General features: G+C 65.3%; 49 protein-coding genes and 1 other RNA gene. 26 read left to right on the top strand and 24 right to left on the bottom strand.

Translation table 11 applies throughout. From position 1 onward, the window contains the following. Positions 1-251: 251 nt before the first annotated feature. The 7 genes from AC5ZFO_RS02085 to AC5ZFO_RS02115 form a co-directional block, all read right to left on the bottom strand. Entirely contained in the window at positions 252-719 is a 468-nt protein-coding gene (locus tag AC5ZFO_RS02085; RefSeq protein WP_282520070.1) for a nuclear transport factor 2 family protein, read from the bottom strand. A gap of 93 nt (positions 720-812) precedes the next feature. Next, positions 813-1,262 (bottom strand): tol-pal system-associated acyl-CoA thioesterase, encoded by a 450-nt coding sequence (gene ybgC, locus AC5ZFO_RS02090; protein ID WP_282520069.1) that lies wholly within the window; start codon positions 1,260-1,262, stop codon positions 813-815. A gap of 69 nt (positions 1,263-1,331) precedes the next feature. Continuing rightward, complete coding sequence (locus AC5ZFO_RS02095) at positions 1,332-2,249, bottom strand: metallophosphoesterase (RefSeq protein ID WP_282520068.1); 918 nt, start codon at positions 2,247-2,249, stop codon at positions 1,332-1,334. 152 nt (positions 2,250-2,401) lie between these two features. After that, positions 2,402-3,436, bottom strand: a complete 1,035-nt coding sequence (gene ruvB, locus AC5ZFO_RS02100; RefSeq protein ID WP_282520088.1) for a Holliday junction branch migration DNA helicase RuvB — start codon at positions 3,434-3,436, stop codon at positions 2,402-2,404. A gap of 20 nt (positions 3,437-3,456) precedes the next feature. After that, positions 3,457-4,074 carry a Holliday junction branch migration protein RuvA gene (ruvA, locus tag AC5ZFO_RS02105; protein ID WP_282520067.1) on the bottom strand — a complete coding sequence of 206 codons (618 nt, stop codon included), beginning with the start codon at positions 4,072-4,074 and terminating at the stop codon, positions 3,457-3,459. Next, positions 4,071-4,598 carry a crossover junction endodeoxyribonuclease RuvC gene (ruvC, locus tag AC5ZFO_RS02110; protein WP_039156321.1) on the bottom strand — a complete coding sequence of 176 codons (528 nt, stop codon included), beginning with the start codon at positions 4,596-4,598 and terminating at the stop codon, positions 4,071-4,073. Before ruvC ends, ruvA begins: the two co-directional genes overlap by 4 nt. 233 nt (positions 4,599-4,831) lie before the next feature. Beyond that, entirely contained in the window at positions 4,832-5,578 is a 747-nt protein-coding gene (locus AC5ZFO_RS02115) for a YebC/PmpR family DNA-binding transcriptional regulator (RefSeq protein WP_282520065.1), read from the bottom strand. Positions 5,579-5,781: 203 nt separating this feature from the next. On the opposite strand from AC5ZFO_RS02115, the gene AC5ZFO_RS02120 reads away from it, so the two are divergent. The 7 genes from AC5ZFO_RS02120 to AC5ZFO_RS02150 all read left to right on the top strand — a co-directional run bounded on the left by AC5ZFO_RS02120 (position 5,782) and on the right by AC5ZFO_RS02150 (position 14,695). After that, positions 5,782-7,527 (top strand): methyl-accepting chemotaxis protein, encoded by a 1,746-nt coding sequence (locus tag AC5ZFO_RS02120; protein ID WP_496121215.1) that lies wholly within the window; start codon positions 5,782-5,784, stop codon positions 7,525-7,527. A gap of 114 nt (positions 7,528-7,641) precedes the next feature. Then, positions 7,642-9,066, top strand: coding sequence for a methyl-accepting chemotaxis protein (locus tag AC5ZFO_RS02125; protein ID WP_282520063.1), 1,425 nt, complete (start codon positions 7,642-7,644; stop codon positions 9,064-9,066). A gap of 498 nt (positions 9,067-9,564) precedes the next feature. After that, complete coding sequence (locus AC5ZFO_RS02130) at positions 9,565-9,732, top strand: hypothetical protein (protein WP_282520062.1); 168 nt, start codon at positions 9,565-9,567, stop codon at positions 9,730-9,732. After that, entirely contained in the window at positions 9,729-10,109 is a 381-nt protein-coding gene (locus AC5ZFO_RS02135) for a hypothetical protein (protein ID WP_282520061.1), read from the top strand. Before AC5ZFO_RS02130 ends, AC5ZFO_RS02135 begins: the two co-directional genes overlap by 4 nt. Positions 10,110-10,713: 604 nt before the next feature. Then, positions 10,714-11,178 (top strand): (2Fe-2S)-binding protein, encoded by a 465-nt coding sequence (locus AC5ZFO_RS02140; RefSeq protein WP_282520060.1) that lies wholly within the window; start codon positions 10,714-10,716, stop codon positions 11,176-11,178. Positions 11,179-11,186: 8 nt separating this feature from the next. Next, on the top strand, positions 11,187-13,355 hold the full coding sequence (locus tag AC5ZFO_RS02145) for a xanthine dehydrogenase family protein molybdopterin-binding subunit (RefSeq protein WP_282520059.1): 2,169 nt from the start codon (positions 11,187-11,189) through the stop codon (positions 13,353-13,355). Beyond that, positions 13,352-14,695 carry a c-type cytochrome gene (locus AC5ZFO_RS02150; protein ID WP_282520058.1) on the top strand — a complete coding sequence of 448 codons (1,344 nt, stop codon included), beginning with the start codon at positions 13,352-13,354 and terminating at the stop codon, positions 14,693-14,695. The genes AC5ZFO_RS02145 and AC5ZFO_RS02150 overlap by 4 nt, the downstream gene beginning before the upstream one ends. A gap of 219 nt (positions 14,696-14,914) precedes the next feature. Here AC5ZFO_RS02150 and AC5ZFO_RS02155 read toward each other — a convergent pair whose 3' ends face one another. Next, on the bottom strand, positions 14,915-16,012 hold the full coding sequence (locus AC5ZFO_RS02155; RefSeq protein WP_282520057.1) for a cyclase family protein: 1,098 nt from the start codon (positions 16,010-16,012) through the stop codon (positions 14,915-14,917). 120 nt (positions 16,013-16,132) lie between these two features. On the opposite strand from AC5ZFO_RS02155, the gene AC5ZFO_RS02160 reads away from it, so the two are divergent. Beyond that, entirely contained in the window at positions 16,133-17,200 is a 1,068-nt protein-coding gene (locus AC5ZFO_RS02160) for a CobW family GTP-binding protein (RefSeq protein ID WP_496121220.1), read from the top strand. A gap of 207 nt (positions 17,201-17,407) precedes the next feature. On the opposite strand, the gene AC5ZFO_RS02165 is transcribed toward AC5ZFO_RS02160, so the two are convergent. The 5 genes from AC5ZFO_RS02165 to AC5ZFO_RS02185 all read right to left on the bottom strand — a co-directional run bounded on the left by AC5ZFO_RS02165 (position 17,408) and on the right by AC5ZFO_RS02185 (position 19,914). Continuing rightward, the gene (locus tag AC5ZFO_RS02165) at positions 17,408-18,232 is read right to left on the bottom strand and encodes a TIGR00282 family metallophosphoesterase (protein ID WP_212489593.1); all 825 of its coding nucleotides are present in this window, start codon (positions 18,230-18,232) and stop codon (positions 17,408-17,410) included. Beyond that, positions 18,210-18,806, bottom strand: coding sequence for a 5-formyltetrahydrofolate cyclo-ligase (locus AC5ZFO_RS02170; RefSeq protein ID WP_282520055.1), 597 nt, complete (start codon positions 18,804-18,806; stop codon positions 18,210-18,212). Before AC5ZFO_RS02170 ends, AC5ZFO_RS02165 begins: the two co-directional genes overlap by 23 nt. Positions 18,807-18,993: 187 nt before the next feature. Next, a non-coding RNA gene (gene ssrS, locus AC5ZFO_RS02175) (6S RNA) lies at positions 18,994-19,154 on the bottom strand. Positions 19,155-19,213: 59 nt separating this feature from the next. Then, positions 19,214-19,597 carry a cell division protein ZapA gene (locus AC5ZFO_RS02180; RefSeq protein WP_028150902.1) on the bottom strand — a complete coding sequence of 128 codons (384 nt, stop codon included), beginning with the start codon at positions 19,595-19,597 and terminating at the stop codon, positions 19,214-19,216. Beyond that, a complete protein-coding gene (locus AC5ZFO_RS02185; RefSeq protein ID WP_020608063.1) occupies positions 19,594-19,914 on the bottom strand; it encodes a DUF4164 domain-containing protein in 321 nt (106 codons plus the stop codon). Before AC5ZFO_RS02185 ends, AC5ZFO_RS02180 begins: the two co-directional genes overlap by 4 nt. A 285-nt stretch (positions 19,915-20,199) precedes the next feature. Between AC5ZFO_RS02185 and tkt the strand changes: the two genes are divergently transcribed. The 8 genes from tkt to AC5ZFO_RS02225 all read left to right on the top strand — a co-directional run bounded on the left by tkt (position 20,200) and on the right by AC5ZFO_RS02225 (position 29,769). After that, positions 20,200-22,185, top strand: a complete 1,986-nt coding sequence (gene tkt, locus AC5ZFO_RS02190; protein WP_282520054.1) for a transketolase — start codon at positions 20,200-20,202, stop codon at positions 22,183-22,185. Positions 22,186-22,354: 169 nt separating this feature from the next. Further along, complete coding sequence (gene gap / locus AC5ZFO_RS02195; RefSeq protein WP_085401784.1) at positions 22,355-23,362, top strand: type I glyceraldehyde-3-phosphate dehydrogenase; 1,008 nt, start codon at positions 22,355-22,357, stop codon at positions 23,360-23,362. 139 nt (positions 23,363-23,501) lie between these two features. Then, the gene (locus AC5ZFO_RS02200; RefSeq protein WP_496121226.1) at positions 23,502-24,698 is read left to right on the top strand and encodes a phosphoglycerate kinase; all 1,197 of its coding nucleotides are present in this window, start codon (positions 23,502-23,504) and stop codon (positions 24,696-24,698) included. A gap of 51 nt (positions 24,699-24,749) precedes the next feature. Next, complete coding sequence (gene fba, locus AC5ZFO_RS02205) at positions 24,750-25,817, top strand: class II fructose-bisphosphate aldolase (RefSeq protein ID WP_071916654.1); 1,068 nt, start codon at positions 24,750-24,752, stop codon at positions 25,815-25,817. A 280-nt stretch (positions 25,818-26,097) separates the two neighbouring features. Next, positions 26,098-27,123 (top strand): class I fructose-bisphosphate aldolase, encoded by a 1,026-nt coding sequence (locus tag AC5ZFO_RS02210; protein ID WP_282520052.1) that lies wholly within the window; start codon positions 26,098-26,100, stop codon positions 27,121-27,123. 3 nt (positions 27,124-27,126) lie between these two features. Further along, positions 27,127-27,801 carry a thiamine phosphate synthase gene (locus AC5ZFO_RS02215; protein WP_282520051.1) on the top strand — a complete coding sequence of 225 codons (675 nt, stop codon included), beginning with the start codon at positions 27,127-27,129 and terminating at the stop codon, positions 27,799-27,801. An 8-nt stretch (positions 27,802-27,809) separates the two neighbouring features. Beyond that, entirely contained in the window at positions 27,810-28,886 is a 1,077-nt protein-coding gene (locus AC5ZFO_RS02220; RefSeq protein WP_282520050.1) for a tetratricopeptide repeat protein, read from the top strand. A gap of 97 nt (positions 28,887-28,983) precedes the next feature. Then, entirely contained in the window at positions 28,984-29,769 is a 786-nt protein-coding gene (locus AC5ZFO_RS02225; RefSeq protein WP_028150910.1) for an inositol monophosphatase family protein, read from the top strand. Positions 29,770-29,958: 189 nt separating this feature from the next. On the opposite strand, the gene AC5ZFO_RS02230 is transcribed toward AC5ZFO_RS02225, so the two are convergent. The 3 genes from AC5ZFO_RS02230 to AC5ZFO_RS02240 form a co-directional block, all read right to left on the bottom strand. Then, positions 29,959-33,120, bottom strand: a complete 3,162-nt coding sequence (locus tag AC5ZFO_RS02230) for a multidrug efflux RND transporter permease subunit (protein ID WP_282520049.1) — start codon at positions 33,118-33,120, stop codon at positions 29,959-29,961. A 6-nt stretch (positions 33,121-33,126) separates the two neighbouring features. Next, positions 33,127-34,320 carry an efflux RND transporter periplasmic adaptor subunit gene (locus AC5ZFO_RS02235; RefSeq protein ID WP_282520048.1) on the bottom strand — a complete coding sequence of 398 codons (1,194 nt, stop codon included), beginning with the start codon at positions 34,318-34,320 and terminating at the stop codon, positions 33,127-33,129. Between the two features lie 232 nt (positions 34,321-34,552). Further along, the gene (locus tag AC5ZFO_RS02240; RefSeq protein WP_282520047.1) at positions 34,553-35,581 is read right to left on the bottom strand and encodes an SAM-dependent methyltransferase; all 1,029 of its coding nucleotides are present in this window, start codon (positions 35,579-35,581) and stop codon (positions 34,553-34,555) included. A 209-nt stretch (positions 35,582-35,790) separates the two neighbouring features. On the opposite strand from AC5ZFO_RS02240, the gene AC5ZFO_RS02245 reads away from it, so the two are divergent. From AC5ZFO_RS02245 to AC5ZFO_RS02255, 3 genes are read left to right on the top strand one after another with little or no spacing between them, the layout of a single operon-like run. Beyond that, entirely contained in the window at positions 35,791-36,819 is a 1,029-nt protein-coding gene (locus AC5ZFO_RS02245) for a flagellar motor protein MotA (RefSeq protein WP_282520046.1), read from the top strand. A 4-nt stretch (positions 36,820-36,823) separates the two neighbouring features. After that, positions 36,824-37,852 (top strand): peptidoglycan -binding protein, encoded by a 1,029-nt coding sequence (locus AC5ZFO_RS02250; RefSeq protein ID WP_282520045.1) that lies wholly within the window; start codon positions 36,824-36,826, stop codon positions 37,850-37,852. Continuing rightward, entirely contained in the window at positions 37,852-38,298 is a 447-nt protein-coding gene (locus AC5ZFO_RS02255; protein ID WP_496121231.1) for a GNAT family N-acetyltransferase, read from the top strand. The genes AC5ZFO_RS02250 and AC5ZFO_RS02255 overlap by 1 nt, the downstream gene beginning before the upstream one ends. 230 nt (positions 38,299-38,528) lie before the next feature. Here the strand turns inward: AC5ZFO_RS02255 and AC5ZFO_RS02260 are convergent, their stop codons facing one another. Continuing rightward, on the bottom strand, positions 38,529-40,373 hold the full coding sequence (locus tag AC5ZFO_RS02260; protein ID WP_282520043.1) for an ABC transporter ATP-binding protein/permease: 1,845 nt from the start codon (positions 40,371-40,373) through the stop codon (positions 38,529-38,531). A 201-nt stretch (positions 40,374-40,574) separates the two neighbouring features. On the opposite strand from AC5ZFO_RS02260, the gene rpmE reads away from it, so the two are divergent. After that, on the top strand, positions 40,575-40,802 hold the full coding sequence (rpmE, locus tag AC5ZFO_RS02265) for a 50S ribosomal protein L31 (RefSeq protein ID WP_496121233.1): 228 nt from the start codon (positions 40,575-40,577) through the stop codon (positions 40,800-40,802). A gap of 192 nt (positions 40,803-40,994) precedes the next feature. Here the strand turns inward: rpmE and rcdA are convergent, their stop codons facing one another. Beyond that, positions 40,995-41,504 (bottom strand): protease adaptor protein RcdA, encoded by a 510-nt coding sequence (gene rcdA / locus AC5ZFO_RS02270; protein ID WP_282520042.1) that lies wholly within the window; start codon positions 41,502-41,504, stop codon positions 40,995-40,997. Between the two features lie 51 nt (positions 41,505-41,555). Between rcdA and AC5ZFO_RS02275 the strand changes: the two genes are divergently transcribed. Beyond that, on the top strand, positions 41,556-41,705 hold the full coding sequence (locus AC5ZFO_RS02275) for a hypothetical protein (RefSeq protein WP_496121234.1): 150 nt from the start codon (positions 41,556-41,558) through the stop codon (positions 41,703-41,705). Between the two features lie 329 nt (positions 41,706-42,034). Here the strand turns inward: AC5ZFO_RS02275 and AC5ZFO_RS02280 are convergent, their stop codons facing one another. Further along, positions 42,035-42,226, bottom strand: coding sequence for a DUF1192 domain-containing protein (locus tag AC5ZFO_RS02280; RefSeq protein WP_282520041.1), 192 nt, complete (start codon positions 42,224-42,226; stop codon positions 42,035-42,037). 113 nt (positions 42,227-42,339) lie between these two features. Here AC5ZFO_RS02280 and AC5ZFO_RS02285 point away from each other — a divergent pair, with 113 nt between their 5' ends. Together AC5ZFO_RS02285 and AC5ZFO_RS02290 are read left to right on the top strand one after the other, a co-directional pair. Then, positions 42,340-43,338, top strand: a complete 999-nt coding sequence (locus tag AC5ZFO_RS02285; RefSeq protein ID WP_496121236.1) for an NAD(P)H-quinone oxidoreductase — start codon at positions 42,340-42,342, stop codon at positions 43,336-43,338. 154 nt (positions 43,339-43,492) lie between these two features. Next, positions 43,493-46,369: an EAL domain-containing protein gene (locus tag AC5ZFO_RS02290; RefSeq protein WP_282520039.1), complete on the top strand. Its 2,877-nt coding sequence runs from the start codon at positions 43,493-43,495 to the stop codon at positions 46,367-46,369. 579 nt (positions 46,370-46,948) lie between these two features. Here the strand turns inward: AC5ZFO_RS02290 and AC5ZFO_RS02295 are convergent. Then, on the bottom strand, positions 46,949-47,116 hold the full coding sequence (locus tag AC5ZFO_RS02295; protein WP_282520038.1) for a hypothetical protein: 168 nt from the start codon (positions 47,114-47,116) through the stop codon (positions 46,949-46,951). 11 nt (positions 47,117-47,127) lie between these two features. Continuing rightward, the gene (locus AC5ZFO_RS02300) at positions 47,128-47,385 is read right to left on the bottom strand and encodes a DUF7662 domain-containing protein (RefSeq protein ID WP_282520037.1); all 258 of its coding nucleotides are present in this window, start codon (positions 47,383-47,385) and stop codon (positions 47,128-47,130) included. A gap of 137 nt (positions 47,386-47,522) precedes the next feature. On the opposite strand from AC5ZFO_RS02300, the gene AC5ZFO_RS02305 reads away from it, so the two are divergent. Continuing rightward, positions 47,523-49,019 (top strand): sensor domain-containing diguanylate cyclase, encoded by a 1,497-nt coding sequence (locus AC5ZFO_RS02305; protein ID WP_282520036.1) that lies wholly within the window; start codon positions 47,523-47,525, stop codon positions 49,017-49,019. A gap of 107 nt (positions 49,020-49,126) precedes the next feature. On the opposite strand, the gene AC5ZFO_RS02310 is transcribed toward AC5ZFO_RS02305, so the two are convergent. Next, positions 49,127-50,002 (bottom strand): UTP--glucose-1-phosphate uridylyltransferase, encoded by an 876-nt coding sequence (locus AC5ZFO_RS02310; protein WP_282520035.1) that lies wholly within the window; start codon positions 50,000-50,002, stop codon positions 49,127-49,129. Positions 50,003-50,196: 194 nt separating this feature from the next. Here AC5ZFO_RS02310 and AC5ZFO_RS02315 point away from each other — a divergent pair, with 194 nt between their 5' ends. Further along, on the top strand, positions 50,197-51,582 hold the full coding sequence (locus tag AC5ZFO_RS02315) for a lytic murein transglycosylase (protein ID WP_282520034.1): 1,386 nt from the start codon (positions 50,197-50,199) through the stop codon (positions 51,580-51,582). 24 nt (positions 51,583-51,606) lie between these two features. Here the strand turns inward: AC5ZFO_RS02315 and AC5ZFO_RS02320 are convergent, their stop codons facing one another. Then, positions 51,607-53,385 carry a peroxidase family protein gene (locus AC5ZFO_RS02320; protein ID WP_282520033.1) on the bottom strand — a complete coding sequence of 593 codons (1,779 nt, stop codon included), beginning with the start codon at positions 53,383-53,385 and terminating at the stop codon, positions 51,607-51,609. Positions 53,386-53,680: 295 nt separating this feature from the next. Between AC5ZFO_RS02320 and AC5ZFO_RS02325 the strand changes: the two genes are divergently transcribed. After that, positions 53,681-55,393: an SGNH/GDSL hydrolase family protein gene (locus tag AC5ZFO_RS02325; RefSeq protein WP_282520032.1), complete on the top strand. Its 1,713-nt coding sequence runs from the start codon at positions 53,681-53,683 to the stop codon at positions 55,391-55,393. A 143-nt stretch (positions 55,394-55,536) separates the two neighbouring features. On the opposite strand, the gene AC5ZFO_RS02330 is transcribed toward AC5ZFO_RS02325, so the two are convergent. Then, entirely contained in the window at positions 55,537-55,911 is a 375-nt protein-coding gene (locus tag AC5ZFO_RS02330; protein WP_282520031.1) for a CsbD family protein, read from the bottom strand. Positions 55,912-55,966: the final 55 nt, after the last annotated feature.

The raw sequence follows: 55,966 nt of genomic DNA on the forward strand, positions 1-55,966 counted from the left end.
CTTGGCAGGAAATTACCGGGACCAAGGCCTTCTCTCCTGACGTCTTCAGCCTCAAGAGCCGATAACGCAACAGGCCCCTTGTGGGAGAAGGTGGCGCGAAGCGCCGGATGAGGGGTTGCTTCGGCAAGCTCAATTGCAAGAGGGTCACGAGCGGAGAGACACCCCTCACCCGCCTCGCCGCTGCGCGGCGAGCCACCCTCTCCCACAGGGGGAGAGGGTGCAGCGTGCTCGCTGCACTATCTCCGCAAGCCTCAGAACGGCTCGGTCCCCAGCCCCGGCACCTCCGCCGGCCGCGGTCCCGGCGCCGGCCAGTGAAACCGGCGGTCTTTCTCCGCAATCATGATGTCGTTGATCGAGGCCTCGCGGCGCCGCATCAGCCCGTGCTCGTCGAACTCCCATTGCTCGTTGCCGTAGGAGCGATACCACTGGCCGCTGGCGTCATGCCATTCGTACTGAAAGCGCACCGCGATGTGGTTGCCGTCGAAAGCCCAGAGGTCCTTGATCAGGCGATACTCCTGCTCCTTCTCCCATTTGCGGGTGAGGAAGGCGACGATGGCTTCGCGGCCCTGGAACACCTCCGAGCGATTGCGCCAGCGGCTGTCCTCGGTGTAGGCAAGCGAGACTTTCACCGGATCGCGCGAATTCCACGCGTCCTCGGCCATGCGCGCCTTTTGCGCGGCGGTCTCACGGGTGAAGGGTGGAAGCGGCGGGCGCGACATGGTGGCCTCATCGGTTGGTCCAGGCCGCAATCTATCGCCGCAATTGGCGGAGTCGATAGGCCATCACTTATCGCGCGATCACTTATCGGGCGATCAGGAAATCAGATCGGCCTTCATCAGGGTGCGGATCGATTTCGGGATCGACTGGGCGCGGCCGCCGCTGATGAAGGCGACGCGCACCTCGGCTTTCACCAGCAAGTCCTCGGCCCGCCGCACCTCCTGCGCCAGCATGATGGAGGCGCCTTTCACCGCAACCGGCCACGTCACGACGTCGAGCACGTCGTCCATCCGCGCGGGTTTCAGAAAATCCAGATGCATCGAGCGCACCACGAAGGCAAAGCCCGCGCCCTCCGTTTCGACCTGGTCGAACAGTGCCTGCTGCTCGGCCCCCATCAGCCGCAGATGATTGGTGCGCCCACGCTCCAAGTAGCGGAGATAATTGGCGTGATAGACGATGCCGGAGAAATCCGTGTCCTCGTAGTAGACGCGGACCTGCATGTGATGGCGGCCGTCGCGGATCTCGCCGTCGAGATGGGCTGTCACGTCGCGAGCCTCTTCGCTTTTTGCAACCGGCCCGTTTTGCGCAAAAACAGCCGGCCGCGCAAGCGCAGCTTATGCCACGGCCGGCGTCCTTCCCAGCGTCACCTCGACGATCTCAGGCGGCACGCCGACGCGGACCGGCATGATGCTGCAACCGAGGCCGCCGGAGACGATGACGTCGCATTTCAGCCGGAAGTGACCATAGGCGAGCCGCACGCCGTGCTGAGGCGGAACAGCCGGCGACCAGCCGAACAGGCGGACCTGGCCGCCATGGGTATGACCGGACAGTTGCAGCGCGACGCGCGCGGGTACGAGCGGCGCGATATTGGGCTCATGCGCGAGCAGGATGACCGGCGCATCGTCGGTGACCTTCGCCAGCGTGCCCGCGAGATCGTCGGCGCCAAGCCGGTGCACGCTTCGGCCATAGCGCTTCGCGGGATAGTAGGCGAGCTGATCGCCGAGGCCCGCGAGCCAGAAGGAGCGTCCGTCCTTGGTGAGACGCACGACGTCGTTCTCGTAAACGGGAATGCCAGCCGCCTCCAGCGCGCGATGGGCGGCTGTCGGCCCGTGCCCGGCCTGCTGCACGGCCCTGTCCACCCAATAATCGTGATTGCCCATGACGGCATGGACGCCGAGCGGTGCCTTGAGGCCCGCGAGCACCTTGGCCCATTCGCTCGACGGAATGATGCGCGTGACCTGGTGAACACCCGCGACATAGTCGCCGAGCAGCACGATGACATCGGCGTTGAGCGCATTGGTGCGATCGACGATGCCCTCGATCCGCTCCAGCGACATCCAGGGATCACAGGCATGAATGTCGGTGACGATGGCGATCTTGAGCGGAAAATCCGCCGGCCATTGCCGCGGGGTCGGGTGATAACGGGTGACGCGGAGCCGCAGCGGCTCGACGCCGACGCCATAGGCCGCGGTCGAGACGCCGAGCGCGGACAGGCCGCCGATGGAACGGATGAGATGACGACGCGTGATCATGGAAGCCCGATGGTGATGCAGCTTTGTGATGCGGTCCGATTGAAGCGGAATTTGGGTCCGCTCGTGCAGACGGTCTGCATTCGCGTGCAGACTGTCTGCACAAAGGTTACCGGGAGTTCATGACGATAGCTGCACCCGGCATTTGCGCGAGATCAGTCGTCGCTCTCGTCCGAGCCGAACAGGCCGAACTGTGCCGCGGCATCGCGCGAGGGCTCGGCGATGCCGAGATGGCGGAAGGCGTGCGAGGTGAGCAGGCGGCCGCGCGGTGTGCGCTGGAGATAGCCGCACTGAATGAGATAGGGCTCGATGATGTCCTCGATCGCATCGCGCGGCTCGGACAGCGCGGCAGCCATCGTCTCGACGCCGACCGGGCCGCCGCCATAGTTCTGCGCGATGGTGGTGAGGTAGCGGCGGTCCATGGCGTCGAGGCCCGCGGCGTCGACCTCGAGCGCGCTCAGCGCGTGGTCGGCGATCTTGCGGTCGATCGAGGCTGCATCGGCGGCGGAGGCGAAATCGCGCACGCGCCGCAGCAGGCGGCCGGCGATGCGCGGCGTGCCGCGGGCACGGCGCGCGATCTCGTTGGCACCGTCGGCGCTCATGCCGACATTGAGCACGCGCGCGCCGCGGGTGACGATGCTTTCCAGCTCTTCGATGGTGTAGAAATTGAGCCGCACCGGAATGCCGAAGCGGTCGCGCAAGGGATTGGTGAGGAGGCCTGCGCGCGTGGTGGCGCCGACGAGCGTGAATTTCGACAGCTCGATCTTCACCGAGCGTGCCGCCGGGCCCTCGCCGATGATCAGGTCGAGCTGAAAGTCCTCCATCGCGGGATAGAGCACTTCTTCCACCGCGGGGCTCAGACGATGGATCTCGTCGATGAAGAGCACGTCGCGCTCTTCGAGGTTGGTGAGGAGTGCGGCGAGATCGCCGGCCTTGGCGATCACCGGACCCGAGGTCGCGCGAAAGCCGACACCGAGCTCCTTGGCGACGATCTGCGCCAGCGTGGTCTTGCCCAGGCCGGGCGGACCTACGAACAGCACGTGATCCAGCGCCTCGCCACGCTTGCGTGCCGCCTCGATGAAGATCGAGAGGTTCTTGCGCGCCTGCTGCTGGCCGACGAAGTCGGACAGCGATTGCGGGCGCAGCGCGGTATCGCCGACATCGTCGCTGCGGCGCTCGGGCGTGACCATGCGGTTGGCCTTGGGGTCGCTCACTTCGCGAGCTCCTTCAGCCCGAGGCGAATGAGCTGCGCCGTCTCGGCATTCTCACCCGCGCTGCGCGATGCGGATGCAATCGCCGCCGCCGCCTGCGGCTGGCCGTAGCCGAGATTGACGAGCGCGGAGATCGCGTCCGCGACGGGCCGCGGCGCACGCTGGTCGTCGACGGCGCCGGCGAGATGCACGACAGCGGGATCGACATTGGCGAAGGCCGGCGCCTTGTCTTTCAATTCGGTGACGATGCGCTCGGCAACCTTGGGACCGACGCCGGGCGTACGCGCCACCGCGGCCTTGTCGCGCAGCGCGATGGCATTTGCGAGGTCGGAAGGCACGAGCGTGCCGAGCACCGCGAGCGCGACCTTGGCGCCGACGCCCTGCACGGTCTGGAGCAGGCGAAACCATTCGCGCTCCTGGTCGGTGCGGAAGCCGAACAGCTTTATTTGATCTTCGCGGACGTAGGTCTCGATCGACAGCACTGCGGCTTCACCGGGCGACGGCAGATGCTGCAGCGTGCGCGTCGAGCAGTGCACCTGATAGCCGACGCCGCCGACGTCGAGGAGCACATAATCCTCGCCATAGGAATCGATCAGGCCCTTGAGCTTGCCGATCATAAGCCCGCCACCTTCAGCCTGAGCGCCGTGCTCTGGCGGTGATGGGCGTGGGTGATAGCGATGGCGAGCGCGTCGGCGGCGTCCGCTGACGGCGGCTCGGCCTTGGGCAGCAAAATCTTCAGCATCATCGCGATCTGGTGCTTGTCGGCGTGACCGGCGCCGACCACCGTCTTCTTGACCTGGTTCGGCGCGTATTCGGCAACAGTAATGCCGAACATCGCGGGCGCCAGCATGGCGACGCCGCGGGCCTGGCCGAGCTTCAGCGTCGCGACGCCGTCCTTGTTCACAAAGGTCTGCTCGACCGCGGCTTCCATCGGCTTGTGACCGGACAGGACGGCGGCAAGCCCCTCATGGATCGCGAGCAGCCGGCTCGCCAGCGGCAAATCGTCCGGCGGTTCCACCGAGCCGCAGGCGACGTAGATCAAGCGATTGCCCTCGGCCTCGATCACGCCCCAGCCGGTGCGGCGCAGGCCGGGGTCGATGCCGATGATGCGAACGGGGCCACGAATCGGGAGCGCAGTCATGGGCCAGTGATAGCGGCTGGCTGCGGTGGGGGAAACAGAAACAGAACGGAAGTAACAGGGGAAGTGGGACTCGTCGGAGATTGCCGCGCTGCCCGCAGCACCCCCCGACGTCATACCCCGCGAAAACGGGGTATCCAGTACGCCGCGGCTTCTCCGTATCTCGCTGGCGTCTCTGGAATACTGGGTCGCCCGGTCAAGCCGGGCGACGACAGGGAAATTCGGAGCTGGCTGCCTCAGCCGCCCATCTTCGCCATCAGCGCGTCGGACACCTCGAAATTGGCGTAGACGTGCTGGACGTCGTCGTGCTCGTTGAGCAGGTCCATCAGCTTCAAGAGCTTCTCGCCGGTCTCGTCGTCGACCGCCAGCGTATTCTGCGGCTTCCAGATCAGCGCGGCCTTGCGCGGCTCGCCGAACTTGGCTTCCAGCGCCTTGGCGACGTCGCGATAGCCTTCGGTCGAGGCGTAGATCTCGTGTCCGCCTTCGCCCGAGACCACGTCATCGGCACCGGCCTCGATCGCGGCATCCAGCACCGCGTCGTCGGAGGCGACGCTGCGGTCGTATTCGATGATGCCGGTGCGGTCGAACATGAAGGAGACCGAGCCGGTTTCGCCGAGATTGCCGCCCGACTTGGTGAAGAAGGAGCGGATGTCGGAGGCGGCGCGGTTGCGGTTGTCGGTCAGCGCCTCGACGATGACGGCGACGCCGCCGGGGCCGTAACCCTCGTAGCGGATCTCGTCATAGTTCTCGCCGTCATTGCCGAGCGCCTTCTTGACGGCGCGCTCGATATTGTCCTTCGGCATGTTCTCCTGGCGCGCCGCGATGATGGCGGCACGCAGGCGCGGATTCATGTTGGGGTCGGGCGTGCCGAGCTTGGCCGCGACGGTGATTTCCCGCGCCAGCTTGCCGAACAGCTTCGACTTCTGGGCATCCTGCCGCCCCTTGCGGTGCATGATGTTCTTGAATTGGGAATGTCCGGCCATGCGTGTCTCGTCAGGAATCGTGCGCCAAAGGTGAGCGTGGGAAGCGCGGCCTTATAGGCCGCCAACCCACCGGAATGAAAGGGCCTCTCATACTTTAAGGTAGTACCGTAGTGGAACGTGCCCAGAAGTCAGGCATCGTTAACCCTGATTTCATTCCGGCCTGCGAAAATAGCGTCTACCCGTCTCCCGACAAGAGTGACCTGATGGCGTTCGCATTATTTCGGACGCGTCAGCCGGACATGGCTGCGCCGGCGGCCGCCCCGCAGGCTCCGCCGGCGGCCAATTCCGAGCCCGTCCCGGCCGCTGATGCCGATTCGGCCAGGGAAATCCTGGAACTGCTGGAACTCGAGCTCGGCGCCATGATCCGCCAGCTCGAGCGCGCCGCCAATTCGGTCGCCGGCGGCGCGGAGGCGACCGCGGCAACGCTCGCGGATATTCGCGAGCGCACCGACGCCCTCACCGGCCGCACCAATGCCGCCCAGTCGAACGCGTCGAGCTTTGCCCATGCCGCCGACAAGTTCACCCAGTCCGCGCAAGGCATCGGCGCGCAGGTGCGCGCGGCCGGCAAGCTCGCCGACGAAGCCAGCGCCGCGGCGCAGGAAGCCCGCGCCAATGTCGACCGCCTGCGCGAATCCTCCGCCGCCATCGGCAATGTCGTCAATCTGATCGCGCAGATCGCACGGCAGACGACGCTGCTCGCGCTGAACTCCACCATCGAGGCCGCGCGTGCGGGTGCGGCCGGCAAGGGCTTTGCGGTCGTCGCCACCGAAGTGAAGGCGCTCGCGGTGCAGACCCAGGGCGCGACGGAGGAGATCACCAGGAAGATCGACGCGCTCCAGCGCGACGCCGCCGGCTCGGCCGACGCCGTGCACCGCATCGCGCAGGCAATCGAGGCGATCCGCCCGGTGTTCGACACCGTCAACGGCGCGGTCGCCGAGCAGAATGCCACCACCAGCGAGGTCTCCGGCAACGCGGCAAGCGCGTCGCAGTTCATCATCTCCGTCGGCGAGAGCGCGGCCGAGATCGACGCCGCGACCAAGGCCGCCGAGACCCACGGCGAGAACGTCGCCAGCGCCGGCAAGGCCGTCACCACCTTCGCACGGAAGCTGAAATCGCGCTGTGCGGTGCTGCTGCGCCAGAGCGAGCACGACGACCGCCGCAAGACCGAGCGGCTGCCCTGCCATCTCAAGTTCGAAACCGCGCGCGGCGTGTTGCAGGTCTACGAGATCGCGATGGACGGCGTGCTGATCGGCGGCGCGGAGGCGGCGAAGCTTGCCACGCAGGCCGTCGTCGACGGCACCCTCGAAGGCGTCGGCGCCTGCCGCCTGCGCGTGATCGAGCAGTCCAAGGCCGGCGCCCGCGCGCAATTCGTCAGCCCCGACGCCGATCTCAGCGAGAAGATCGAAGACAGGCTCTGGTCGATCCACGAGGAGAACACCGAGTTCGTCACCCGCGCCATGGAAGCCGGCACGGCGCTGACCCGGATTTTCGAGCAGGCGGTTGCACGCGGCGAGGTCAAGATCGACGACCTCTTCGACACCGACTATGCAGAGATCGCCGGCACCAATCCGCAGCAATACCGCACGAAATATCTGGACTGGGCCGACCGCGCGCTGCCGGCGTTCCAGGAAGCCTTTCTCGCCAAGGAACCGCGCATGGCATTCTGCGCCATGGTCGACCGCAACGGCTTCCTGCCGGTGCACAACAAGATCTATTCGCATCCGCAGCGGCCGGGCGACACCGCCTGGAATACCGCCAACAGCCGCAACCGGCGGATCTTCAACGACCCGGCAGGGCTCGCCGCCGCACGCAACCTGCGCTCGTACCTGGTCCAGAGCTATGCCCGCGACATGGGCAACGGCAACACCGTGATGATGCGCGAGATCGACGTTCCGATCCGCGTCCAGGGCCGGCACTGGGGCGGATTCCGCACGGCTTACAAGCTGTAGTGCACGCTCAGGCAAGACGCCGGCCGCGAATCATCCTTTAAGGCTGGAATTGGAATGGGAATGGGAATGCCGCGGAGAGCCGGCGAACGGCTCTGACTGGAGGACTCTCAAAACATGTCCGTCGCACAACTGGCAGTCCTGGACACCGGCTCCAACCGGACACTTGCCGAACGCCTGATCGACCAGCTCGCCGACCGCATCGGCGGTCTCGGCGTCGAGCTCGCCGACATCGCCGGCAACGTCCAGGAAGTCGCAAACCGCGTCGCGAACCAGTCCGAACGGTTCCATCACCTCCAGGAGACGGCCGAGACGATGGTCTCAGCCAATCACGATATCGCCAATGCGTCGCAAGCGGTGCAATCGACCGCATCGGCGGCGGTCGGCGAGATCGCGCAATCGCGCGGCGCGGTCGACACCGCGGTCAGCCACATCTCCGAGCTCGTCGCAGCCGTGGCGCGGATCGAGGCGCGCCTGAGCGCCGTCGGCTCGGCGCTGGCGCAGGTGGCGAAAGTGTCCGGCTCGATCGAGGCGATCGCCAAGCAGACCAATTTGCTCGCGCTCAATGCCACCATCGAAGCCGCCCGCGCCGGCAATGCCGGCCGCGGCTTTGCGGTGGTGGCAAGCGAGGTCAAGAATCTCGCGGAGGCTACCCGTGCGGCCACGCATCAGATCTCCGACACCGTGCGCGATCTCGACGGCCAGATCGAAGGCCTGATCGGCGAGAGCAGCGACGCCTCGCAACGCGCCAAGACCGCCGGCGAAGGCGCCCAGCAGATCTCCGGCATCATCTCGCGGGTCCAGCAGGGTTTTGCCTCCGTGGAAGCGGAGATCGACAGCGTCACGCGCGCCGCGACCTCCAATCTCGGCCATTGCGACACGGTCATCAGCGAGCTCAACGAGCTCGCCAAGGGCGTCGACCTGTCCTCGCGCGATCTCAGGAACGCCGATCAGCGCGTGACAAAACTGCTCGACACGTCCGAAGCGCTGATCGCAATGATCGCCGACAGCGGCGTCGAGACATCGGATGCGCCGCTGATCCGCGTCGTCGTCGAGACCGCAAAGCGGATCTCGGACGAGTTCGAGGCCGCAATCGACCGCGGCGAGATCACGCTCGATCAGCTCATGGACGAGAACTACCGGGACATCCCCGGCACCGATCCCAAGCAATACAACACGAACTACGTCGACTTCACCGACCGCGTGCTGCCCGCCATCCAGGACCCGATCCAGAAGTCAGACCCCCGCATCGTGTTCTGCGTCGCCTGGGCCAAGGGCGGCTATCTGCCGACTCACAACCCGAACTACCGCCTGCCGCAGGGCAAGGATCCCGTCTGGAACAACGCCAATTGCCGCAATCGCCGCCTGTTCAGCGACCGCGCGGTGAAGAAGGTTGCAGCCAACACAAAACCGTTCCTGCTCCAGACCTATCGCCGCGACATGGGCGGCGGGCAGTTCGTGCTGATGAAGGACCTGTCCTCGCCGATCGTGATCCGCGGCAAGCACTGGGGCGCCTTCCGGATGGGATTTCGGCAGAGCTGAGGGCCGCTGCTGCGGCCGCTCAATCAAAAATCTGAAAAACAACCCCATGCACAGTAGCCGGGGCGTGGAGAATCAATGGCTTGCGCCGGCGGGCCAGGACGCAGTTTGACTCGTCGGGCAAAACAGGCGCACAATGCTACTATTCCGAAATCCCCCCCCCTCTTCCCTTTTCCCCTTGTGGGAGATGGGGTTGGTTTTTAAATCTGGATCCAGCCGCACCGACCTCCATTACAGACATTTGTCGGCCGCTCAGAAGCGGATCGCCTTGGAAGAGATAGCCGAGCTTCCGTTACGCGGTTTTGTTTTTGCATCGAATAAGAAGAACATGCGCCGCCATCGAAACGAACGCGCGGAGCGCGCCCCGCGACACGGAAGCTGCGGCCGAGGCGCGAGATTTGAAATAAAAAGTGAAAAGAAGAGCGGGGATATTCCTCAAAGATGACTTGATCTCTCCCTTCGCTCGCTTCCTCAGCGCAACTAATTGATGAGTAAGCAGTGATGACTGATCAGCAATTAGCCCTGGAAGCGATTAGCGACGCGCAACTCATATTGGAAGAATTCCTTCGGCCCCATCCCAAGGATAATGCGCGTATTCTTGAAAAGTTGGTGGAAGTTCTCGAACGGCCTGCCTTGATCGTTGCTGTAAGTCGATTGCAGCGCCCATGAACAAACCACTTCAAGCGTTTTCTTTAACCGTTGGCATTGTTGCGCTCTCATCGCTCGAAATGACCAGCCTGCATGCCAAGCAACAATGCAGCGCTGCAATGCCGCCAAATCCGCAAGGGCAATGGTGGTCCTACCGTCTCATCGACGGACGGAAATGCTGGTACGCGGGCAAACCGATGCTATCGAAAGCATTGCTGGAATGGCCTACAGAGCGGCGTCCCCAACCTGGTTCTCGCGGAGAAGCTGCAGGCATTCTCATCGCCAACAAGCCCGGCAATCCTTTCGATGCACAAGCGTTGGCCCTGAAAGAGGGCCCTGACACGTTTGAAGAGCGATGGCGTGCTAGGATCTCCAGCTCCAACACTGCACACGACTGAACAATACGCGATACGAATGACTTAGCGATCCTGCATCTCGCCCATCGTTGGCGAGGACTTTCGCGCCTGTTCGCGGCAGCGCGCTTCGTTTACGTCAAGCCGGATTACGTGCTGCGACGTGCGAACCGATAAGCGGACATGCGCGGTCACGTCCGATGTCGGCCTGACAGCGTGCCAGCTTCTTGGCGTGTGTTCGAGCGCTTCGCAGGCGAGCAAGGCGACGTTTCCTCCGTGACTGTGTCCGGCCTTCTCCCACAAGGGCAGAGGGCGCAACGATGTCGGACGCGCTCGCCGCCGCCCGACTTTCCCAATCGCACGAATTTCGTCATCGCATGAATTTCCGCATTCGCACGATCATCTGCGGCGATCAACGGTGCTGCGACGAAAATGCGTCAAAACATGACGCTTATCATATCAATTAGCCCAATTCCGTTGCAGAGATCGCCGCACAAATTCGTGAACGTCATGGCCTGACGCGCCGGCAGCGCAAATATGCATCGCCAGAAATTCTGGCGCTTCATCGTTTCGCATCGGTATGATTATTGTCGCGCACGAATTCGCCGACTAGATCGCCGTAAGCGATCAAGCGAGCAAGGGGATGCTTATGGCAACAACTCTCACCATCAACGGCGAAACCAAATCGTTCGACGCGCCGCCGGAAATGCCGCTGCTGTGGGTGCTGCGCGACATCCTCGGAATGACCGGCACCAAATTCGGCTGCGGCATCGCGCAATGCGGCGCCTGCACGGTGCATGTCGACGGCAAGGCCGTGCGCTCCTGCGTGCTGCCGGTCAGCGCGGTCGCGAACCGCGCCATCACCACCATCGAGGCCGTCGGCAACACGCCGTCGGGTGCGAAGGTGCAGAAGGCCTGGCTCGATCTCGAGGTGATCCAGTGCGGCTATTGCCAGTCCGGCCAGATCATGGCGGCCGCCGCGTTGCTGGCAACCACCTCGCATCCGGATGATTCCGACATCGACGCCGCGATGGCCGGCAACATCTGCCGCTGCGGCACCTATGTGCGCATCCGCGAGGCCATCAAGCAGGCCGCCAACGGCCGTCAGTCCTGAGGTCCGCCATGAATGCACACAACAGCCTCTCCCGCCGCACGCTTATGACCGGCGGTCTCGCCACCGGTTTCGTGCTCGCCTTTCGCCTGCCGCTGCGGGCCGCGGTCAATGAGCCGGAGCAGCCGAAGGATACGACCGACGGCAAGTTCGCGCCCAACGCCTTCATCCGTATCGACGAGACCGGCCAGACCACACTGATCATGCCGCAGGTGGAGATGGGCCAGGGCATCTACACCGCGATCTCGATGGTTCTGGCCGAAGAGCTCGACGCCGATTGGGCAAAGGTTGCGGTGTTGCATGCGCCGCCGAACGACAAGTTCTACGCCAATCCCGCCTTCGGCCTGCAGGCGACGGGTGGTTCGACCTCGATCCGCGCCTGGTGGAAGCCGCTACGCGAAGCGGGTGCCGGCGCGCGGGCGATGCTGGTGCAGGCCGCCGCAACACAATGGCAGGTCGACCCTGCAAGCTGCACGGCCGCAAAGGGCGAGGTCGTGCATACGGCAAGCGGCCGCAAGCTCGGCTATGGCGCACTGGCGCTGGCCGCGCAGGGTCAGACGCCGCCGAAGGACGTCGTGCTCAAGGACCCCAAGGACTTCGTCATCATCGGCCAGCCGCTGAAGCGGCTCGACACGCCTGACAAGATCAACGGCAAGGTCGTCTACGGCATCGATGCGATCCTGCCCAACATGAAGATCGCGACGGTGGCCGTCTGCCCGGTGTTCGGCGGCAAGGTCGGCAAGGTCGACGACAGCGCGGCGACGAAAATCCCGGGCGTGCGCAAGGTCGTGGTGCTCGAGGACACCGTTGCGGTGATCGGCGACCACATGTGGGCCGCGAAGAAGGGGCTGGACGCGCTCAAGATCGAGTGGAACGAGGGACCGAACGCAAAGCTCAGCACAAAGGACATCTGGCAGGATCTGCGCGCAGCCAGCGAGAAGGATGGCGCGGTCGCGAAATCGGTCGGCGACATTGCCAAGGGTCTTGCGAGTGGCGACAAGTTCGAGGCGAGCTTCGAACTGCCGTTCCTCGCGCATGCCTCGATGGAGCCGATCAACGCCACCGTCCACGTCAGGCCGGATGCCTGCGAGATCTGGACCGGCACGCAGATCATGACGCGCGTGCAGTCGGAGGCGGCGAAAGCAGCGGGCCTTCCCGTCGACAAGGTGATCGTCAACAACCACCTGCTCGGCGGCGGCTTCGGCCGCAAGCTCGAGCCGGACATGGTGATCACGGCGGTGAAGATCGCCAAGCAGGTCGACTATCCCGTCAAGGTGATCTGGACCCGCGAGGAGGACATCCAGCACGACGTCTACCGCCCGGTCTATCGCGACCAGGTCAATGCGACCCTGGTCGACGGCAAGGTGGCGGCCTGGAAGTACAAGATTGCCGGCTCGGCGGTGATTGCGCGCTGGTTGCCGCCGGCGTTCCAGAAGGGCGTCGACATCGACGCGGTCGATGCCGCCGTTGAAACGCCCTACGATTTTCCCAACTTCCACGTCGAATATGTCCGTGCCGAGCCACCGGCGGTGCCGACCGGCTTCTGGCGCGGCGTCGGCCCGAACAACAACGTGTTCGCATTCGAATGCGCGCTGGACGAACTTGCGCGCAAGGCCGGCAAGGATCCGGTCGAGTTCCGAAGGTCGATGCTGACCAAGACTCCGCGCGCGCTCGCGGTGCTCAACCTCGCCGCGGAGAAATCCGGCTGGGGCCAACCGCTGCCGGCCCGCGTTGGCCGCGGCGTCTGCCTGCAGCCGTCGTTTGCGAGCTTCCTTGCAACTGTCGTGGAAGCGGAGATCGACGACATCGGCGAGGTCACGCTGCGCCGCATCACCTCGGTGGTCGACACCGGCATTGCGGTCAACCCCGATACGATCAAGGCGCAGATCGAGGGCGGACTGATCTTCGGCCTCACCGCTGCGCTCTATGGCGAGATCACCATCGACAAGGGCCGCGTGCAGCAGTCGAACTTCCACGACTACCGCATGATGCGCATCAACGAGACGCCGAAGATCGAGGTCATCGTGGTCAAGAGCGGCGAGGCGCCGGGCGGCATCGGCGAAGCCGGCGTCAATGGCGGACCACCGGCGCTGCGCAACGCGATTTACGCCGCAACCGGCGTGGCGCTGCGGTGCCTGCCGATCGACCGGAAACTTCTGGCTGCGGGGAAGAAGGCATGAGCGGCAAGGTGCGTATCCTCACAAGCCTGGTCGTGATCGCCATCGTGGTGGCGGCGCTCGGCGTCTGGATCATCCGCGGGCCCGGCCCGCTCGACTTCGCCGGCGGCACCAAAGTGGCGCTGGCGGATTATCGCGCAGGCAAGCCAACCGGCGTACCGGCCAAGCTGGAGAAAGCAAGCCTGGTCGAACGCGGCGAGTATCTCGCGAAGGCGGCCGACTGCATGGTCTGCCACACCAGTCCCGGCGGGAAGGAATATTCCGGCGGGCTCGGCTTCAAGCTGCCGTTCGGCACGCTCTATTCGACCAACATCACGCCGGACAAGGACACCGGCATCGGCAATTACAGCGACCAGGATTTCCTCAACGCGGTCCAGCGCGGCACGCGTCATGACGGCGCGCGGCTCTATCCGGCCATGCCCTACACGTCCTACACCTACATGACGGACGATGACGTGCTGGCGGTGAAGGCCTATCTGTTCAGCCTGCCGGCTGTGCGCGCGAAAGCGCCCGACAACACGCTGTCATTCCCGTTCAACCAGCGCTGGGCGATGATCTTCTGGTCGGCCGTGTTCAATCCGGACACGCGCTTTACGCCGGATACCTCGAAGAGCCTGGAGTGGAACAGAGGCGCGTATCTCGCCGAAGCGCTGGCGCATTGCGGCGAGTGCCACACGCCGCGCAATCTCGGCTTTGCGCTCGACAACCGCAAGAAGTTCGGCGGCGCGATCACGGCCGGCTGGCGCGCCTTCAACATCTCCTCCGACAAGGCCACCGGCCTCGGCAATTGGCGCGACGAGGACCTGATCTCGTATCTCTCGCTCGGCCACGCACCGGGCCACGGCTCGGCCTCGGGTCCGATGGGCGAAGCGGTCGACCACAGCTTCAGCCAGTTCGCTCCTGAAGACATCCGCGCGGTCGTCACCTATCTGCGCAGCGTGCCGCCGGTGGCCTCGCCCGACCTGCCTGCGACCACGGCGCCGGTCGCGCCCGCTTCGCACAAGGACGGCGTGACGGCGAACGCCCGCGGCAAGCAGGTGTTCGCGAGCGCCTGCGCCAGCTGCCACGGCTGGAGCGGCGAGAGCCCGGTCTCGCCGATGGCGACGCTGACCGGCACCTGGGCCGTCAACGACCCCGCCGCCACCAACGTCGCGCAGATCGTGCTCTCGGGCACCAAGCGGCATACGCCGGACGGCGCGCTCTCGATGCCGGCGTTCGGCGATGCGTATAGCGACGACGAGATTGCGGCGGTGGCGAACTACGTCACGGCACGGTTCGGCACCAAGGGCTCGAAGCTGACGGCAAAGGACGTCGCGGAGCTGCGGGAGCAGACGGCGGAGTAGGTCTTCTCTTACTCTCCCCTGGAGGGGTCCGGGACGAGCGTAGCTCGTCCGTGGGTCGGCTCGTATTGAGCGCAGCGAAATGTGGGCCGGGGTGGGGTGACAGTCTCTCCACCTCGAACACTGCCCGTGGGGAGAGATCACCCCACCCCGCTCGCGCTTTGCGCGATCGACCCTCCCCCTCCAGGGGAGGGTCGCATCGCGCATCCCCTTACAAGGCTGTCACGTAATCGCGATCGGACATCCATTGCTGCCCGTGGCGCCCTTGATCGGGGCCGGCGCGAAGCAATAGACGAACTGGTACTTCTTGTCGGCGATCAGATCGTCGAAGATCAGATTCTCGTGGTTGTGGATGCCATGCTTGGTCTGCAGCTCGGAGTGGACCACGAAAGCGAGCGACTTATCGGGATTGGGCACGACCTCGACCGCCCAGGTGTCTGCGCCGGTCAGCGCAAGATCCTTTTCGACCACCCACTTCGCAGCATCGAGGCCGATGCCCGGCTCGCCGCTGTTGAAGCGATCGTTGTTCTTCATCCACAGCGAGCCCCAGCCGGTGTGGAACATGATCGCATCGCCCGGCTTGATGTCGCTCTCGGGAATGTTCTGCTTCGCCAGCGCGGCCTTGATGTCGGCCGCCGAGATTTCCTGGCCGGCGTCCATCATCCCGCCCTTCAGCGCGACCATGTCGACGAGATGCGCTCGGGTGAACAGCGGCTTCAGCTTCTCGACGCCGAGCTTCTTCAGACCATAGGCGTCGCTGATCTCCTGGGCGGTGAAACCGTTGTAGAACCGCATCTCGTTCTTGTCGCCGTCCCTGCCCAGCTGGATTCCGATATGGCCAAGGCCATCGAACTGTGTGCCGGTCTGGCCGATCTCGGTGGTCAGGAATTCGTCGTGATAGACCATCTTGTTGTCACCGAACGGGCCGCCGGTCGGGCTGCCGGGAATGCGCAGCGTGAACGCGCGCGGTCCGAACAGCGGCATGGCGCCTTCGTAGACGCGGCCAATCTTGTAGATCTTGCCGTCCTTGATCCATTTCGCGGCGTCGAGGACTTTTTCGGGCGTGATATGATTTGATGCACCGCACTCGTCGTCCTTGCCCCATTTCGATGGCCACCAGGGCTTGTCGGTGCCCTTGGGCATGGAGGTTGCAGTCTGCGCCTGGGCCTCGCTGATCGGTGCAAGCGAGAACTTGCCATGCATCGAGCCGGCGAGCGCGGCTCCAGCAACGCCGGCGATGCCCGCGGTGCGGAGCAAGGTCCGGCGATCCGTCGTGGAGCCGCCGCCGTCTTGATCTACGTCATTGATCTCGTTAGACATTGCACCCTCCCAGGTTGTGGTCAGAACAAAGTCTGACTCTGAAATTGTTTCCGCTAACCTCCTCCTCCGCTACGCTGTTGTCCAGCGACAAAAATAAGACGGTCGACGCGAGAGCTTCCCATGGGCCTGTTCGAAAGCGATAAATCCGCGCAGCGACTTCCGGTTTCGCTGATCACCGGCTTTCTCGGCAGCGGCAAGACCACGCTGCTCAATCGCCTGCTGCGCCACGACGACATGAAAGACAGCGCCGTCATCATCAACGAGTATGGCGAGGTCAGTCTCGATCATCTTCTGGTCGAGCGCGTCGATGGCGAAGTCGCCGTGCTGGCGAGCGGATGCATCTGCTGCACCATCCGCAGCGACCTGGAGCAGACGCTGCGGGACCTTCTGGTGAAGCGGGACCGTGGCGAGATTCCGCCGTTCCGCCGCATCCTGGTCGAGACCACCGGGCTCGCCGACCCAGCGCCGATCGTGCAGCTCCTGCTCAACAACCCACTCGTCTCGTACTTCTTGCGGCTCGACACGGTCGTGACCACGGTCGATGCGGTCAACGCGCCGCATCAGCTCGATCGGCAGTTTGAGGCGGTGAAACAGGTGGCGCTGGCCGACCGGCTGTTGATCACCAAGAGCGACCTGGTCGAGGACATCGCGGCGCTTGAGCTGCGCCTGCGGCGGCTCAATCCCGGCGCCAGAATCGAAAGCGTCAGTCACGGCGAGATCGATCCCGCGCAGCTATTCGGCGCCGGCCTGATCGATCCCGAGCTGAAAAGGATAGACGTTAAACGCTGGCTCAACGAGCGGGCTTTCGCGGAGCCGCATGTGCACGCCGATCATGCGTATCATGATCATCACGCGCACCATGATCATGGCCATCATGATCACGATGCGTCGATCGCGAGCTTCATGCTGGCGTTCGACGAGCCGCTCGACTGGATGGCCGTGACGCACTGGCTCGCGCATTTACGCAACGCGCGCGGCCAGGATCTGCTGCGGGTGAAGGGGATCCTCAATCTCCGTGACGAACCGGCGCCGATCGTGATCCATGGCGTGCATCACGTCTTCCATCCGCCGGTCGCGCTTGGTGGCTGGCCCGACAGCGATCGCCGCTCGCGCATCGTCTTCATCACGCGCGGGATCGCGCGTGCGGAAGTGTTGGACCTCTGGCAGGCGGTTCGCGCCGCGGCGTGAGGCTCGTTTGAAATGAGCGACGCTGCTCTTACCCTCCCCTGGAGGGGCAGGGTCGATCGCGCGAAGCGCGAGCGGGGTGGGGTGATCTCTCCACGCGGGCACTGTTCGTCGCGGAGGGACCGTCACCCCACCCCGCTACGCATTCCGCTTCGCTTCATGCGTAGCGACCCTCCCCCTCCAGGGGAGGGTGGCCAATACCGCGAGACGTCAGCTCAACCAGAATTTCGGCGTCGCCGGCTCCAGCCGCCCGCCGACGCGCACCGGCGCAATCTTTAGCGCAAGGCCCGTGGCATCGTCCGTCTCCACCGCAACGCCGCTCAGCGTCGCGACGCCGGCCGCCGGCTCGAACCGGCCTGAGGGAATCCCCGACGTGAAGCGCCGCAGCGGTTCTTCCTTCTGCATGCCGATGATGGAATCGTAATCGCCGGTCATGCCGGCGTCGGTCATGTAGGCCGTGCCGCCCGTGAGGATCTGATGGTCGGCGGTCGGCACATGGGTGTGGGTCCCGACGACGAGGCTGGCGCGGCCGTCGCAGAAGAAGCCGATGCCCTGCTTCTCGCTGGTCGCCTCGCAATGGAAGTCGACGACGATGGCGTCGGCGGCAACGCCGAGCGGACAGGCACCAAGCTCGCGCTCGAGCGCAGCAAAGGGATCGTCGAACGGGGTCATGAAGACGCGGCCGAGCGCATTGACGACGAGCGCATGCTTGCCGTTCTTGGTCTCCACCAGCGCGGCACCGCGGCCGGGCGTGCCGCGCGGGTAGTTCGCCGGCCGCACCAGGCGCTCGGCGCGCTCGATGAACACCAGGGCTTCACGCTGGTCCCAGGAGTGATTGCCGAGCGTCACCGCGTCGGCCCCGGCATCGAGAAACTCCTGATAGATCGCTTCCGTGATGCCGAAGCCGCCGGCGGAATTCTCGCCGTTGACGACGACGAAATCCAGCGACCAGTCCTTGACCATGCCGGGCAGATATTCGGCGATGGCGTTGCGGCCGCTACGGCCGACGACATCACCCACGAAGAGAATGCGCAACTTCAGAACTCCGGAAATCGAACACGTCCGATTCCGTTAGCACATAATCCAGCGCGACGTCGTGCGATAGTGCCGGAACCGCCTTGATCTCCTGCGCTGCAAAAGCAAGCCCGATGCCGACGATCTGCTTGGCCTTGCGCAGATGCGCGAAGGTGTGGTCGTAGTGCCCCGCGCCATAGCCGATGCGATGGCCGAGACGGTCGAAGGCCGCGAGCGGCGTCAGCATGACGTCGGGGATGACTTCGCTTGCTGCCGGCGACGGCTCGGGAATGCCGAGCGGGCCGAGCATCAGGCGGTCGTTCGGATGGAAGATGCGGAAGATCAGCGACTGGCCGCGGGCGGTGACGCAGGGCAGCGCGAGCCTTGCGCCCGCCTCGGCGAGGGCCTTCATCAGCGGCAGCGGATCGATCTCGCTGCGGATCGGGGAATAGCCGGAGACGATGCTGCCGGGCAGGAGCGGGAACGGCAGCCCGCGCTTGGCGAGCTTTGCGGCTGCGTCGGTGCGCTTCTTCTCGCTCAGCGCGTCGCGCGCCGCGAGGGCCTTGGCACGGAGTTCGGCTTTCGAGTTGGGCATGCGCTTTGGTCCCCCACGTCATCACCCGCCTTGTGCGCCCTTGCGCACCGGGGCGGGTGATCCAGTATTCCAGAGGCGGTGGTGATTCAAAGGGCGCGGCGTACTGGATGCCCCGGTCAAGCCGGGGCATGACACCTGTTGAACTGGCCGCAGTCGTTTCGACAAGCACAAACCAAGCAAACAAAAGTGCGAAGCCGCGAACGCCGTTGAAGCACTCGATCCCGGAGTTCCCTACGAAAGTAGGTGGGCACCATATGTCCGAGCCCACGGGCCCGGCCAGGGACAGTTCCCTAAAGGATCGATAAGGCCCCGGGGATATATGGCTCCTGACGCACGTCGCAGCCTCGCTTGCGCAATCTAACAACGATACTGACGAATCGCCAGCCCAACCGGCGGTCCGTCCAAAATCAGCCGATCGCGATGCCGTTGCCCACCGTTCGGTTCAGGACCTGGGTCGACTTCTCGATGCGCTCAGCGGCGGCGTTCAGCGCATTTACCACGGCGGTCTGGGTCATCCGGGCGCGCTCGACGGCGGCATTGCGGAAATCCCGCAATTCCGTCAGCTCCTGCTCCATGGTGCGGACGCGGTTGCCGACGTCGACCAGCTCGTCGCAGACGGTCAGCGCCGCCATCACGGTGAGCCTGGCATCACCGATCTCGCCGAATTTTCCGCGCAGCGACTGAATCCGCGTCTCCAGGCTTTCGGCGAGCTTGAGCAGCCGCACCTCCTGGCCCTCCTCGCAGGCCATGCGGTATTGCCGGCCGTTGATGGTGACGTTGATGTGGCTCATCCGTCCTCTCCGGTATCGAGCACCGAGCGTATCGTGACGATGGCGGAATCCAGCCGATCGGAGATTTCGCGATTGGTGCGCTCGAGCTTGCGCGCCTTCACCAGCGCGCCGTCGAGCTCATCGGCAAGCCGCGAGCGATCCGCGCCCAGTGCCTGGATTCGTGCCGCGAGTTCATTCTCGTCGCGATCGGCATCGCGCCGCCGCTCCACCGCGCTTTCGAGCGCGTCGAGCGCCGCCATGAGTCTGCGGGTCGCGATCTCGATCTCGACGGCCGAGGACTCCGTCATGGCAGAGCTGTTGGAAACCCGATCGTTCATGCAGTCAGCGGCGGAACCTGTGGCCGTTACCTTGGGACTTGCCGTCCGGTAAAAGACTCGGTTCGGCAAGTGGTTAGAAGCAGAAATTTACGTGGCAAGCTAGCGGAGCGCAACGTCGCCGCGAAACTATGCACTGCTAAGCAACTTTTACGGCCAAACCGACGTTTGATTGCCTTGGACTCCCGGAACCGAGGTGCTATCCCAGCCCAACCTTCCGTGGCCGCCAGGCTCCCCCCACGCGACCCGCACCACCGCCAAGCGCCTCATTTCAGACGGATTTCAGACATGACGCAAGTCGACCACAACCGCATGGCCAACGCGATCCGTGGCCTCTCGATGGACGCTGTCGAGAAGGCGAAATCGGGCCATCCCGGCCTGCCGATGGGCGCCGCCGACATGGCCACGGTGCTATTCACGCAATTCCTGAAATTCGACGCCGCAGTCACCGACTGGCCCGACCGCGACCGCTTCGTGCTCTCAGCCGGCCACGGTTCGATGCTGCTCTATTCGCTGCTGTATCTGACCGGCAATGCCGACATGACGCTGGATCAGCTCAAGCAGTTCCGCCAGCTCGGCGGCCTGACCCCGGGGCACCCCGAGAACTTCCACACCAAGGGCATCGAGACCACCACCGGTCCGCTCGGCCAGGGCATCTCGACCGCGGTCGGCATGGCGCTCGCCGAGAAGATGCTGGCCGCCGAGTTCGGCAAGAAGATCGTCGACCACCACACCTACGTGCTCGCCTCCGACGGCGACCTGATGGAAGGCGTGTCGCAGGAAGCGATCGCGATGGCCGGGCACTGGAAGCTCAACAAGCTGATCGTGCTCTACGACGACAACGGCATCTCGATCGACGGGCCGACCTCGATCTCCGATTCCGTCGACCAGGTGAAGCGCTTCAAGGCGTGCGGCTGGGCCGCCGAAAAGATCGACGGACATGACCAGGCCGCCATCACTGCCGCGATCACCCGCGCGCAAAAATCCAACAAGCCGACGCTGATCGCCTGCCGCACCACCATCGGCTTCGGCGCGCCGCACAAGGCCGGCACCGCTAAGGCGCATGGCGAGGCGCTCGGCGCCGACGAGCTCAAGGCCGCCAAGGAAAATCTCGGCATCTCGCTCGAGCCGTTCTCGGTGCCGGATGACGTGCTGAAGGCCTGGCGCGCAGCCGGCAGCCGCGGCGCCGCGGCACGGCAGGAATGGGAAGGACGGCTCGGTGAGCTCGGCAGCCGCAAGCGCGCCGAGTTCGAGCGCCGTCTGCGTCACGAGCGTCCGGCCTCGCTCGCGAAGGCGGTGCGCGCGTACAAGAAGGAGCTGCTGGAAAAGCCGATGACCGCGGCGACCCGCAAATCCTCGGAAGCGGTGATCGAAGTCATCGCCGGCGCGATGCCGATGGAATTCCTCGCCGGCTCGGCCGACCTCACCGGCTCCAACAACAACAAGGCGAAGTCGGCCACAGCTTTCTCGGCCAAGACGCCGAAGGGCCGCTTCATCCATTACGGCATCCGCGAGCACGGCATGGCGGCTGCGATGAACGGCATCTTCCTGCATGGCGGCTTCGCACCGAACGGTGCGACCTTCCTGGTGTTCACCGACTATGCGCGTCCCGCGATGCGCCTTGCGGCGTTGATGGGCGCCGGCGTCGTCTACGTGATGACGCACGATTCCATCGGTCTTGGCGAAGACGGCCCGACCCACCAGCCGGTCGAGCATCTCGCCGCACTTCGCGCCATTCCGAACATGCGCGTGTTCCGCCCCGCCGACTCCATCGAGGTCGCCGAGTGCTGGGAACTTGCGCTCAATCGTATCGACGGCCCGACCGTGCTGGCGCTGACGCGGCAGAACCTGCCGCAGCTCCGCACCAATGCGCCGAACGACAGTCCTTGCGCGGCCGGCGCCTACGAGCTGGTCGCAGCCCAGGGCGAAGCCAAGGCGACGCTGTTCGCTTCCGGCTCCGAGGTCGAGATCGCGGTCGCCGCCCAGAAGCAACTCGCCGAGCGCGGCATCGCGTCACGGGTGGTCTCGGTGCCCTCGCTCGAGCTTTTGTTAGCGCAACCAGAAGCCAAGCGTGCCGAGATCATCGGCAACGCGCCGGTGAAGGTCGCGATCGAGGCCGCAGTGCGCTGGGGCTGGGATGCCGTGATCGGCCAGGATGGCGATTTTATCGGCATGCATTCGTTCGGCGCGAGCGCGCCGGCGAAGGATCTTTACAAGCATTTCGGCATTACCGCCGAGGCTGCGGTTAACGCTGTGCTGAAGCGCGTTAGCTGAGAGTTGAGCTTGCCAAAAAAAAGGACTACCTAGTCTCTCATATGATCAAGCATCGCCCGGCCGAACCGGGCGTCCGCCCCTAAAAAACCCTCGCAGGCGCGTATGGCGCGTTGTGCGGGATGATTGGGCTTATCGAACCCGTCATTGAACGGTCATAAGGAGATGAAACATGGCAGTCCGCGTCGGAATTAACGGTTTTGGCCGCATCGGCCGCAACATCCTGCGGGCTATTGCCGAGTCCGGCCGCAAGGACATCGAGGTCGTCGGCATCAACGACCTCGGCCCGGTCGAGACCAACGCGCATCTCCTTCGCTTCGACAGCGTCCATGGCCGCTTCCCCGGCACCGTGACCGTCGATGGCGACTCCATCAACCTCGGCGGCGGCAAGATCAAGGTGACCGCCGAGCGCGATCCCTCGAAGCTGCCCTGGAAGGATCTCGGCGTCGACATCGCGATGGAATGCACCGGCATCTTCACCGCGAAGGACAAGGCCTCCGCGCATCTCACCGCAGGCGCCAAGCGCGTGCTGGTCTCCGCGCCCGCCGACGGCGCCGACGCCACCATCGTCTACGGCGTCAACCACGACACGCTGACCAAGGATCATCTGGTCGTCTCCAACGGCTCCTGCACCACCAATTGCCTTGCGCCGGTCGCCAAGGTGCTGAACGACCTGGTCGGCATCGAGACCGGCTTCATGACCACGATCCACGCCTACACCGGCGACCAGCCGACGCTGGACACGCTGCACAAGGATCTCTACCGCGGCCGTGCGGCGGCGATGTCGATGATCCCGACCTCGACCGGTGCCGCCAAGGCGATCGGCCTCGTGCTGCCCGAGCTGAAGGGCAAGCTCGACGGCGTCTCGATCCGCGTGCCGTCCCCGAACGTCTCGGTCATCGACCTCAAGATCGTCGCCAAGCGCGCCACCGACGCCAAGGAAATCAACGCGGCGATGAAGCGCGCCTCCGAGCAGCAGCTCAAGGGCATTCTCGGCTATACCAATCAGCCGAACGTCTCGATCGACTTCAACCACGATCCGCACTCCTCGACCTTCCACGAGGACCAGACCAAGGTGCAGAACGGCACGCTGGTGCGCGTGATGTCCTGGTACGACAACGAGTGGGGTTTCTCGAACCGCATGGCGGACACCGCCGTCGCGTTCGCGAAGGTGATCTAACTCCGCGCTCGTGTCCCGGACGCGATGCAGCGTGAAACGCTGCGTCGCAGATCCGGGACCCATGTCCCTCCAGCGTTAAGTCCCGGTTCTGCATAGCGACACTCCGCGCCGCTATGCGCCCGGGACAAGAGAGTGTCCGATGACCAACAAATTCCGCACCCTCGACGACGTCGACGTGAAGGGCAAGCGCGTGCTGCTGCGCGTCGATCTCAACGTGCCCATGGACAACGGGCGCGTCAGCGACGCGACCCGGCTCGAGCGCGTCGCGCCGACCATCACCGAAATCTCGGACAAAGGCGGCAAGGTCATCCTGCTCGCGCATTTCGGCCGGCCGAAGGGACGCGACCCCAAGGAATCGCTCAAGCCGGTTGCCGAAGCGCTGTCGAAGGTCGTGAACAGGCCCGTCGCCTTCGCCGACGACTGCGTCGGCGAGCCCGCGGCCACGGCCGTTTCCGGCTTGAAGGATGGCGACATCCTGTGCCTGGAAAATACCCGCTTCCACAAGGAAGAGGAAAAGAACGATCCCGCCTTCGTCGCGGAGTTGGCAAAACTCGGCGACATCTGGGTCAACGACGCCTTCTCGGCCGCGCACCGCGCCCATGCCACAACCGAGGGCCTCGGCCACAAGCTGCCGGCCTATGCCGGCCGCACCATGCAGGCCGAGCTCGTCGCGCTGGAGAAGGCGCTGGGCTCGCCGACCAAGCCCGTCATCGCGATCATCGGCGGTGCCAAGGTCTCGACCAAGATCGATCTGCTCGAAAACCTCGTGACCAAGGTCGACGCGCTCGTGATCGGCGGCGGCATGGCCAACACCTTCCTGCACGCCCAGGGCGTCGCGGTCGGCAAGTCGCTGGCCGAGAAGGATCTCGCCGCGACCGCGATCCGCATCATGGAGAAGGCGGAAGCCGCCAATTGCGCAATCATCCTGCCAGTGGACGCCACCGTCGCCTATCATTTCGCGGCGAACGCGCCCTCGCATGCCTACGGGCTCGATGCGATCCCGGCCGACGGCATGATCCTCGACGTCGGCCCGCAATCGATCGCGCGCGTCCACGCGGCGATCGACGACGCCGCCACGCTGGTCTGGAACGGACCGCTCGGCGCCTTCGAGATGCAGCCGTTCGACCGCGGCACCGTGTCGGCCGCCAAGCATGCCGCCGAGCGCACCAAGGCGAAGAAGCTGATCTCGATCGCGGGCGGTGGCGACACGGTCGCGGCCCTCAACCAGGCCCATGTGGCCGGTCAATTCACCTATGTCTCGACCGCCGGTGGCGCATTTCTTGAATGGATGGAAGGCAAGCCCCTTCCCGGCGTCGAAGTTCTGCGCACCGAGTAATCAGTCGGCCTTTTAAGTCGGCCTTGCAGGCCCAACCGGAGAAAAAGACACATGGCTCGGATCACGTTGCGTCAATTGCTCGACCATGCGGCTGAGAACGATTACGGCGTACCGGCCTTCAACATCAACAACATGGAGCAGGCGCTGGCGATCATGGACGCGGCCAACACGGTCGACGCGCCCGTCATCATCCAGGCCTCGCGCGGTGCGCGCTCCTACGCCAACGACATCATGCTCAAGCACATGATGGACGCGGTGACCGAGATCTATCCGCACATTCCGGTCTGCGTGCATCTCGACCACGGCAACGAGGCCGCGACCTGCATGACCGCGATCCAGGCCGGCTTCACCTCAGTGATGATGGACGGCTCGCTCAAGGCCGACGGCAAGAGCCCGGCCGACTGGACCTACAATGTCGGCGTCACCAAGACCGTGACCGACATGGCCCATCTCGGCGGCATCTCGGTCGAGGGTGAGCTCGGCGTGCTCGGCTCGCTCGAAACCGGCATGGGAGACAAGGAAGACGGCCACGGCGCCGAAGGCAAGCTGAGCCACGACCAGCTCCTGACCAATCCGGACGAGGCCGTGAAGTTCGTCCAGGAGACCAAGGTCGACGCGCTCGCGATCGCGATGGGCACCTCGCACGGCGCCTACAAGTTCACCCGCAAGCCCGACGGCGACATCCTCGCCATGAAGGTGATCGAGGAGATCCACCGCAAGCTGCCGAACACGCATCTGGTGATGCACGGCTCCTCCTCGGTGCCGCAGGACCTCCAGGACATCATCAACGAGTTCGGCGGCAAGATGAAGCCGACCTGGGGCGTGCCGGTGGCCGAGATCCAGCGCGGCATCAAGAACGGCGTGCGCAAGATCAACATCGACACCGACAACCGCATGGCGATGACCGGCCAGATCCGCAAGGTGTTCAAGGAGCACCCGGAAGAGTTCGACCCGCGCAAGTACCTGAAGCCCGCGATGGAAGCGATGACCAAGCTGTGCAAGCAGCGGCTCCAGGAGTTCAATACCGCAGGCCAGGCCTCCAAGTTCAAGAAGGTTTTGACCCCCGCCGAGATGGCCAAGCGCTACGCCAAGGGCGAACTGGATCCGAAGGTGGCGTGATGTATCCCTCCCTCTCCCCGTTCTTACGGCGAGAGGGTCGGGGTGAGGGGCTCTTTCCGCGAGTTGTGCCCTATCGATAGACCTGTACCCCCTCACCCGGTCGCTTCGCGACCGACCTCTCCCCGCAAGCGGGGCGAGGTTAAGGGCAGCCAGCCCGGCCAAACGTATCCCCAACTGACCTCCCGCCCCTTTTACCCTGCGACGAACGTTAACTCGGCAATTGCCCGAGAACGGTCTATTTTCACAGGCAAGGGCAGCATCGTTTTGGGAGGACCTCTCGATGAATCTGACTGAGCTCAACAGGATCGCGACCGCCATGGTCGCGCCCGGCAAGGGCATCCTTGCCGCCGACGAATCCTCCGGCACCATCAAGAAGCGCTTTGACGCGATCGGGGTGGAATCGACGGAAGGCAATCGCCGTGACTATCGCGAGATGCTGTTCCGCTCCAGGGAGGCCATGAGCCAGTACATCTCCGGCGTGATCCTCTATGACGAGACGATCTGGCAGGATGCGAAGGACGGCACGCCGCTGGTCAAGCTGATCGAGCAGAGCGGCGCCATCCCCGGCATCAAGGTCGACGAGGGCACGCAAGCCCTGCCGATGTGCCCGGGCGAGCTCGTCACCGTCGGGCTCGACAAGCTCGCCGAGCGCCTGAAGAAATATTACGAACGCGGCGCGCGCTTCGCCAAATGGCGCGCGGTGATCGATATCGGCAGCGGCATTCCCTCGATGACCGCGATCGGCGTCAACGCCCATGCGCTGGCCCGCTACGCAGCGCTGTGCCAGGCCGCGCAGATCGTGCCGATCGTCGAGCCTGAGGTGCTGATGGACGGCGATCACGACATCGACCGCTGCTATGAAGTGACGACCCGCGTGCTCAACAAGACCTTCCAGGAATTGCGCGTGCAGCGCGTTGCGCTCGAAGGCATGGTGCTGAAGCCGAACATGGCGATCTCTGGCAAGAAATGCGCGAAGCAGGCTCCCGTCGAGGAAGTCGCGGAGAAGACAATTCGGCTGCTGAAGGCCTGCGTGCCCGCGGCCGTGCCCGGCATCGCCTTCCTCTCCGGCGGCCAGTCGGACGAAGAGGCGACGGCGCATCTCAACGCCATGCACAAGCTCGGGCCGCTGCCCTGGGGCCTGACCTTCTCCTACGGCCGCGCGCTGCAGGCCGCGCCGCAGAAGGCCTGGTCCGGCAAGGCCGAGAATGTCGCAGCCGGCCAAAGTGCATTCAGCCATCGCGCCCGGATGAATGGTCTGGCGTCCAAGGGCGAATGGCAAAGCAGCCTGGAAAAGAAAGCAGCCTAGATCTTGTCGAACAAATCGCCTCCGCCGCGCCCGGCGCCGCGTCTCTATCTCGCGACGCCCGTTGTCGATGATCCCGCTGCGCTCGCCGCCGAGCTGCCGGGTCTGCTTGCCTCCGCCGACGTCGCGGCCGTGCTGGTTCGGCTGAAGGAGACCGATCAGCGCACCATGATCACGCGCATCAAGGCGCTGGCGCCGCCGGTCCAGAAGGCGGGCGCTGCGCTGCTCGTCGACGGCCATGCTGAGCTCGTCGCACGTGGCGGTGCCGACGGCGCGCACCTCCCCGGCATCGCCGCGCTGAAAGAGGCGCTGCCATCGCTCAAGCCCGATCGCATCGCTGGCGTCGGCGGGCTGACGACGCGGCACCATGCCATGGATGCGGGCGAGATAGGCGCGGACTACGTGCTGTTCGGCGAACCTGATGCAAAGGGCCAACGCCCGTCGTCCCAGGCGATCGCCGAGCGGCTGGACTGGTGGGCCGAGCTGTTCGAGCCGCCCTGCGTCGGCTTTGCCACCTCGCTCGAAGAGGCGCACGACTTCGCCGCCAGCGGCGCCGATTTCGTGCTGGTCGGCGATTTCGTCTGGTCCGATCCGCGCGGTCCCAAGGCCGCGCTGATCGAGGTCGACGCTGCGATCAAGAAGGCCCATGCGGCTGCGCTTGCGGGTCAGGAGCACGGCTAGCGCCCAACATGAAGCTCCCGCGCATCACCATCCTGGCCACGCTGCTGCTGACGGCGCCCGCGGCCGCGCAGCTCCAGATCACGCCGCCGGTGGCCACGCCGAGCGCTGTGCCTGAGAAGCCCAAGCCGCCCCCGGCCGCCAAGAAGAAGGAGGCCGCGCCGGCGCCAAAACCTTCGGCCTCGCCCAAGCCGGCCGCCTCGCCCAAGCCGGCGCTGCCCGCAACCGTGATCCCCGCACCGGCAACCGACAATCCCAATGTCGATCTGGTGTTCGGCGCCTATCAGCGCGGCCAGTACAAGACGGCGTTCGATCTTGCCACCGCCCGCGCAGAAGCGGGCGATCCCAAGGCGATGACCATGCTCGGCGAGCTCTATTCCAACGCCATGGGCATCCGCCGCGACTACGCCAAGGCGCTGGAATGGTACAAGCGCGCCGCCGATGCCGGCGACCGCGAGGCGATGTTCGCGCTCGCCATGCTGCGAATTTCCGGCCGCGGCGGCTCGGTCGACAAGAGCGAGGCGGTGAAGCTGATGGCTTCCGCCGCCAAGCTCGGCGAGCCCAAGGCGGCCTATAACCTCGCGCTGCTTTACCTCGACGGCCAGACCCTGCCGCAGGACGTCAAGCGGTCCGCCGAGCTGCTGCGTCAGGCCGCCGATGCCGGCCTGCCCGAGGCGCAATACGCGCTGGCGACCTTCTACAAGGAAGGCACCGGCGTGCCGAAGGACCCGGAACGCGCGGTGCGGCTGCTCCAGGCGGCTTCACTGGCGGACAATGTCGATGCCGAGGTCGAATATGCCATCGCCATGTTCAACGGCACCGGCACGGTGAAGAACCAGCCGGCCGCCGTCGCGTTGCTCCGCAAGGCCTCCCGCCAGGGCAGCGCGATCGCGCAGAACCGCCTGGCCTGGGTGCTGATCAACGGCATGGGCACGTCCGTGGACAAAATCGAGGGCTTTAAATGGCACCTGGTGGCCAAGACCGTCGGCAAGGGCGATCCGGAGCTCGACAAGCAGTTCTCCGACCTGCCCGCCGACGACCGCTCCAAGGCCGAGGCCGCCGCCAGAAAATGGCTCGGGACCAAATGACTTGACGCAATGACTTGACCTTGGGCCCCTCGCAGGGCACCCCATCCTTCAAACGGGCGCGATTTCGCGCCATTTCCCCCGATCAAGACCAGAGCACATGCTGTATTCCGCAACTATCAACGTCATGGTCAAGGCCGCGCGCCGCGCTGGCCGCAGCCTCAAGCGCGATCTCGGCGAGATCGAGCATCTTCAGGTCTCGCTGAAGGGGCCGGCCAATTTCGTCTCGCTCGCCGACAAGCGCGCCGAAGAGATCCTCTACCAGGACCTCGCCAAGGCCCGTCCCGGCTACGGCTTCATCGGCGAGGAAGGCGGTACCCGCGAAGGCAGCGACAAGAGCCACACCTGGATCGTCGACCCGCTCGACGGCACCACCAACTTCCTGCACGGCATCCCGCAATTCGCGATCTCGATCGGCCTCGTGCGCGAGGGCACGATCATTGCGGGCGTGATCTACAACCCCGCCAATGACGAGCTCTACATCGCCGAGCGCGGCAAGGGCGCCTTCCTCAACGACCAGCGCCTGCGCGTGGCCGGCCGCCGCCAGCTCAACGAATGCGTGGTCGCCTGCGGCCTGCCCCATATCGGCCGTGGCGACCACGAGGAATTCCGCCGCGAGATGACCGCGATCCAGGACCGCGTCGCAGGCCTGCGCCGTTTCGGCGCCGCCTCGCTCGACCTCGCCTTCGTCGCCGCCGGCCGCCTCGACGGCTACTGGGAGCGCAATCTGCAATCCTGGGACATCGCCGCCGGCATGATCATGGTGCGCGAGGCTGGCGGCACGGTGAGCGACATCGCAACGCCCGGTGATGCGCTGGTGACCGGGCATGTCGTGTGCGGCAATGAGTTCGTGCACGGGGAGCTGGTGAAGATTTTGCGGAAGTAGGCCGCCGCATCGACGGTGCACTCCCTCGCCCCGTTCTTACGGGGAGAGGGCTGGGGTGAGGGGCTGCCTCGGCAAGCTCGGTACGGGTTGGACTCGCGGAGAGCCCCCCTCACCCGGATCGCATCTGCGATGCGATCCGACCTCTCCCCGCAAGCGGGGAGAGGCGAAGAAGGCAGCGGCCGTCGCGCCTTAGTGGCTATGCCGCACCGGCGCGGGCGGCCCGTATGTCTCGCCGTCCTTCGCCGCCTTCGGCTCCCGATCCCCCGCCAGCACGCGCTGCACCGAGACGAAGAACACCGGCACCATCAGCAGCGCCAAAATCACCACCGCGATCATGCCGCCCATCACGATGCTGCCGAGCGCCTGCTGGCTGGCGCCGCCGGCGCCGTGGGCGATGGCCATCGGCAGCACGCCGCAGATGAAGGCAAGGCCGGTCATCAGGATCGGGCGGAAGCGCAGGCGGCAGGCCTCGATGGTGGCGTCCACCAGCGGCTTGCCTTCTTTCCGCAGATCCTTGGCGAACTCGATGATCAGGATCGCGTCCTTTGCCGCGAGGCCGATGATGGTGATCAGGCCGACGGTGAAATAGACGTCGTTGGGCAGGCCGCGCAGCATCGCCGCGGCCACCGCGCCGACGATGCCGAGCGGCACCGTGAGCAGCACCGCGAGCGGAATGGTCCAGCTCTCGTAGAGCGCGGCAAGACACAGGAACACCACGAACACCGACAGCGCCAGCAGGAACGGCGCCTGCGAGCCCGAGAGTTTTTCCTGGAGCGACTGTCCGGTCCATTCATAGCCGAAGCCGCGCGGCAATTTGCCGGCAAGCCGCTCCATCTCGGCGATCGCGTCGCCCGAGGTGAAGCCGGGTTTCGCCTCGCCGGAGATGCGCACTGCGGGATAATAATTGAAGCCGGCGATCTGCGTCGGGCCGCGCGCCCATTCGACCGTGGCGAAAGAGGAGAACGGCACGAGCTGGCCACGGCTGTTCTTGACGTTGTAGTTGAGGATGTCCTCGGTCCGCATGCGGTCGCGGGCGTCCGCCTGCACCACGACGCGCTGCATGCGGCCGCGGTTCGGGAAGTCGTTGATGTAGTTCGAGCCGAGATTGGTCGAGATCGTGTTGTTGATGTCCTCGAAGGTGACGCCGAAGGCGCCGGCCTTCTCGCGGTCGATCACGAGATTGACAACGCCGGCCTCGGGCAGGCCCTCGATATAGACCTTCTGAAGCACGGGGCTCGCATTGGCCTCCGCGATCAGCTGGTCGGCGGCGCGCATCAATGCCGGATAGCCTTTCTGGCCGCGGTCCTGGAGGCGGAACGAGAAGCCCGAGGAATTGCCGAGATTGTCGATCGGCGGCGGCTGGAGCGCAGAGATCTTTGCATCGCGGATCGAGGACGACAGATCGCGGTTGATGTCGTTGACGATCGCGGCGGCTGAGTCCTTCGGCCCGCGCTCCGACCAGTCCTTCAGCGTGATGAAGGCCTGCGCAGTGTTCATGCCCTGGCCGGAGAAGCTGAAGCCGGTGAGGAAGGTGACATCCTTCACACCCGGCCGCTCGGCGAGATATTTCTCGACCTTCTCGATGACGGCCTCGGTGCGGGGATACGACGAATCCGACGGCGTCTGCACGTCGGTGGTGACGAAGCCCTGGTCATCGATCGGCAGGAAGCCGCCGGGCAGGCTGACGAAGGCCCAGGAGAGACCGACCAGCAGCGCGACATAGACCAGCATCAGGCGGCCGGTCCGCTTCAGCGAGAAGCCGACGGTGCGGGAATAGCCCTCCTTGCCGCCTTCGAGCATGCGGTTGAACCAGCCGAACACGCCCCGCTTCGCATGGCCGTGGCCGGCCGCGACGGGCTTGAGCAGGGTCGCGCACAGTGCCGGCGTCAGCGACAGCGCGAGGAAGGCGGAGAAGCCGATCGCGGCAACCATGGTCACCGAGAACTGGCGGTAGATGATGCCGACCGAGCCGGGGAAGAACGCCATCGGCACGAACACCGCCATCAGCACCAGCGTGATGCCGATGATGGCGCCCGAGATCTGCGCCATCGCCTTCCGCGTCGCTTCCTTCGGCGGCAGGCCTTCCTCGGACATGATGCGCTCGACGTTCTCGACCACGACGATGGCGTCGTCGACGAGGATGCCGACCGCGAGCACCATGCCGAACATCGAGAGCATGTTGATGGAATAGCCGGCGAGCAGCAGCGTGGTACACGCGCCCAGCAGCGCCACGGGCACCACGATGGTCGGGATGATGGTGTAGCGGATGTTCTGCAGGAACAGGAACATCACCACGAACACCAGCACCACGGCTTCGACCAGCGTCGTCAGCACCTTCTTGATCGAGGCCTCGACCACGGGCGTGATGTTGTAGGGGATCTCGTAGGAGATGTTGGCCGGGAAGAAGCGCGACAGCTCCTTCATCTTCTCCTCGACCGCGCCCGCGGTCGCCAGCGCGTTGCCGGTCGGCGACATCAGCACGGAGAGGCCCGCGGTCGGCTTGCCGTTCAGGCGCGTGTTGAACTGGTAGCTGAGGCCGCCGACCTCGATGCGTGCGACGTCGCGCAACCGCACGGTCGAACCGTCGGCATTGGCGCGCAGGATGATGGAACCGAATTCGTCCGGGGACGAGAGCTGGCCCTTGACCAGCACCAGCGAGGAGGTGCGCTGGCTCGAGGTCGACGGCTCGGCGCCGATGCTGCCCGACGCGACCTGCGCGTTCTGCGCGGCGATCGCCTTGTTGACGTCGTCCGCGGTCAGCCCGTAGCCGACGAGCTTCGCCGGATCGACCCAGACGCGCAAGCTGCGTTCGGTCGAATAGAGCGTGGCGCGGCCGACGCCGGGGATGCGGCGTATCTCGCCGAGCACGTTGCGGATCATGAAATCGCCGAGGCCGACTTCGTCGAGGCTGCCGTCGGTCGAGTTCAGCGTGATGATCTGGAGCACGGCGCTCGAGGCTTCCTCGATCAGGATGCCCTGCTGGATCACCGCGCGGGGCAGCCGCGCCTCGACGCGCTTGATGCGGTTCTGCACCTCGACGGAGGCGGCGCTGGTATCGGTGCCCGGCTGGAAATTGGCGATGATCTCGACCTGGCCGAGCGAGTCGCTGGTCGATTCAAAGTTGAGGATGCCGGAGGCGCCGTTGAGCTCCTCCTCGATCAGCCGGGTGACGCTGTTGTAGAGGTTTTCGGGCGAGGCGCCGGGATAGCTGGTCGAGATCGAGATCGAGGGCGGCGCGATGATCGGATATTGCGCGATCGGCAGCAACGGAACCGCGATCGCGCCGATCAAGCAGATGAACAGCGCGACCACCCAGGCGAAGATCGGCCTGTCGATGAAGAAACTCGCCATGGCGCGTTACCGCGTCAGCTTCTGGGCGTGCCGGTTGTCCGCGGTCGCGTCCGCCTCCGACCAGGATTGCGGCTTCACCTTGTCGCCGGCGGCGAACTTCTGGAAGCCTTCGACCACGACCTTGTCGCCGGCCTTCAGGCCCTCGGTCACGAACCAGAGTCCGTCCTGCACCGACCCCGTGCGCACCGGCTGCACGGCGATGTGGTTGTCGTCCTTGACGACGAACACCTCGCTGCCGCCGCCGCCGTTGCGCTGGATCGCCTGCTGCGGCACCGCGATCGCGTCGCTGTCGAGACCCTGGTCGATGCGGACGCGGACATACATGCCCGGCAGCAGTTCGCGCTTGGGATTGCGGAATTCGCCGCGCAAGGTCACCTGGCCGGTATGGGCATCGACCTTGGCGTCGGAGAACAGCAGCTTGCCGTCGAGCGAATAAAGGGTGTTGTCGTCGAGCACAAGGCGCACCTTGGCGGCATCGGCCGCGATGCGCTCGAGGTCGCCGCTCTCGAAGGCGCGGCGGAGCTGGTTGAGCTCGGTCACCGACTGGGTGAAGTCGGCATAGATCGGATCGAGCTGCTGGATGCTGGCGAGGTTGGTCTCGTTCTGCACCGCGAGCGCACCCTCGCTGACCAGCGCCGCACCGACGACGCCGTCGATCGGCGCGCGCACGGTGGCATAGTCGAGATTGAGTTTGGCGCGCGCGAGTTCGGCCTTGCGGCCTTCGACCTCGGCATGGGCCTGGCGCTCGGCCGCGATCGCCTTTTCGTTCTCGGCTTCCGGGGCGGCGCGATCCTTGGTGAGGGTGGCGATGCGGTGCGCCTGCTGCCTCGCCTGCATCAGCGCGGCCTCGGCCTTGGCGACGGCGGCCTCGGTGGCCATCACCTCGACCTCGAACGGACGCGGATCGATGCGATAGAGCGGATCGCCGGCCTTCACCTCGCTGCCCTGGCGGAACAGGCGTTCGACCACGATGCCGGAGATGCGCGGCCGCACGTCGGAGACGCGCGTCGGCGCGATGCGGCCCGGCAGCTCGCGCACCACGGCGCGCGGCTGCGGCTTGACGATGACGACGCTGACGTCAGGATCGGCGGGCTGGGCAGCGGACACCGCAGAGACGGATTCGTCGCAGCCCGCGAGCAGCGGCGTAAAGGCCGCGAGCATCATAGCAACGCATGCCGATCGCGCGCGAAGTCCTGACATGAAACTAAATGCCCCGATGTTGTTGAAACTGAAATCACGCTCCGCGCGAGCCCGTTCTGGGCGATTCAACGCGGCTGATGCCGTCAAAATAGAACGTACGTGCTGCGACGCAACGCATTGCGCGGGCGGCTCATTGCCACATGACCTATCATGCTGAGTTCAGTGCGCTTTTCGAGGCTCACCGGATTGTGAGTCGGGTTCCATCACCGCGGGCTGCGACAGAAGAACGCAATCACCCGGAGGCCCTCATCCTGTACTGGCTCACGCCCCATTCGGTTCCATCGGCGTGGCCGAACAGTCCTGATGTCGCGAGGAAGAACCAGCGCCAGCGTCGCATCCACACAGCGGTCTCCTCGCCATGGACGCTGCGCAGGGACGCTTCGATCGTGTCGCGACGCGCATCGAAATTGGCGAGCCAGTCGTTCGCGGTGCGCTGATAGTGCGTTCCGCTCCAGCACCATTCCTTCTCGATCCTGAAGACGTCGCCGAATTGCCTGACGAGGTGATGGCTCGGCATCAATCCATCCATGAGTACATGCTGCGCTATCCAGTCTTCGCGATTGGCGCGGTCGAACAGATGAGAGCCGGAGCGATGGGTGACGATGTGCATGAAGAAGCGCCCGTCAGGCGCGAGCCAGGATCGCACGCGCGTCATCAGCTTGCGCCAATTCATCATCTGCTCGAACATCTCGACCGAGACGATGCGGTCGAATTGCCCATCGGGCGCGAACACGTTCATGTCCGCGGCGACCACGCGCAGGTTCAACAGTCCGCGCAGCCGCGCCTGCTCCTCGACATAGACGCGCTGGGCCTGCGAGTTCGACACCGCCGTCACCTTCGCATGCGGGAACCGCCGCGCCATCCACAGCGACAGCGAGCCCCAGCCACAGCCGAGCTCGAGGATGGTCTGGCCGTCGGCGAGACCGGCGTGCTCGACGGTCTGGCGCAGCGCCTCCTCCTCCGCCTCCTGCAGCGTGCTCGCATCGGACTTGTAGAAGCAGGACGAGTAGTTGCGGTTGGGCCCGAGCACCTCCGCAAAGAACGCCGCGGGCACCTCGTCATGGCCGGCATTGACGGCATCCGCGTCCCCGGCGATCGGCCGCAGGATCATCCGCCCGGCGAAGGCGGCATCATCGGCCGCGCCCAGCGCGGCCATGCGCGTCGCCCTGCGCGAGCACAGGCGCTGGATCGCGGCGCGGATCACGACATCAGGCAGCGGCACGCGTTCGGCGGACACGATGAACGCGGAAACGACGCTCATGCAACCACTCCGTCTCTGGGCGACAGGGAGAAAATGCGACCTAAGCCTGTGGAATGCCGACGTTTTGCAAGATACGTCTCTATCAAAGCGCGGTTTCAGCTTTGGGTTCCGAGAGCTCTCCACGAAATCGGCACATCCGGCGCTTTTTTTGGGCTGCCGCTGTGCCATAGTGCGCCCCGCAAGCAAGTTCGTAACGGATGATACCGGCCATGCCGCCAGGCGCCTCGCCCCGCTCCCCCATCGATATCGAATATACCAAGCTATCCTCGCCCAGCGTTTTCCTGGTGCGGATGCTGGTCTTTCTGGTGCTGTGCACCCTGGTCGGCGTGGTGCTCTACAAGCAGATCATCCTGGCCTTCTTCGCCAATCCCGGCCTCAATGCCCTGATCGGCGGCGTGCTGTTCATCGGCATCATCCTGGCCTTCCGCCAAGTGATACGGCTCTACCCCGAAGTCTCCTGGGTCAACAATTTCCGCATCGCCGATCCCGGCCTGGCGCCGTCCCGGCACCCGAAGCTGCTGGCGCCGATGGCCATGATCCTCGGCGGCGAGCGCACCGGGCGGATGACGATCACCCAGACCACCATGCGGCACCTGCTCGATTCGATCGCGACCCGCCTGGACGAGGCCCGGGACATCTCCCGCTACATGACCGGCTTGCTGGTCTTCCTCGGCCTGCTCGGCACCTTCTGGGGCCTGATCGAGACGGTCGGCTCGGTCGGCAAGGTGATCGACGGGCTCAAGGTCGGGGGCGATTCCGGCGCCCTGTTCGACACGCTGAAGGAGGGCCTCGCCGCCCCGCTCGGCGGTATGGGCATCTCGTTCTCGAGCTCGCTGTTCGGCCTCGCCGGCTCGCTGATCCTCGGCTTCCTCGATTTGCAGTCGAGCCAGGCCCAGAACCGCTTCTACACCGACCTCGAAGACTGGCTCGCCACCACCGTGCGCGAATATGGCCACGGCGAGGTTGCGGTCGCAGCCAGCGGTGGTGGCGGCGGCGGCGTTGCCAGCGGCGAGCTCCAGGCCGCCGTCGAGCGCTTACGCTCCGTGCTCGAGGAAGGCAGCGCCAGCCGCGGCACCACGGCGGCCATGGCGAGCCTTGCCGAAGCCATCCAGGCGCTGGTCTCGCACATGCGGACCGAGCAGCAGATGATCCGCGAATGGGCCGACGGCCAGGGCGAGCAGAACCGCGAGATCCGCCGCCTGCTGGAGCGCATCGCGCGCCAGCCGGAGAAGGGTTAGCGACATGGCTCTAGCGCGCGGCCGCCGCAGCGAAGCCGGCTTCAACTACTGGCCCGGATTCGTCGACGCGCTGTCGACGCTGGTGCTGTCGATCGTGTTCCTGCTGTCGGTATTTTTGGTCGTGCAGTTCTTCCTGTCGCAGGAGGTCACCGGCAAGGACAAGGCGCTGGAGCAGCTCAACGCCAAGATCGCCCAGCTCAACGAGCTCTTGTCGCTGGAGAAGCTCGGCAAGCTCACGCTCGACGACCAGGTCTCGTCACTGAAAGCCGGCCTCGCCTCGGCCGAGACCGAGCGCGATCGCATCAAGGGACTCTATGACGGCCTCGCCGCCGCCGGCAACGACGCCCAAGGCAAGACCACCGAGCTCGGCAAGGCGCTGGACTCGGAGAAAGCGGTCTCGGCGCGGGCGCTGGCGCAGATCGAGGTGCTGAACCAGCAGATCAGCGCGCTGCGGCGGCAACTGGCGGCGTTGGAGGAGGCGCTCGACGCCAGCGAGAAGCGCGACAAGGAATCGCAGAACCGCATCGCCGATCTGGGGTCTCGCCTGAATGTCGCGCTGGCGCAGCGCGTGCAGGAATTGTCGCGCTATCGCTCGGAGTTCTTCGGCCGCCTGCGCGCCATTCTCGGCAACCGCCCTGACATCCGCATCGTCGGCGACCGCTTCGTGTTCCAGTCAGAAGTGTTCTTCGACACCGGCCAGGCGGTGCTTCTGCCCGAGGGCCGCGCGGAGCTTGACACCCTGGCAGCCGCGCTGATCGAGCTCGACAAGAAGATCCCGAGCGATATTCCCTGGGTGCTGCGCGTCGATGGCCACACCGACGTCCGCCCGGTGAGCGGCGCGAACTTCAAGTCGAACTGGGACCTGTCCGCCGCGCGCTCGATCTCGGTGGTGCAATATCTGATCTCGCTCGGCGTGCCGGCCCAGCGCCTTGTCGCCGCCGGCTTCGGCGAATTCCAGCCGCTCGACGCCGCCAACACGGAAGAGGCCTACAAGCGCAACCGCCGCATCGAGCTGAAGCTGACGGAGCGGTAGTGAGCGCCCTCCACCTCCGCCCCTACCGCCCCGAGGACGAAGCCGCCGCGATCGACCTCTGGCATCGCACCTGGCAGCAGGCCTATCCGCAGATCGATTTCGCCGCGCGGCTGGACTGGTGGCGCCAGCGCTGGCGCAAGGATCTGGTGCCGAAAGCCTCGATCGTGGTCGCGGAAGCGGACGGCGTGCTGGCCGGCTTCGTCACCATCGACGGCGATGGCTATCTCGACCAGCTCGTGGTCGATCCCGCGCACTGGGGCTCGGATGCGGCGAGGCTGCTGGTGGATGAGGCCAAGCGCCTGTCACCGTCAGGCATCACGCTGCTCGTCAACAAGGACAATGCCCGCGCCATCCGCTTCTACGAGCGCAACGGCTTTGCGCATGCCGGCGAGGATTTGAACCCGACCTCGGGACGGCCGGTGCTGAAGATGGAATGGCGGGCGTGACGAGGTTTGCTGCCAGCCCCACCCTCCGCTGTCGTGCCCCGGGCTTGCCGCCTTCGCTGAAGCTTCGGCGGCCGAGCGAGCTTGTGGCCCCGCGTAGCCTTGGCGGAGCCGGGACCGAGGCATCATCCAGTACGCCGCGACTTCTCCGAATCTCACTATTGTCTCTGGAATACTGGATCGCCCGCTTTCGCGGGCGATGACACCGTGAATGAGGCAGCAGGCGGGACGCCTCACGCGCCCTCGAACTGCAGCCTCGCCAGCCGCGCATAAAGCCCGTTCGCAGCAACGAGCTCGGCATGCGTGCCCTGCTCGACGATCTTGCCATGGTCCATCACCAGGATGCGATCGCAGGACAGCACGGTGGCAAGACGATGTGCGATCACCAGCGTGGTGCGGTGGCGCATCAGCTCTTCCAGCGCGGTCTGCACCAGCGTCTCGCTTTCGGCATCGAGCGCGGAGGTGGCCTCATCGAGCAGCAAGAGCGGCGCATCGCGCAGGATGGCGCGGGCGATCGCGATGCGCTGGCGCTGGCCGCCGGACAGCGTGACGCCGCGCTCGCCGAGCGGAGCGTCAAAACCTTCGGGCAGGCGGCGGATGAATTCGGCGGCGTGCGCGAGCTCGGCCGCACGCTCGACCTCGGCATCGGTCGCATCGGGCCGGCCGAAACGGATGTTCTCGCGGGCGCTGGCGGCAAACACGTTGGATTCCTGCGGCACGAGTGCGATGCGCAAGCGGAAATCGCGCGGGTCGGCGGATTTGACCGGCACGCCGTCGAGGGAGATCGCGCCGCCCCGCGGGTCGTAGAAGCGCAGCAGGAGATGAAAGATGGTGCTCTTGCCGGCGCCTGACGGGCCGACGATCGCGACCTTCTCGCCGGGGCGCACGGTGAACGACACGGCATCGAGCACATTGACGTTTGGCCGCGCCGGATAAGCGAAGCTGACCTGGTCGAAGCCGACCTCGCCGCGCGCCGGCACCGGCAGCGCGCGCGGTGACGCCGGCGCGGTGATCTCGGGCTGCACATGCAGGATCTCGAACAGGCGCTCGGCGGCGCCGGAGGCGGCCGAGACTTCGCCCCAGACCTCGCTGAGCTGGCCGAGGCCCGCCGCGGCGAAGGCCGCATAGAGCACGAACTGGCCGAGCCGGCCCGGCGAGATCGTGCCGATCAGGACGTCATGCGAGCCGATCCAGAGGATCGCGACCACGCTTGCGAACACGATGAAGATGATGATGGCGGTGAGCACGGCGCGGGCCTGCGTGGACGTGCGCGCGGCCTCATAGGCCTGCTCGACCTCGCCGCCAAAACGCTTCTCGGCGAGCCCTTCGCTGGTATAGGCCTGCACGGTGCGGATGGCGCCGACCAGCTCGCCCGCATAGGCCGAAGCATCGGCCAGCGTGTCCTGCGCATTGCGCGACAGACGCCGCACCCAGCGCCCGAACGCGACCAGCGGCAGCACGATCAGGGGAATGGCGAGCAGCACGAAGCCGGAGAGGCGCGGGCTGGTGATCACCATCATCGCCGCCGCGCCGAAGAACATCATGAGATTGCGCAGCGCGATCGAGACGGAGGCGCCGACCGCGGACTTGATCTGGGTGGTGTCGGCCGTGAGCCGCGACACCAGCTCACCGCTGCGCGCGGAATCGAAGAAGGCCGGCGAGAGCGAGAGCAGATGGGCGAAGACGTCGCGCCGGAGGTCGGCGACGATGCGCTCGCCGATCGTCATCACGAGGTAGTATCGCGAGGCGCTGGCAAGCGCGAGCACGGCGACCACCGCGATCATCACCGAGAAGTAGCTGTTGATCAGCGCGATGCCTTCCGGCGTCAGGCCGAAATCGATCATCCTGCGCACAGCGACCGGCACCAGCAGCGTGGTCAGCGCCGCGACCGTGAGCGCGACGAAAGCGAGCGCCGCGCGGCCGCGATAGCGGGCCACATAGGGCGCGAGCGCCAGCAGCGGCCGCAGCTTGGCGCGGCTCTTCGCCGGCGCCTCGATCAACTCGGCTTCGATCGACGGGGCCTCAGGCCCGGCGCGCTCGTCGCGGTACTGGTCGTCAAGCCGTTCCACAGCGCTCATGAGATCGGACCCAAGGAGACAGATTAACTCCACATAGGCCGCTGCAGGGGGAGTGGCAAATCCGGGATGTCCCTTAGGGGACGGCCCGGTTCTCGTGTGCCCACAATGGCTTGTTTTAAAGGGGCCTGTGGGGTATAGACCCCGCCAAATCCGTCATTCGATAGCCACTCAAGACAGGCGCCGGGCGCCCGAGGAATTGCCATGAAAGCCGAAATTCATCCGAATTATCATACGATTAAGGTCGCGATGACCGACGGAACCGAGTACCTGACCCGCTCCACCTGGGGCAAGGAAGGCGACACGCTGAACCTCGACATCGACCCGAAGTCGCACCCGGCCTGGACCGGCGGCAACGCCCAGCTGATGGATCGCGGCGGCCGCGTCTCGCGCTTCCAGAAGAAGTTTTCGGGCTTTCTCAAAAAGGATTGATCCGGCCCACAAGGCTGGTGACGAAAACGCCCCCGGGAGACCGGGGGCGTTTTTGTTTGTGGCGAGACCTGTAGGGTGGGCAAAGCGAAGCGTGCCCACCATCCTTTCTACGATCCGGAAAGCAAAATGGTGGGCACGGCGCTTTGCGCCTTTGCCCACCCTACGAGAGCTGTGACTACGGCACCTCTGCGCTTACCGCTCGAACGCGGCCTTCAGCGCGTTGAGCTGCGGCACCAGCGGATTGCCGATCGCCACGTATTCGACCGCCGGGGTGTGGATGGTGGTGTCGAGGCGGCGCACGCGGGTCTGAAGGCTCATCGAGCGATGGATCAGGTCCTGGAGTTGCGAGGGCAGCTTCTCGACGGTGTCGGACGGGCCGGGATCGGCGGCGGTGAGCTTGACCTTGGTCTTCTCACGATTGGCCTGGCTCAGCGTCATCTCGCCTTCCTTCACCGCGCGGTGCAGCAGCAGCCACGAAGCAAGCTGCATCAGGCGGGTGGTCAGACGCATGCTCTCGGTCGCATAGGTGAGGCTGACGGCGCGGTCGAGCGCCTTGGCCTCGGTGCGGCCGGCGCCGTCGAGATAGGCGGCGGTCTCTTCCACCAGGTCCATGCCCTCCCGGAACAGGACGCCGAACGCCGCAGAATTGGTGAACCGCTCGCTGAGTTGAACGAGAGCACCTTCGGCTTGCAAACGTTCCATGGTTAACGCCCCTTACGCAACTGTTTACCCACCCGGCTTTGGCGCCGGCTTATGATGAACAAATCATTGCGCGGGCGGGACGCGGAGTCCAGCGACAAGCACGGATATGGTTTCCGCGGGTCCTTCCTCGGAATTCAACCAGAACGAGACGCAAAAATGGAAAAAAAAGAGCCGCCGGAGACCGGCGGCTTTGAAAGTTGATAACAGGGAGGCGTCAAACAGAGTGGACAGGAGCCACTCGGTGTCCAAACGAGGACAGTTCCAGTCATAAACCCGAAAGCTTAATTGGAAGTAAACGAGCTAATTTTTTGAGAGTTCGTTAGCCATGTCGGTCACTGGCCGAGTGCGCGGCGGGAACAAACTCGGCGCAGTGGGCGATTGACTCACCCCTCATGGTGAGGAGCGCGCACCGCGCGCGTCTCGAACCATGCAGGCCCCGCTATCGCCCGCGGCCATCCTTCGAGACGACCGCTACGCGGTCTCCTCAGGACGAGGATTTCGCCTAGCCCTCGAACCTGTGAGGTGGCCGTCTACTTCTTGAAGAAACTATCCGCCGCATTGCGCGAGGCGCGCTTCTTGGTGGCGGCTTCCTCGAGCCTTGCGATCTCGGTGTTGAGCAGCGCCACGCGCTCGGTCAGTTCCTCCACCGACAACAGTGAGAGATCCTGTCCGATTTCATGGCTGATCTTCTTGCGCGGGCGGTCGTCGTCTTCCGTCGCCATCGTCGTTCCTCCTGCGTTCGCGCGGGCACATGGCTGAAGCGGTTGCCAGCGTGCACCACGCTGGCTAAGCAAAGGGCCTCGTTTCATCCCGCACCTTTGCTCAAGGACACATCATGGACAAGCTGCCCGCGCAAATGACCGTGGTCGCCATCTCCAAGCCCGGTGGACCGGAGGTGCTGGTGCCGGAACAACGTGCCGTTCCGCAGCCCGGTCCCGACGAGATCCTGGTCAAGGTACAGGCCGCGGGCGTCAACCGGCCCGACGTGGCGCAGCGCTCCGGCGCCTATCCGCCGCCGCCCGGCGCCAGCGACCTGCCGGGGCTCGAGATCGCCGGCGAAGTGGTGGCGGTCGGCAGCAACGCCAAACGGCATAAGGTCGGCGACAAGGTGATGTCGCTGGTCGCCGGCGGCGGTTATGCGCAGTACTGCATCGCGCAGGACGCCCAGGCGATGAGCGTGCCGCCGGCGCTGTCGATCAAGGAAGCCGGCGCGCTGCCGGAAACCCTGATGACGGTCTGGCACAACGTGTTCGAGCGCGGCGGCCTGAAGGCCGGCGAGACGCTGCTGATCCATGGCGGCTCCTCCGGCATCGGCACCATGGCGATCCAGCTTGCGAAAGCGTTCGGCGCGAAAGTGTTCGTCACCGTGGGATCGCAGGACAAGATCGATGCCTGCCTCAAGCTCGGGGCCGACCGCGCCATCAATTACAAGACCGAAGACTTCGTCGCCGTGGTCAAGGCGGAGACGAACAATACCGGCGCCAATTTGATCCTCGACATGGTCGCCGGCGAATATGTGGACCGCAACTATGATGCCGCCGCGGTCGACGGCCGCATCGTGCAGATCGCAACCCTCAACGGCCCCAAGGTCAGCGTCAACATCGCCAAGGTGATGGTGAAGCGCCTGACCCATACCGGCTCGACGCTGCGCCCCCGTAGTAATGCGGACAAGGCGGCGATGGTGGCCGCAATCGAGGCGAAAGTGATGCCGCTGTTGCGCGAAGGCCGCGTCAAGCCGCTGATGGACAGCAGTTTCCCGCTGGAAAAGGCATCCGACGCGCACCGGCGCATGGAGACCTCGGCACATATTGGCAAAATTGTGTTGGAGGTCTAGGCCAACGGCCCATGGGGCACGGCGGAAACCCTTTGATTTTCCTCGCTTTCGTGGCATCTATCGCGACGCGCCGAACCATCTTGTTCCGTTCGGAAAACGCCTTGCACTGACCATCCTGCACTGAAGAGTTTGCGTCGAACGCGGAGAACCGACCTTGCGTCTGATCAGGTGCCTCGCGCCCATAGCGCTGGGCCTCATGATTCTCGTCGCCGCGTGCCCGGCGCGCGCGCTGGATGCCGTCAGCGTCCGTGGCGACGCGCCCGCGATCGACCTCACCGGCGTGCTCGAGCATCAGCGCAGTGACGCCGATCGCATCCAAGTCTCGACCGCACCCGGCACCGACGGCATCGTCCGCCGCATCGAGGTGCGCGCCCGCGAGGGCGGGCAGAACTGGGTGGTGTTCGCGCTCGCCAACAACACCGACGACCAGCTCGACCGCCTAATCGTCGCCCCGCATTACCGCATCGTCTCGTCGGGCCTGCTGTGGCCCGACCTCGGGCTGTCGCGCATCGCGACCATCACGCCCTCGATCGGCGACCGCCCGGAGCGCCAGGAGAGCGCGACGGCCGACGTGTTCCGCATCACACTCGATCCCGGCGCCGTCGTCACCTTTGTCGCGGAGTTGCGCACCGACAAGCTGCCGCAGCTCTATCTGTGGGAGCCCGAGTCCTACAAGGACAAGGTCAACTCCTTCACGCTCTACCAGGGCATCGTGATCGGCATCTCCGGGCTTTTGGCGCTCGTGCTCACCATCCTGTTCGTGGTGAAGGGCAGCATCATGTTCCCGGCCGCCGCGGCGCTGGCCTGGGCGGTGCTGGTCTATATCGGCGTCGATTTCGGCTTCTGGGGCAAGGTGCTCGACATGTCGAACAACGCCGAGCGCATCTGGCGCGCGGCGGGTGAAGCGATCTTGGCGGCGACGCTGCTGGTGTTCCTGTTCGCCTATCTCAACCTCAGTCGATGGCATGTGCGCTATTCGCACATCACAGTCGGCTGGCTCGCATTCCTCGGCTCCCTCGTCGCGCTCGCCTTGTTCGACCCGGCCGTGGCGTCCGGCATCGCGCGCATCTCGCTGGTGCTGATCGCCTTCGCGGGCTTCGCGCTGATCGTCTATCTCTCCACCCACGGCTTCGACCGCGCCGTGCTGCTGATCCCGACCTGGTTCCTGCTGGTGATCTGGGTGGTCGCGGCCGGCATGACGGTCGCGGGCTCCGTCACCAACGACATCGTCGGCCCGGCGCTGCTCGGCGGCCTCGTGCTGATCGTGATGCTGATCGGCTTCACGGTGATGCAGCACGCCTTCGCCGGCGGCGGCGCCAGCACCGGCGTCGTCTCCGACATCGAGCGGCGCGCGCTGGCGCTGGCCGGCTCCGGCGATCTGATCTGGGACTGGGACGTCTCCGCCGACAAGGTGTTCACCAGCCCCGAGACCGAAGCCCTGCTCGGCCTCAAGCGCGGCACGCTGGAAGGCCCGGCGGCGTCGTGGCTCGAGGTGCTGCATCCGCTCGACCAGGACCGGTTCCGCGCCGCGCTCGACAGCGTGCTCGACCAGCGCCGCGGCCGCCTGGTGCAGGATTTCCGGCTGCGCACGCCGGACGGTCATTTCATGTGGTTCGCGCTGAAGGCGCGCCCGGTGGTCGGCTCGGACGGCGAGGTCTCGCGCGTGGTCGGCACGCTCACCGATGTCACCGAGCTGCGCAACGCCGAGGAGCGCCTGCTGCACGATTCCGTGCATGACAACCTCACCGGCCTGCCCAACCGCAAACTGTTCATGGACCGGCTCGGCGCGGTCGCGCATTTCGCCAAGACCATGCCGACGCTACGGCCGACGCTGATGGTCATCGACCTCGACCGCTTCAAGCAGGTCAACGATTCCGTCGGCATCGCAGTCGGCGACTCGATCCTGCTGACGCTGGCCCGCCGCCTCACCCGCATCCTGAAGCCGCAGGACACGCTGGCGCGGCTTGCCGGCGACCAGTTCGGCCTGATCCTGCTCTCGGAGCAGGACCCTGCCCGCATCACCGCCTTCGCCGAGACCATCCGCAAGACCATCCGCGCCCCGATCGCCTTCAACGACCGCGAGATTTTTCTCACGGCCTCGATCGGGCTGGCGCTCTCCGATCCGCAGACCCAATTGACGGACGAGATCATCAAGGACGCCGAGCTTGCGATGTATCATTCCAAGCGGATCGGCGGCGACCGCATCGACGTCTACAAGCCGGCGATGCGCGCGCGAAAGACCGACCGCCTGACGCTGGAGAGCGAGCTGCGCCGCGCCATCGAGCGGCAGGAGCTCACGATCCTGTACCAGCCGATCGTACGGCTGGAGGATCGTTCGATCGCCGGCTTCGAGGCGCTGGTGCGCTGGGATCATCCGAAGCTCGGACGCATGGCGCCGTCGGAATTCATCAGCATCGCGGAAGAAACCGGCCTGATCGTCGACCTCGGCATGTTCGTGCTCGATCAAACCGCAAAGCAGCTTTCGGTGTGGCAACGCGCGATGCGCTCGCGCGAGCCGATCTTCGCCTCCGTCAACGTCTCCTCGCGGCAATTGCTGCGCCACGATCTGATCCACGACATCCGCACCGTGCTGTCGCGCTCCTCGGTGGCGCGCGGCACGCTGAAGCTGGAATTGACGGAATCGCTGGTGATGGAGAACCCGGAGCACGCAGCCCAGATGCTGACGCGCATCCGCGAGCTCGGCACCGGACTGTCGCTCGACGATTTCGGCACCGGCCATTCCTCGCTGGCCTATCTGCAGCGCTTCCCGTTCGACACCATCAAGATCGACCAGTCCTTCGTTCGCACCACCAACCGCGGCACCCGTCCGGTGATCCTGAAGTCGATCATCGCGCTCGCGCATGATCTCGGCATGGACGTGGTCGCGGAAGGCGCCGAGACCGATTCCGACGCGGTCGAGCTCTACCAGATGGGCTGCGAATACGCGCAGGGCTTCGCCTTCGGCGAGCCGATGGACGCGGATGCGGCGATGCGCCTGCTCACGGAAGTGCGGCTGGAAGCGGCGAGCTAGCGCTCATCTCCTTCCGCTCTCCTCCCGGAAAGGGTCGCTCGCAAGGCGAGCGGGGTGCCGCACCGGCGCGCTGATGCCGGGCTTGATCCAGATCAATGGGCCGTGCTCGACCACCATGAAAGATGCAACGCAGCATTCGATCCAGAACGGCTTCGTCATCGTGGTCACGGGGCCCGCAGCTGTCGTTCTCGGAATGAGCAGACCACGCGTCTTTCTCAGGAGTCACGGATGACTCGGCACCTTTTCTACGCGATCACCCTGATCGGCACCGGAGTGTTCCTCGCCTCATCGGCCGAAGCAGTGACAGCCGCACGATGCGAGGATCGAGGCGCAAATTGCCTCGGCACATGTGCCAACTACACCGGCGGGGCCGGTGACGTTCGAGGGCGCCAGAACACATGCGTGCGCACCTGCGACCGGCAGACGACCAGCTGCCTGATACGAGCCCATGCCGCTGACGAACGCTGGCCCGGTAATCGCCAATGAAGGTCGTGGTTCTACACTTGGGCTAAACACTTGGGCGAAACACGTGGGCTAACGCCCCCATCTCGCGCTTGCGGCGCACCGCGTCCAGCTGGCCTACCCTGGCTTGCGTCGTAGCCCCGCGACCAGACAAAACCCCGCCACCAGCGAGATCGCGGCGCAGTCGCGCCAGCGCCAGTAGCGGGCCTCGAAGGCGAGCGCGAACAGCACGCCTGTTGCAATCAGGGCTGCGCCAAAAATCCCCCTTGGCCAGCGCAGAATCATGCGGCGTCAGCTCACCTGCGCTGCTTCTTCTTGGTGAACCGCACGCTCTGGCCGTCCGGCATCCGCGTCGCGACGAACCCCGCGGCGAGGCAGGCTTCGCGCTGGGGCATCTGGATGTCGGGGCTGCGGAGGCTGTCCCACCATGAGGCGCGATTCGCCGCACGTGGCAGGGCCGCGCCGATGATCTCCTCGATCTGCTCGAAGCTCAGCACGAATTCCATTTGCTTCTGCCGCGTCAGGTAATCCCGCAGCGCGTCGTAATCGTTCACAATCGTCCTCTCGTCCCGGCTCCGCTGCCCAAAAGCGATCCCCGCGGAAACCAATTCTTAACTCATTGCGGCAGCGCCGTCCCGGCTTAAACACTACGCAAGATTTCGGGCGCATCCACTAGCGTCGGGAGCAATCGATGCAGTCTGGATGGCGCGACGTCACGACCCGCCGGCCGTGGCGGATTTCGGCGAAGCTGCTGATCATATCGTCCGTCGTGACGGTGATCGGCTTTTCCGCCATTTGCGTCAACGTCATGCTGGACATGCGCCGCGGCGAGGAGGCCCTCGCGCGCCAGACGCTGGACAATCTGGCCACCTCCATCGAAGCAGATATCAGCCGCAACATCGAGATCTACGATCTCTCCCTGAAGGCGGTCGCCAGCAACATGCTGCTGCCGGAGATCAACGCGGTCTCGAAGCCGATCCGTCACCTGATCCTGTTCGACCACGCCACCACGGCGCGGCACTTCGGCGCCATCCAGGTGTTCGATGCCGAGGGCAGGCTGACCATCGACGCCTCCACGCTCGATCCCCTGCCGGAGAACCGGAGCGAGGAGGACTACTTCAGGGTTCATCGCGACGATCCCGACGCCGGCCTCTTCATCAGCCGTCCGATGCTGTTCCGCGGCGCCTATTCCATCGTGCTGAGCCGGCGCATCAGCGATACCGACGGCGGCTTCCTGGGGGTCGTCACCGGCTCGATCCGTTTCAGCTATTTCCACGAATTGTTCGAGCGCCTGAACCTCGATCCCGACGATACCATCACCGTGCTCAGGCGCGACCGCACCATCATGATGCGGCGGCCGTTCGATCTCGACGTCATCGGCAAGAATCTCGGGACGCGGCAGAGCTGGAAGGCCGACAATCTCAAGGCCGGCGGGTCCTATGCGGGCCAGGGCCCGGTGGACGCGACGCCGCGCCTCTACGTCCGCAGCACCGGCCCGGGTCCGCTCTTCGTGGTGGCAGGCAAGCCGCTCGCCGCCGTGTTCGAGATCTGGCAGAAGGAAGCCTACCGCATCGGCGCCGTGGTCCTGGCGCTCATCCTGTTCATGCTGGCCTCGACGCTGGTGCTCGCCCGCGAGATCAGCCGGCGCGCCGAAGCCGAGCGCAAGCTCGAGGAGATGGCGACGACGGATGCGCTCACCGGCCTGAAGAACCGCCGCAAGTTCGACCAGGTCATCGACGCCGAATGGCGCCGCGCGATGCGCCAGAAGACACCGGTCGCGCTGCTGATGATCGATGCCGATCACTTCAAGGCCTACAACGACACGTTCGGCCATCAGGCCGGCGACCAGGTGCTGGTCGGCATCGCGATCTGCATTTCCGATTCCGTGCGGCGGTCCGGTGACTGCGCCGCGCGCTATGGCGGCGAGGAATTCGCGGTGCTGCTGCCGAACACGTCGGCCGCCGAGGCCTTCAATGTCGCCGAGACGATCCGCGGCAAGGTGCAGGGCTGGTCCGACGACCAGGCGATGTCGACGGTCTCCTGCGGCATTGCGGGCTTCGTTCCCACCACCGGCATGGACTGGCCGGTCCTGGTCGCCGCCGCCGACAAGGCGCTCTATGCGGCGAAAGCCGGCGGCCGCAACCAGTCCGTGGTCGCGAGCCTTCCAAAGCTGTCGCTGGTGGCGTGAGGGCTTCTCTCCCCGTCATTGCGAGGAGCTCTTGCGACGTAGCAATCCAGACTTTCTCCGCGGAAAGATTCTGGATTGCTTCGCTTCGCTCGCAATGACGCCGGGAACTACTGCCCCAGATACTTCTTCATTTCCGCAATGAGCCCATCACGCAGTTCCGGCCGCTTCAGGCCGTAGGCGATGTTGGCGCGGAGGAAGCCGGGCTTGGAGCCGCAATCATGGCGCTCGCCCTCGAACTCGACGCCGTAGAATTTCTGCGACTTGGCGAGGCCTATCATGGCGTCGGTGAGCTGGATCTCGCCGCCGGCACCGCGCTCCTGGGTCTCCAGGATCTTGAAGATCTCCGGCTGGAGGATGTAGCGGCCGGTGATCGAGAGGTTGGAGGGCGCGGTGCCCTTGGCCGGCTTCTCGACCATGCCGTCGACCTCGAACGTCTTGCCGGTGCGCTTGCCGACGCCGCAGATGCCGTATTGATGGGTGAGATGGTCGGGTACGGCCTCGACCGCGATGACGTTGGATTTTTCGCCGAGCGTTGAAGCCGTCTCGATCATCTGCTTCAGGCAGCCGGTCGTGTTGAGCACGAGCTCATCGGGCAGCACGACCGCGAACGGCTCGTTGCCGACGATGTCGCGCGCGCACCAGACCGCGTGGCCGAGGCCGAGCGGCGCCTGCTGGCGGGTGAAGCTGACGGCGCCGGCCCCAGGCTGGTTCTGCGCCAGGATGTCCTGCTCGGCCTTCTTGCCGCGCGCGGCGAGCGTCGCGTCGAGCTCGAACATCTTGTCAAAATGATCTTCGATGACATTTTTGTTGCGGCCGGTGACGAAGATGAAATGCTCGATGCCGGCTTCCCTCGCCTCGTCATAGACGTACTGGATCAGCGGCTTGTCGACGATGGTCAGCATTTCCTTCGGCATCGCCTTGGTGGCGGGCAGGACGCGGGTGCCGAGGCCGGCGACGGGGAATACGGCTTTGCGAATTTTCATTGATCGAATACCTGAGACGTGAACGGAGCAATGGTATCTTGCTAGCTTGTTTGCAGCCGCTAACAAAGGCGGATGTGGGGCCTCGCGCTCACAGAGTTGAGAAAAAGGCCGACACCAAAATTTCACCTTTGTTAAGCTATTGGCAACCGGTACCGGGCCTCCTGAAGGCGGATTTTCGGCCGGACAGGTAGGGTATGATGCAATCAGTGGCAGGGCTGGCAAAACGTGCTGGATTTGTGACCGGCGCAATGATGCTTGCGGCCGCTGTGCTGCTGCCTGTCAGCGCGCACGCGCAGGCGCAGAACGGCTTGTCGAACCTGTTCGGCGGTATTTTCTCCGGCCCGAATCCGGCGCCTGCGCAAGCCCCGCCCGGCCCCGGCGGCGCCTTACCCTGGACCGGCGAGGACGGCGCCTCCGGCCATCCGCTGATGACGGCCGCCGCGATCCGCGAAGCCGCCTCCAACTTCAACAATTGCGTCGCGGGGATGTGGCCCGATGCCGCACGGCGCAACATCACGCAGGAGAACTTCCAGCGCTTCACAGCCGGGCTCACACCCGATCTGCGCATCATGGACCTGATGGATTCGCAGCCGGAGTTCACCAAGTCGATCTGGGACTATCTCGACATCCTCGTGAACGACAACCGCCTCGCCAAGGGCCGCGAGGTCCTCTCTAAATACAAGGCGCAGTTCGACGCCACCGAAAAGGCCACCGGCGTCGATCGCTACATCATCGCCTCGATCTGGGGTATCGAGTCCAATTACTCGACGCAGATGGGCGACCGCAGCGTGCTGCAATCGACCGCGACGCTCGCCTGCATCGGCCGCCGCCAGGCCTATTTCAAGGACGAGTTTCTCTCCGCGCTGGAGATCCTCAACCGCGGCGATCTCAGGCCTGAGCAGATGCGCGGCTCCTGGGCCGGCGCCTTCGGCCCGACGCAGTTCATGCCGACCGCGTTCAAGCGCTTTGCCGTGGATGGCGATGGCGACGGACGGCGCGACGTCGTCGACAATCCCACCGACCTGATCGCCTCGACCGCCAACAATCTGAAGAAGGACGGCTGGCAGGCCGGCCAGACCTGGGGCTTTGAGGTCGTGGTGCCCCAAGGCTTCAACTACATGCTGGCCGATCGCGCCAAGGCGATGACGATCGCGCAGTGGGAGAAGCTCGGGCTCAAGCGCCCGACCAACCAGCCCTTCCCGCATCCGGCCGAGAAAGCCTATCTGCTGGCGCCCGCCGGGGCGCAGGGCCCGGGCTTCCTGATGCTGCAGAATTACCGCGTCATCATGAAGTACAACCCGGCCGAGGCTTATGCGCTGGCGATCGGCCATTTCGCCGACCGCCTGCGCGGCGGCCAGCCCTTCGTGCAGCCCTGGCCGCGGCAGGAGCGCGAGCTGTCCCGCACCGAGCGGCTGGAGCTCCAGCAGCTCTTGGCCCAGCGCGGCTTCTACAAGGGCACCCCGGACGGCCAATTCGGCGGCCAGACCCGGGAGGCACTGCGTAATTTCCAGGCCTCGATCGGGGTCCCCGCCGACGGGTTTGCCTCCTCCGACGTGCTGGAACGGCTGCGCGGGCGGTAAACACCGCCCGCCACGGCCGATCGTTCAGGAATCGACGTAATTCACGACGTCCGATAGTTCGAACCTCGCCCCCTGGCCCGACATGTCCTTGACCGTGGGCCGCCAGTTCGGGTCCTGGACGAGATAGGACTGATTGTCCGCGACGACGAGGCCGATCAAGACCTCGGCGACGATGCGACCGCCGACGTCGCCCAGCCGGCTGCCACCCAGCACCTGGGATTTCTCCTCTCCGTCTTCCTCGAAGTCGGTCTTGACCGCGTCGGCCAGCTCCGCCTCGCGCAGGATATAGTACCAGAGCGGTGCGTTCTCGTGCAGCTGCGCTGCGTTCGTCGCGAACATGTCGCTGCGCGCCTTCGCGGCATCGTCGTCCAGATTGCCGGGATCGATCCAGAGCTGATCGTCCGTCAGGGGCTTGAGACCCATGCGCCGTGCCACCGCCTGCCCGCTCGGCAGGCCCAGCGCGATGCCGCGCTGCAGGTTCAGGCTCGGCAATGACTTGCGATCGGGTCTCTTCTCGTTGCGCAGGTCCGGCAACATCGAGAGCGGATCGACCAGCATGGTGTCGATCCGATAGGCCGGCTGCGGCCGCACGAAATCGCCGAACGGAAGCTCCTTCGTTGGCTTCGGCAGATCGCTTTTCACGTCGGGCAGGAAGAAGCTCCAGTCGATGCCCCATTCCGGCGGCAACGGACGGAAGCCGTTCAGGCTCTGCACATCGTCGCAGCTGAAGTTCGGCTTGAAGATCGGCAGCCGGTCCAGTGAATTCGTCTTCTGATGCGGTATCGCCGCGCTCAGCGAATAGCTCGGCCGGACCATGGAGTGGCCGAACCGATAGGCCGCGACCGAAAATTCGACCGGCATGAACGGATATTGCGCGGCCTCCGGGTTGTAGAAGTGGAGCTTCGGCTTGCCGCCGTTGTAGACCGCGTGGAACATCTTGTCGCCGACGATGCGCCGCACGAAGTCATGCAAGACGACCCATTGATAGTGCCAGCGTACCTTGCGCTGGGCCGTATTGAAGGCTGCGAGGCCCGTGATCCCCGGCCGCTCGTTTCCCGGCTCGGTCGACGGCCGCGCCAGGTCGAGCATGATCCTGTTGTGGAAGCGCTGCCACAGCTGGTGAATCTGCAGGACGATGTTGTTCTCGTCGTTGCGCTTGTCGCCGATGATGGCGCGCGGGCAATCCTGATGCGCATCGTCGACTTCACCGCTCTCGTCACGCGGCGCGCGTTGCACGTCGAAGAGCTTCTTCTTGCCCTTCAGATAGGCCGGCGTCTTGTCGAAGCCGAGCTTGATGGTGAGATCGGGATTGTAAAGGTAGGGTTGATCCGCCGGCCCCCGGCCGTAGATGCTGTCGAGGTCCAGCCGCGCCGTGCGGAAATCCTGGGTCGCGTTGGGATCATTGTCACGGTCGAGATCGGAGGCAGGATCGAAGGTGATGTCGTGATCGATGAACTGGCCGAAATAGGTGTAGCCTGCCTTGATCTTCGGATTCTCGTCGGCCGGTTCCTCCTCGGTAATCGGAGCGCCGGTATCTCCCCGCTTGATCATGGTGTCGGCGATCGCATTCATGATCGCCTGTTCCTGCGGTAGGGTATCGCCGAAGCGGGCCCGGGCCAGCTCCGGGAACATGCGGCCGAACCGGCCAAAGCCTTCCGGCTGGTAAGCCACGGCGTCCAGGCCGCGTTCGGATCGTCCATGGCCTTGCGGTCGCTTCGCTTTGGACTGCTCGGCCTGCGCGTCGAGCAATTTCTCGGCTTGCGCACGGGACTCGGCAACATCTTGCTTGGTGATGTCCTGCATGGGTTCAGCTCCCGAAATTGGAATTGGTCATCAATATTGAGAGAGCGCTATTTCAGCGTGAAAATACCGTGAGACCGCCATCGAAGTTGTGAGATGGATCGCAATTAGGGGTGGATCACGCCGTCGCACCCCATGATCCGGCCCGCCGGTAACCGTTCCGGCATGTTTCGGGTCGATCGGCCTTGACCTCCGGACCCAACGGACGGTTTATGGCAACGAATTCTGCCCGTTTGGCGCCCGATTCCGCTATTATATCGAGCCTATCCCGACCCCCATTGCGCGTGCCCGAGATCGCATGTCGAAGCCCAGGCCCCAGTTCAAGTCCTTCTTCAAGGCGCTGACCGAGACCGGCCCGTTGATCGCGCTGGGGACGGCGCTCGCGATCCTGGTCTCCGTCGCAGGACCCGCCTCGGCGCAGTTCTTCAACTTCCCCGGCTTCGGCGGCCCGCCGCAGCGGCAGGCCCCGCCACCGCGGAACGGTGGAGGCGGCGGCTGGTTCGGCGGCGATTTCTTCACGCCATTCCAGCAGCAACAGCCGCAGGCGCCGCGCCAGGATTTTTCGCGCGCGCCGGCACCTAGCAAGCGCGACACGACGCCCGACAAGAACGTGCTGGTGATCGGCGACGCCATGGCGGACTGGCTCGCCTACGGCCTCGAAGACGCCTACACTGAGCAGCCCGACATGGGCGTGATCCGCAAGCACAAGACCACGTCCGGCCTGATCAAGTACCAGCCGAAGGGTGAGCCCGCGGACTGGGCAGCGGCAGCGAAGGGCATCCTCGAGACCGAGAAGCCCGACGTGATCGTCGTCATGCTCGGCCTCAACGACCGCATCTCGATCCGCGAGGTCGCGCCCGACAAGGCGACGGACAAGGACAAGAAGAACGACAAGGGCGCGCGCGCCAAGCCGCAAGGCAAGCCAGGCGAGAAGCCCGGCGACGCCAAACCTGATTCCGCCGCCAAGCCGGACGACAAGCCGGCCGACGCCGACCTGCCGCAGGACGATGCCGACAACGCCGACACGCCGGCGGTCGCAGCGCCGGAGAAGACCGCGCGCAACCCGAACGGCCTCTACGAATTCCGCGACGAGCGCTGGGTCGAGCTGTACGGCAAGAAGATCGAGGAGCTGGCCAACGTCCTCAAGTCCAAGGGCGTGCCGGTGCTCTGGGTCGGCCTGCCCGCGATCCGCGGCCCCAAGGGCACGGCGGACATGCTGTTCCTGGATTCGCTCTATCGCGAAGGCGCGGCCAAGGCCGGCATCACCTATGTCGATGTCTGGGACGGCTTTGTCGACGAAGCCGGCCGCTTCCTCCAGAAGGGCCCGGACTTCGAGGGCCAGATCCGCCAGCTCCGCAGCTATGACGGCGTCTATTTCACGAAACCCGGCGCACGCAAGCTCGCCCACTATGTCGAGCGCGAGATCACTCGGCTGCTCGCCGGACGCTCCGGCCCGATTGCGCTGCCGAGCGAACCTGCGACCCCCGACACCAGCGCCGAGCCCGGCAAGCCCGCGCCGCGGCCGCTGGCGGGACCGATCGTGCCGCTGGTTGCAGCCTCGATCTCGGCCGATCAATTGCTGGGCGGACCGGGTTCGCGTCCCGCCGCCGTCGATGCGCTCGCCGCGAAGACGATGGTGAAGGGTGAGCCGCTGGCCGCGCCCGCGGGCCGTGCCGATGATTATGCCTGGCCGCGCCGCGAAGTCGGCCGCGAGCAGGCCAAGGGCGATACGCCGATGGCGACGACGACGCCCGACGGCAGCGCCGCTCCCGGCACACCGGGTCCAGCCGCCGCGATCGCGCCGCCAAGACTCGCGCCGAAGAAGCCGCCGATGCAGCAGCAGCCGCAGCAGCCGGCCCAGGCAGCGCCGTCATTCCGCGATTTCTTCGGCTTCGGCTCTCCGCAGCCACCGCCGCGTCAATTGGCGCCGGCGCCGCGCAATCCGAATCCCAATCCCGCGATCCCGCGCCCGCCTGGTAACGTCGGGCGATCGGCGGAGATGTTCCGGTAGTTTTTCACTGATGATTTCAGCTGTCATTCCGGGGCGCGCGTAGCGCGAACCCGGAATCCATCGCGCCCCACCGACGATGCCCGATGAATGGATTCCGGGCTCGCGCCAAGAGGCGCGCCCCGGAATGACCAGTGGCGGGAAGCTCAGCCGTAATAGCGCCAGCGCGGCGGCGGGCGACGGGCGGGACGCGACATCAGAAGCGCGAGTGCGAAGCCGATCCCGCCGGCGACCAGCAGCGCACCGAGCGGATTGTCCTGCACCTTCTTGGCAATCGCCTGCGAACCGTCGCGCAAGGTCTCGGCCGGCTTGTCGTAGGCATCCTTGGCGTAGCCGGCCGCGGTCTCGCCGGCGTCGCGCACGGCGTCCTTGGCCTGGCCGTAGAGATTCTGCACGGTGCCAGCGGCTTCCCGCGCCTTGCCTGACGCCTGTGTCTGCGCATCGCCAGCGAGATCACCGACGGCGCCTTCTGCGCGCCCAGCGAATTCCTTGGCCGATCCGACGATCCGATCCTTGTCCATGTTGCTCCTCCTCGGGGGTCAGCCCAAGTAACCGATCAGGAGCAGCGCAGTTCCA

The sequence above is a fragment of the Bradyrhizobium sp. Unk1 genome (assembly GCF_059512345.1).

What these genes read in the sequence shown, in the direction of transcription:
- AC5ZFO_RS02085 (WP_282520070.1), bottom strand. Translation starts at nt 719, where the DNA reads ATGTCGCGCCCGCCGCTTCCACCCTTCACCCGTGAGACCGCCGCGCAA.
- AC5ZFO_RS02125 (WP_282520063.1), top strand. Translation starts at nt 7,642, where the DNA reads ATGTCCGTCGCACAACTGGCAGTCCTGGACACCGGCTCCAACCGGACA.
- AC5ZFO_RS02210 (WP_282520052.1), top strand. Translation starts at nt 26,098, where the DNA reads ATGAATCTGACTGAGCTCAACAGGATCGCGACCGCCATGGTCGCGCCC.
- ruvB (WP_282520088.1), bottom strand. Translation starts at nt 3,436, where the DNA reads ATGGTCACGCCCGAGCGCCGCAGCGACGATGTCGGCGATACCGCGCTG.
- AC5ZFO_RS02145 (WP_282520059.1), top strand. Translation starts at nt 11,187, where the DNA reads ATGAATGCACACAACAGCCTCTCCCGCCGCACGCTTATGACCGGCGGT.
- AC5ZFO_RS02200 (WP_496121226.1), top strand. Translation starts at nt 23,502, where the DNA reads ATGACCAACAAATTCCGCACCCTCGACGACGTCGACGTGAAGGGCAAG.
- AC5ZFO_RS02140 (WP_282520060.1), top strand. Translation starts at nt 10,714, where the DNA reads ATGGCAACAACTCTCACCATCAACGGCGAAACCAAATCGTTCGACGCG.
- AC5ZFO_RS02320 (WP_282520033.1), bottom strand. Translation starts at nt 53,385, where the DNA reads ATGCAGGACATCACCAAGCAAGATGTTGCCGAGTCCCGTGCGCAAGCC.
- AC5ZFO_RS02120 (WP_496121215.1), top strand. Translation starts at nt 5,782, where the DNA reads ATGGCGTTCGCATTATTTCGGACGCGTCAGCCGGACATGGCTGCGCCG.
- AC5ZFO_RS02150 (WP_282520058.1), top strand. Translation starts at nt 13,352, where the DNA reads ATGAGCGGCAAGGTGCGTATCCTCACAAGCCTGGTCGTGATCGCCATC.
- gap (WP_085401784.1), top strand. Translation starts at nt 22,355, where the DNA reads ATGGCAGTCCGCGTCGGAATTAACGGTTTTGGCCGCATCGGCCGCAAC.
- AC5ZFO_RS02305 (WP_282520036.1), top strand. Translation starts at nt 47,523, where the DNA reads ATGCAGTCTGGATGGCGCGACGTCACGACCCGCCGGCCGTGGCGGATT.
- AC5ZFO_RS02180 (WP_028150902.1), bottom strand. Translation starts at nt 19,597, where the DNA reads ATGAGCCACATCAACGTCACCATCAACGGCCGGCAATACCGCATGGCC.
- AC5ZFO_RS02230 (WP_282520049.1), bottom strand. Translation starts at nt 33,120, where the DNA reads ATGGCGAGTTTCTTCATCGACAGGCCGATCTTCGCCTGGGTGGTCGCG.
- AC5ZFO_RS02275 (WP_496121234.1), top strand. Translation starts at nt 41,556, where the DNA reads ATGATGAACAAATCATTGCGCGGGCGGGACGCGGAGTCCAGCGACAAG.
- AC5ZFO_RS02240 (WP_282520047.1), bottom strand. Translation starts at nt 35,581, where the DNA reads ATGAGCGTCGTTTCCGCGTTCATCGTGTCCGCCGAACGCGTGCCGCTG.
- AC5ZFO_RS02220 (WP_282520050.1), top strand. Translation starts at nt 27,810, where the DNA reads ATGAAGCTCCCGCGCATCACCATCCTGGCCACGCTGCTGCTGACGGCG.
- fba (WP_071916654.1), top strand. Translation starts at nt 24,750, where the DNA reads ATGGCTCGGATCACGTTGCGTCAATTGCTCGACCATGCGGCTGAGAAC.
- rcdA (WP_282520042.1), bottom strand. Translation starts at nt 41,504, where the DNA reads ATGGAACGTTTGCAAGCCGAAGGTGCTCTCGTTCAACTCAGCGAGCGG.
- AC5ZFO_RS02310 (WP_282520035.1), bottom strand. Translation starts at nt 50,002, where the DNA reads ATGAAAATTCGCAAAGCCGTATTCCCCGTCGCCGGCCTCGGCACCCGC.
- AC5ZFO_RS02155 (WP_282520057.1), bottom strand. Translation starts at nt 16,012, where the DNA reads ATGTCTAACGAGATCAATGACGTAGATCAAGACGGCGGCGGCTCCACG.
- AC5ZFO_RS02285 (WP_496121236.1), top strand. Translation starts at nt 42,340, where the DNA reads ATGGACAAGCTGCCCGCGCAAATGACCGTGGTCGCCATCTCCAAGCCC.
- AC5ZFO_RS02115 (WP_282520065.1), bottom strand. Translation starts at nt 5,578, where the DNA reads ATGGCCGGACATTCCCAATTCAAGAACATCATGCACCGCAAGGGGCGG.
- AC5ZFO_RS02325 (WP_282520032.1), top strand. Translation starts at nt 53,681, where the DNA reads ATGTCGAAGCCCAGGCCCCAGTTCAAGTCCTTCTTCAAGGCGCTGACC.
- AC5ZFO_RS02225 (WP_028150910.1), top strand. Translation starts at nt 28,984, where the DNA reads ATGCTGTATTCCGCAACTATCAACGTCATGGTCAAGGCCGCGCGCCGC.
- AC5ZFO_RS02235 (WP_282520048.1), bottom strand. Translation starts at nt 34,320, where the DNA reads ATGTCAGGACTTCGCGCGCGATCGGCATGCGTTGCTATGATGCTCGCG.
- AC5ZFO_RS02095 (WP_282520068.1), bottom strand. Translation starts at nt 2,249, where the DNA reads ATGATCACGCGTCGTCATCTCATCCGTTCCATCGGCGGCCTGTCCGCG.
- AC5ZFO_RS02160 (WP_496121220.1), top strand. Translation starts at nt 16,133, where the DNA reads ATGGGCCTGTTCGAAAGCGATAAATCCGCGCAGCGACTTCCGGTTTCG.
- AC5ZFO_RS02245 (WP_282520046.1), top strand. Translation starts at nt 35,791, where the DNA reads ATGCCGCCAGGCGCCTCGCCCCGCTCCCCCATCGATATCGAATATACC.
- tkt (WP_282520054.1), top strand. Translation starts at nt 20,200, where the DNA reads ATGACGCAAGTCGACCACAACCGCATGGCCAACGCGATCCGTGGCCTC.
- AC5ZFO_RS02250 (WP_282520045.1), top strand. Translation starts at nt 36,824, where the DNA reads ATGGCTCTAGCGCGCGGCCGCCGCAGCGAAGCCGGCTTCAACTACTGG.
- AC5ZFO_RS02135 (WP_282520061.1), top strand. Translation starts at nt 9,729, where the DNA reads ATGAACAAACCACTTCAAGCGTTTTCTTTAACCGTTGGCATTGTTGCG.
- AC5ZFO_RS02295 (WP_282520038.1), bottom strand. Translation starts at nt 47,116, where the DNA reads ATGATTCTGCGCTGGCCAAGGGGGATTTTTGGCGCAGCCCTGATTGCA.
- AC5ZFO_RS02280 (WP_282520041.1), bottom strand. Translation starts at nt 42,226, where the DNA reads ATGGCGACGGAAGACGACGACCGCCCGCGCAAGAAGATCAGCCATGAA.
- AC5ZFO_RS02185 (WP_020608063.1), bottom strand. Translation starts at nt 19,914, where the DNA reads ATGAACGATCGGGTTTCCAACAGCTCTGCCATGACGGAGTCCTCGGCC.
- AC5ZFO_RS02330 (WP_282520031.1), bottom strand. Translation starts at nt 55,911, where the DNA reads ATGGACAAGGATCGGATCGTCGGATCGGCCAAGGAATTCGCTGGGCGC.
- AC5ZFO_RS02170 (WP_282520055.1), bottom strand. Translation starts at nt 18,806, where the DNA reads ATGCCCAACTCGAAAGCCGAACTCCGTGCCAAGGCCCTCGCGGCGCGC.
- rpmE (WP_496121233.1), top strand. Translation starts at nt 40,575, where the DNA reads ATGAAAGCCGAAATTCATCCGAATTATCATACGATTAAGGTCGCGATG.
- ruvC (WP_039156321.1), bottom strand. Translation starts at nt 4,598, where the DNA reads ATGACTGCGCTCCCGATTCGTGGCCCCGTTCGCATCATCGGCATCGAC.
- AC5ZFO_RS02130 (WP_282520062.1), top strand. Translation starts at nt 9,565, where the DNA reads ATGACTGATCAGCAATTAGCCCTGGAAGCGATTAGCGACGCGCAACTC.
- AC5ZFO_RS02315 (WP_282520034.1), top strand. Translation starts at nt 50,197, where the DNA reads ATGATGCAATCAGTGGCAGGGCTGGCAAAACGTGCTGGATTTGTGACC.
- ruvA (WP_282520067.1), bottom strand. Translation starts at nt 4,074, where the DNA reads ATGATCGGCAAGCTCAAGGGCCTGATCGATTCCTATGGCGAGGATTAT.
- AC5ZFO_RS02260 (WP_282520043.1), bottom strand. Translation starts at nt 40,373, where the DNA reads ATGAGCGCTGTGGAACGGCTTGACGACCAGTACCGCGACGAGCGCGCC.